This is a genomic window from Acidovorax sp. FG60 (assembly GCF_057808995.1).
In genome coordinates, this window is sequence record NZ_JBMDJC010000029.1 from 1 (window position 1) to 55,935 (window position 55,935).

Consider the following 55,935-nt stretch of genomic DNA (forward strand, 5'->3'; position numbering starts at 1 on the left):
TTTCAGGTACTAGCGAGTAACATCGTGGAGGTTCGAGTCCTCTCCTGGGCACCAAACACATAAAAAGCCGTTGCAGTTGCAACGGCTTTTTTGTTTTCTGGCCGCCAAAGAAAAACGAGACCACCAGCGATCTCGTCTTGCGTGTTGCGGTAAGCGCTGTGAGCACACACACACCGCAGTGCACATGCCCACCCGTCACATCACATCACTTGCGCAGCAGTGTTTTCAGCACGTTCTGCAAACGGCGTGCGCTGCCTGCATCGCTGGAGCTGGCCAGCACGCGCGCCACATCCTGCCCCCAGGTCTGTGCAGGCGCAGGATCATTGCGGCGCGTCAGCAGCTGCAACTGCAGCATGCGACGGGCAGCGATGTGCTCCGCCGGCGTGGGAGCCTCAGCCGCCATCTCCAGGCGCAGCAGCGCTTCTGCCGCATCACCCTTGGGGGCAGCCGTCAGCGCTTGCGTCCAGGCGCTGCGCACCGATGCCGTCACACCCGAACCCAGATCTTGCGTGCCGGGCACCAGCGCTGCATCGCGCTTCTCCCAGGCCGTCAACAACTGGGTCAGCGCCTCTCCGTGGGCCTGAGCCGCCAGCTTCTTCAAGGCCAGCTGGGCATGCTCCATGGCTTCGCGCTGGGCGCGGAACGCGGTGTCACCCAGGCGGGGGCCGCGGTCCTCGAACGCTGGGCGCTCGCCAAAACGGCCGCCACGGTCAGCACGGTCGCCCATGCGGCCATCGCCACGCGGGCCACGGGCGCCATCGCGATCACCCGGACGACCATCGCGGCGGTCGCCTGGACGCGCACCACGGCCAGGGGCCGCAGGCGCATCCTTCTTCATGCCGGGGCGGTCGTCACCGCGCACTGCCACCACAGGCCGGGCAGCAGGCTTAGGTGCTGCGGGCGCTGGAGTGGCAACCTCGGCAACTTCACCACCATCGGGGGTTTCGGCAGATTCACCGGCGCCACCCTCGGTAGCAACCGGGAGAGCGCCTGCCTGCGCCTCTGAATGCGCCTGAGCATCCTTTTGCGCCGTGGCCACAGCTTCTGCCGCCTGGGCCTGACCGCGCAGTGCAGCTTCCAGCGCCTGCATGGCCGCGCGAATCTGCTGCGCATCACCGCTGGCATTGGCAGCCTCCAGGGCCTTCGAAGCCTCCAGCACCACGCGATCACGTGCGCTCAATTCGGTCACCGCGCGCTCGCGGTCTGCCGACTTGCGGTTGAAGGCTTCATCGATGGGTTTGCGAAACGCATCCCACAGCTTCTGCTCGTGCTTGCGGTCCAAGGGCACGGTTTGCGCCTCAGCCTGCCAGCGCTGCTGCAGCGCCTTGACCGCATCGATGCGCAAAGTGGGGGCCGCACCAAGGGCCATGGCCTCATCAATCATTGCATGACGGCGGGCCAGGCTTTCCTTCTGTGCAGCTTCCAGGGGAGCAGCTGCCATGGAAATCGCCTGCTTCCAAAGGGGTTGCAGTTCCGCAAACAGCTTCTCGCCCACATGGCCGCCTTCGCGCCAGCGATCACCAAACTGGTGGAGGGCACGGTTGATGGCTTTCCAGTCGCCAGAGTTGGCATGTTCCTGCGCCCACGCCTTGACCTCTTCGATCAGCGCCAGACGTTGGGCTTTGTGCTCAGCGGCTTCGGTGCGGATCTTGTCAAGCCACGCCTCCACCACCTTGTGCGCAGCGTTGCAGGCTTCGTCGAATTTCTTCCACAGGCTGTGGTTGGGAGCCCCGCCCTGGTCTGCCTGTTTCCACTGCTCGCGCAGGTTGCGCAGGGTTTCCTGCATCTTGCGGCCGCCCAGGGCCTGGCCCTCAGGGCGGTTGAGCAAGGCCTCAGCCTTGGCCACCAGGTCTTCGCGCACCTGGTCTGCGCTCCAGCGTTGCCAGCCTTCCAGCTCACCAGCCGCCACCAGGGCCGTATGCACCTGCTGCTCCAGGGTGCTATCGATGTGTTTGCCATGCACCTTGAGCACGGCGCGCAGCGCGGCTGCAGCCCCGGCACTGGCCTTCCCATGGCCCTCGGCAGTTTCCTTTTCGAGGACCGCCAAGGCTTCCCGCACGCTTTGCGCGGCCTTTTCAATCACTTCCGGCGCGACTTTGGGCTTGGCAACACGCGCAGGCTTGGCGGCCGCAGCGGCAGCAGCAGCCTCCGTGGGCTGGCCGCGCGCGGTACGCAGCTCATCCGCCCAGACGGGCACTGGCGGCAGCGGTGCATTGACATCTTCGGCGGCCGCTACAGCCTGGGCCAGTGCGGGCTGGAATGCCTCCCACACCACCAGCAGCTGGGTGCGCGACGCATCGAGCAAGGGGGGGAAACGTGCCTCCACACTGGCCCAACTGGCATCGCCAGTCAACTCCTGCGCCTGTTCCTGCCAGCGGGCCACATCGGCACGCAACAGCTCCAACGCCGCCTGAGCGTCACGCCAGGACTTGGTGGAAAGCACTTCGATGCGCTGGGCCAGCAGCACAGCCGCCTCACGCTGCACCTGAACGCGGTGCTGCAGATCCTCGATCACCTTCACGCGATCCGCGACCTGTACCTTGAGCACAGACAAGGGCTCGCGGGACAGCGGTGCGCCCGCCTTGGCGGCATCACGCTGCCATGCCAGGGCATCGGCAATGTTGAGCTTAGGGGCTGCAAGCAGCACCTGCGCTTTTTCAGCCCACTCGGCGGCAATGACCTCCTGGCCCTTGGCGCGGCGGATTTCATCGAGGCGCTCACGCACCGCGCGCGCGGCGCCCTTGTCACGCCCGCTCAACTCTTTGAAAACCTCCTGCAACTGCTCGTGGTCTGGCTGGGTAGCCAGCCAGTCACGAATGCGGGAGGCGCGCTCGCCTGAGGTAGCGGCAGAAAAAGCGCCACCGGTCAGCGCATCAAGCGGATGCGGCTCATGGGTTTTGGCCGGGGCCGGATTCACTTCAGGTGCGTCGGACATTTTGCTGCGGGAAAAAAATGGAAACATGGATCCAATGGATAACAAAGGCGGCCCCGGGCGCACTGCCTGAAGGCCTGCCCCGGCAACTGCGCTGCACGCGCGCCAGGGCAACAAAGCGGCTATTTTCACCGGGTTTGGCAAACAGGCCGCAGCTTGGCGGTGTGCCAAGCCCTGAGGGGTGATCTGGCACAAGGCTTTGCCAGACGGGCTGACATGCTGCGGCCCTGCAAGGGTGCCGCCGCTCTAGGGAACAGCCCCCATTATCTATATATAAGGGCCAAGAGCCCAAAAGCACGCCACGCCACAAACAAGAAAGCCCGGCAGACAGGGCCTCAAGGCCTGCCTGCCGGGCTTGACGGCTGACACAACGGTCTTTGCCATCGGTCGCGATGCGGAGATGAAGGTCCACATGGCGAGGAGGCAAGGTATTGCCTCCAGGGGTTTGCCGTAGAGGCCGCATCTGCTGCACCAGGACACTGAATGCCCTCGGAGGGAGACTTGGCTTCGTCTGGCGATGCCTGAAATCTACAGGCAGCACAACCTTACCAAAGGCGCCGCCGCAACTCAAACTGGATTCTCAATGGCAAAAAGACCGGCGATTGAATTTGACATACGCACGTAACAACAGCTCGCGAAGTCCCAAGCCCCAGGTCGGCGCACACCCCCTAAAACCTGTGATTTTTTACATACTTTTCATAACTTAATGATCTTAAAAATCAAAATGTTAGTATTGACTAAGCATTTAGTGAACTTCTAGAATCCGCCAGCCCCAAAACGGGCTAGTAAAAACCCCAACCTCGCTGCCGAACCCGGCTAAGTCAAAGCAGGCCCCAAGCACACCAAAGACGTGCGGCCTCACTTGATGGCGTACCAATCCAGGCGATCCGCCGAGACGAGACAGTCCCCGACGACTGCCCGGCTCACTGTGGCGCCTCAGAAAGGAAGAGCTATGACAGCGTCAGGAAAAATAGTCTCCGGCGTGCGGACCTTCGTGGCCGACGTGACCGAAGGTTTTCTTGAAATCACCCACAACAGCTTTGCCCTCATCGGCCTGGCTGTCGCCTTCGTCGTGATCACCCTCACGGCCCGCCCGGACTTGCGCCAGGCTGGTGAAGCACAGTTGATGAACTGGCTGCAGGCCCGCCAAGTGGAAGTGCTTGGCATGCCCATCGAACCAGAAGCCAGTGAGCGCGCCACGGCGGGCAACCCCAAGGACCTGCCCAAAGAGCAGGCTGCCGTCGCCTTCTGGCTCAGCAAGAAGTACCGTGTCGCCCCTGAGCCGCTGAGCGTGCTGGTGGCCGAGGCCTATGAAATTGGCGCAAAGTCCAAGATCGACCCGACGCTGATCCTTGCCATCATGGCCATCGAGTCGAGCTTCAACCCATTTGCACAAAGCGCCGTTGGCGCCCAGGGGCTGATGCAGGTGATGACCAATGTGCACACCGACAAGTACCAGAACTTTGGCGGGCACTTTGCTGCCTTTGACCCCGTGAGCAATCTGCGTGTGGGCGTGAAGGTTCTGCAGGAGTGCATTGCGCGCGCCGGTTCGGTGGAGGGCGGGCTGCGCTTTTATGTCGGCGCAGGCAATCTTGCCGACGATGGCGGCTATGCGGCCAAGGTGATGGCCGAGCATTTCCGGCTGCGCCAGGTCGCCGGTGGCCGGGCCATGCCCACCACGCCACCACCCAACCTCTCCACCCAGGCTCCCGCACAGGTCATCCCGGTGGCCGCACCGCCCGCAACGCCTGCCGCCAGCGGTGACAAAGTGGCCCTGCTCTCCGGGCTCTGACAAGGTTCGCGAGCCCCTGGGGGTAGAAACATCCCTCGGACACACCGCCTCCCATTTCCCTGGCACCTTTGCGCGCGTCACGTCAGCTACACTAGCGAGGTACGCGACTGGCGATAGGCGCGGCATCCAACACAGGGTGCTGCCGCTGACGTGGAAACCGACAAGGGCCTGCCTCTTGTGAACCACTGGGAAGCGTGCCGCACGGGGTTTATCCCTTCTGCGTTCAGCCGTTCGCCTGGGCAGCCCTTGTTTCAAGGGACACAAGTTCATAGGACTGCCAATCATGTACGACCGCAATATTCTTGTCGAACAAACCGACCCCGAACTGTTTGCCGCCATCCAGGCTGAAAACGCCCGGCAAGAGCACCACATCGAGCTGATCGCCAGCGAGAACTATGCCTCCCCCGCCGTGATGTGGGCGCAGGGCACGCAGCTGACCAACAAATACGCCGAAGGCTACCCCGGCAAGCGCTACTACGGTGGCTGCGAGCATGTGGACGTGGCCGAGCAACTGGCCATCGACCGCGTCAAGCAGATCTTCGGCGCCGAAGCCGCCAACGTGCAGCCCCACTGCGGCGCCTCTGCCAACGAGGCGGTGTTCCTGGCCTTCCTGAAGCCCGGCGACACCATCATGGGCATGAGCCTGGCCGAAGGCGGCCACCTGACACATGGCATGCCGCTGAACATGTCGGGCAAGTGGTTCAACGTGGTCTCCTACGGCCTGGACGCCAACGAAGCCATCGACTATGAAGCGATGGAAAAGAAGGCCCACGAGACCAAGCCCAAGCTCATCATCGCCGGTGCATCGGCCTACAGCCTGCACATCGACTTTGCGCGCTTTGCCAAGGTGGCCAAGGACGTGGGTGCGATCTTCATGGTGGACATGGCCCACTACGCTGGCTTGATCGCAGCTGGCGTGTACCCCAACCCCGTGCCCCACGCCGACGTGGTCACCTCCACCACGCACAAGAGCCTGCGCGGCCCCCGTGGCGGCATCATCCTGATGAAGGCCCAGCACGAAAAGGCTATCAACAGCGCCATCTTCCCCGGCCTGCAAGGCGGCCCGCTGATGCACGTGATCGCCGCCAAGGCCGTGGCCTTCAAGGAAGCACTGCAACCCGAGTTCAAGGCCTACCAGGAACAAGTAGCCAAGAACGCCAAGGTGCTGGCAGAGACGCTGACCGCACGCGGCCTGCGCATCGTGAGCGGCGGCACGCAAAGCCACGTGATGCTGGTCGACCTGCGCGCCAAGGGCATCACCGGCAAGGAAGCCGAGGCCGTGCTGGGCGCCGCCCACATGACCATCAACAAGAACGCGATCCCCAACGACCCTGAAAAGCCGATGGTGACCAGCGGCGTGCGCATTGGCACCCCTGCCATGACCACGCGCGGCTTCAAGGAAGAAGAGGCCCGCATCACGGCCAATCTGATCGCCGACGTGCTGGACAACCCGCGCGACGAAGCCAACATCGCTGCGGTGCGCGCCAAGGTCAATGCCCTGACCGCCCGCTTCCCCGTCTACGGCTAAATCCACAGCCGAAAACCATGAAGTGCCCCTTCTGCAGCCACCTCGAGACGCAAGTCGTTGAAACGCGGGTGTCTGAGGATGGGGTCTTCATCCGCCGCCGCCGCCAGTGCGGCGCGTGCGACAAGCGCTTTACCACCTACGAGCGGCCGGAAGTGAACTTCCCGGCCATCGTCAAGAAGGACGGGCGCCGCATTGAATACGACCGGGGCAAGCTGCTCGCCTCGTTCAACCTGGCTTTGCGCAAGCGCCCCGTGAGCACCGACCAGATCGACAGCGCCATCGAGCGGATCGAGGAAAAGCTGCTCAACCTGGGGCAGCGCGAGGTGATCTCCAGCCGCATTGGTGAGCTGGTGATGCGCGAGCTCAAGAAGCTCGACAAGGTGGCCTACATCCGCTTTGCCAGCGTGTACCGCAGCTTTGAAGACATCGACGACTTCCGCGCCATGGTTGACGAAGTGCGCAAGTAGCAGCCTCCGTATTGCTGTCTGCACCGGTGCTGGCTACAGGGCCGGATGATCTCAGGCACTTTTGGTCTCCAGCGCTTATCACACAAGCGCCAGCAGCTATAAAATATTATAGCAACCACATCCACGGGCGATACATGTGGACCTGAGCGGGCGATCGCTGTCGCGCGTGCTACACCGCAGCATGCTCCAAAATTAATAGCTGCGCACGCTTTCTGGACAAGCGCTAGACGCCAATTTGGCTTGAAAACTGGCTTGGTGCGAGCCAGCGCGCGAGTCGCCTGTACTCCACAATGCGCCCGGTGAAAACCCGCCACTTCCTGCAGCTGGTGCTGCTGTCCGCCCTGTGGGGCGCCTCCTTTCTTTTCATCCGCATTGCCAGCCCCGTGCTCGGGCCCAACGTGATGGCTGCGCTGCGCATTGGCCTGGCCACGTTGACGCTGATGGGCATCATGCGGGTCGCCAACGAACCCTGGCCGTGGCGCCATTGGCGCGAGCTGTTCGGGCTGGGCACGCTCACCGTCGCACTGCCTTTTCTGCTGTATGCCTGGGCGGCCTTGCACCTGCCCGCCGGCTACAGCTCACTGCTCAACACCATGGCCGTGCCCTTTGGCGTGATTGCCGCCGCGTGGATGAAGGAGGACACACTGAGCACGCGCAAGTGGCTGGGTTGCGTCTGCGGCTTTGCGGGGGTGGCGCTGATCGTGCAGCTGGGGCCCGTGGAGCCCACGCCTGCCTTGCTGATGGCAGCGGCGGCCTGTGTGGCAGCGTCAGCCTGCTATGGCATCTCTACGACGTGGATGAAGCGCGCCACGACGCGAATGTCCCCGTTGTCGATTGCCGCAGGCATCCACGCCGCCGCACTGGTGTTGCTGCTTCCGGGCGCTGCGTGGAGCTTGCCCGAGGCCCGTTTCACACCGGGGGCACTGGCTGCGGTGGCCGTGATGGGCATCGTGACCTCGGGCCTGGCCTACTGGCTCAACCTGCGGGTGCTCAAACATGTCTCGCCCGTGGCAGCAATGAGTTCGGCCTTCATGATCCCGCTGTTCGGTGTGGCCTGGGGCCACATCTTTCTGGGCGAGGCCTTGGGCCCCGGGATGGTGTGGGGCGGAGCGCTGGTGCTGGTGGCCACCGGGCTGGTGACAGGATTCAACCCGCTGCGCTGGCTGGCGGCAATGCGCCCGGGGCGCAGCTAAGAACCAGCAAGCGCCTCAGCGGGCCCCGCGCGTGATGCGGTCCGTGGCGGGCACCGGCACCGGGCTGTGGGCGCGGAAGTAAGCCTCCAGCGCATCCAGGTCCAGCCCGCCCACCAGGCGGTCGCGGCCTTCGGCCAGCACGGTGAAGTTGTCCCCGCCGCTGTCGAGGTAGCTGCTCATCACCACGCGCACCTGCGCATCGTCGCGCAGCGGGGTACCGTTCAGCACCATGTGGCTAATACGCGCACCCACTGGCTGGGAGAGGTCATAGCGGTACGAAAATCCTGCGGACACCAGCAGCACCCGGGGCCGCTGCACGGTGTTGCTGCCGCTGGCGAACTGCTGCTCTAGCGCCGCCTTGATCTGCGCGCCCGTGAAGGTCTTGACGACCAACTGGTTGCCGAAGGGCTGCACCGCATAGAGCTGGCCATAGCGCACCAGCCCTTGTTCATCGGGCACCAGATCAGCGCGCAGGCCACCCGGATTCATCAAAGATAGCTGCGCCCCACCCTGCTCCGGTGCACGCATGGCGTGGAGCTGGGCATCGGCAACCAGATTGCCCAGCGCGCTTTCGAGCGACGGGGCCGGTGTGCGCCGGAGGGCGCCAGCGGCCTGCCCCACGGGGCGCTGGGCCAGCGGCACGGCAGCCGCGCGGTAGGTGTCGATGACTTTCTGCACCTGCGGATCCGCCGCAAAGGACGGCACGGCGGAGGTCAGGGGCACGTGCCCCTGGCTGCCCGTGAACGCCTCGCCCTGCACGATGACATTGCGCGCGGCTTTGTGCACCACGCGGCGGGTGCGCGTGTCCACCCGCAACTGGATGTCCGTGAGCAGCGTGCCGTACTGGCCCGCGCTGGTCAGCAGAAAGGGCTTGGCCGGGTTCACGCGGCCGTAGTCGCAAACATAGGCCTGGTGCGTGTGGCCCGAGACCACCACGTCCACGGCCGGGTCCAGCCGCTCCAGGATGGGCACGATGTCGCCCGAGAGGCCCGCGCAGCTGGTCTCCTGCACTCCGGCTGTGGTGCCGCCGCCCTCGTGGATGACCACGGCGATCACATCGGCGCCCTGGGCCCGCAGCAGCGGAATCAGCGCGTTGGCCGTGGCCGCTTCGTCCTCAAAGCGCAGGCCCGCCACACCCGAAGGGCTGACCATGGTGGGCGTGGCCTGCAGCGTGAGGCCGATCACGCCCAGGGTGACGGTCACCCCACCTTCGGTAAATCGCTTGATGCCGGTGGCAGGCAGCAGCGTGCGCCCATCCTCGGTGCGCACGGTGTTGGCGGCCAGGAAGCCGAACCGCGCCCCAACGAAGGGCTGGCTGATCTGGCAGGGCTGGCGCGCGGTGAACTTCTCGCAGCCGCCGTGCTGCAGGCGCAGCAGTTCGCGCCAGCCCCGGTCGAACTCATGGTTGCCCACGGCATTGAAGTCGATCTGCATGGCGTTGACCGCCTCGATGGTGGGCTCATCCAGGAACAGTGACGACAGCAGCGGCGATGCACCCACCATGTCCCCCGCCGAAACCACAGCGTGGTGCTGTCCCCGGGCCTTGAGCGCCGCAATGGCGCTGGCGAAATAAGCCATGCCCCCGGCAGGCACCGAGACCGGCCCCACCGCAGTCTGGACGGTATGCGCCATGCGCGGCGGCTCCAGGTTGCCGTGCAGGTCATTGAAGCCAATGAGCGTGATGTCGATGTGCTGAGGGGTTCGCCCATCGCCAGTTGGCAAAGCCGTGCCGCAGCCCGCCAGCAGCGCCCCCAGTGTGGCCACCATCGCGAGTGCGACCTTGCGGCGACCTCGCTGCGATCCCATGAAACCCTGTGCCAACAAGCTGCGCATGGACTACCTCATTCAATCCAAGAAAAAAGGGCGCGCATCGCTGCACGCCCTCTGCGTCACCAGCACCGAAAGCCCGTGCTCTACCCGCAGCGCAGCGCGCCCGTTACAGGAACGATGCCTGGATGGGCGGCACCGGGGGCACCACGTCGCCACACTGCGCGCGATGGCGCAGGGCGTGGTCCATGACTACCAGTGCCAGCAGTGCCTCGGCAATCGGTGCGGCGCGGATGCCCACGCAGGGGTCATGGCGGCCCTTGGTGATGACCTCGGTGCTGTTGCCATGCACATCGATCGATTCACGCGGGCTGATGATGGAACTGGTGGGTTTGATCGCAATGCTCACCTCTAGGTCCTGCCCGGTGCTGATGCCGCCCAGCACACCACCGGCGTTGTTGGTGCGAAAGCCCTGGGGCGTCATCGAATCACCGTGCATGGTGCCCCGATGGGCCACGCTGGCAAACCCAGCGCCGATTTCCACGCCCTTGACAGCATTGAGGCCCATCATGGCGTGGGCAATGTCGGCATCAAGCTTGTCGTACAGCGGCTCACCCAGGCCCACCGGCACGCCGGTGGCCTGCACGCGGATGCGGGCACCGCACGAATCACCGGCCTTGCGCAGGGCATCCATGTAGTCCTCGTACTGCTGCACATCGGCCACGGGGGCGAAGAAGGGGTTGCTGCGCACATGCTCCCAGCTCTCGAACGGGATGGCCAGCTCGCCCAGCTGCGTCATGCAGGCGCGAAACTGTGCACCGTATTGCTGGGCCAGCCACTTCTTGGCCACCGCGCCCGCAGCCACCGTCGGGGCCGTCAGCCGGGCCGATGACCTGCCACCGCCACGCGGGTCGCGGATGCCGTACTTGTGCCAGTAGGTGTAGTCGGCATGGCCGGGGCGAAAGCTCTCGGCGATGTTGCTGTAATCCTTGCTGCGCTGGTCGGTGTTGCGGATCAGCAGGGCGATGGGCGTGCCTGTGGTCTTGCCCTCATACACGCCGGAGAGGATTTCCACCGCATCGGGCTCGTTGCGCTGCGTGACGTGGCGGCTGGTGCCAGGGCGGCGCCGGTCCAGGTCGGCCTGGATGTCGGCCTCGGACAGCGGCATGCCGGGCGGACAACCGTCGATCACGCAGCCAATGGCCGGGCCGTGGGATTCACCAAAATTGGTGACTGCGAATAGGGTTCCGAAGGTGTTGCCGCTCATGGGGCGGGATTATCCCAGAGCGGCGTGCGCCGCCGTCGCTGGACCCCACCACAGAGCACGCCCCACCCAAGAATGAGAGGCACAACATGGGGTTCAGATGAATACTTGCCACAAACGCGCTTGGCAGTGCGGCGCGCACTTGCTAGCATCCATGGACGATCTTTGGGACATCCATGCCCGTTTCAGCCCCGCACACTTCCGGCCCTCCTTCCCACCACGGCATCCTGCCGCCAGCCCCTTTGGCCGATGCCCCGTTGCGCAGGGCACTGGATGCCAGCGACAACGCCATCGTGATGAGCAACAGCACCCGGCACGTGGTGTATGTGAATGAAGGATTCACCCGCCTGTTTGGGTTCAGCCCTGCGGAGGTGCTGGGCAAATACCTCAGCGACGTGCTGCTGGGCCCACACTCCGACCCCGGGCTGCTGAGCGAAATCCGTGATGGCATCGACCAGCAAGGGGGCTTTCATATAGAGACGCTGCTGTACAGCAAGGCTGGCCAGCCACGCTGGGTGTCGATGATGATCAATGCCTCGAACGAGGCCTCCGGCGGACCGGGGGGCAGCATCACGGTGCTGACCGACATCACACTCACCAAGATGCACGAGGTGCTTCAAAAGCGCGTGCTGGAGGGCATGGTCAACGAATTGCCGCTCGCCGACCTGATGGCTCTGGTGTGCCGCGAAGTGGAACGCATTGCCCCCGAAGTCACGGCCTCCATCCTGTCCGTGGACGAGCTGGGCCTGCTGCACCCGCTGGCAGCGCCCGGGCTGCCCCCCGCCATCTGCCAGGCGCTGGACGGGGTTCCCATCGGCCCTTGTGTCGGATCGTGTGGCACTGCGGCCTTCCGGCGGGCGCCTGTTGTGGTCACCGACATCACCACCGACCCCTTGTGGGCCGACTACCGCACCCTGTTTGAGCCCAGCGGCATGCGAGCCTGCTGGTCCAGCCCGATCTGTGACCACGCAGGCAAGGTGATTGGCACCTTTGCCTTTTATTTTCGGGAGCCGCGCGCGCCGGACGCGCTGCACCATCGGCTGGTGGACGTATGCCTGCACTTGTGTGCGCTGGCCATTGAACGCAACGCCACACGCCAGCGCATTCACCAGCTCGCATTTTTTGATGAACTCACAGGCCTGCCCAACCGCGCCATGTTCCGCAGCAGTGCGGAGCGTGCGCTGGCCAGCCTGCGGCAGGAAGACCACCCTGGTGCGGTGCTTTTCATCGACCTGGACCGCTTCAAGCAGGTCAACGACACCCTGGGCCATGCCGCAGGCGACGCGCTGTTGTGCGAAGTGGCCAAGCGACTCACGCAGTGCCTGCGCGCGCGCGATCTGATCGGCCGGCTGGCGGGTGATGAATTCGTGCTGCTGTTGTCCGAGTGCAGCACCGGGCAAGTCGTGCAGATGGCCCAGAGCATCCTGCAAGAGATGGCCCGCCCCATGGACCTCCACGGGCAAGCCCATGTCTGCCACGCCAGCATTGGCATTGCGATGTTTCCGGACGATGGCGATGCGATCGACACGCTGCTTCGCCACGCTGACCAAGCCATGGTCCAGGCCAAAAGCGACCACAGGCACAGCCTGCAATTGTTCAGCGCCGAAATGAACCGGCGCGCACAGGAGCGCGCCGCCCTGGAACGCGCCTTGCGCCAGGCGCTGGCCGACCGCAGCCTGAGCCTGCACTACCAACCCCAGGTGCTCAGCAGTGCGCCTGGCACCCTGCACGGTGTGGAAGCGCTGGCGCGCTGGCAACATCCCGAATGGGGCATGGTGCCCCCCAGCCGGTTCATCCCAGTGGCCGAAGAGGCCGGCCTCATTCACGAACTGACCTTGTGGCTGCTGGACGAAGCCTGTGCGCAGCTGTCGGCCTGGCGTGCGGCTGGCCACAGCGTGCCCTGCGTGGCCGTGAACCTGTCAGGACGCAGTTTTCACCAGGCAGAGTTTGCGCAGCAGGTCTGCGACGCGCTGGAGCGCCACGGCCTGCGCACCAACGATGTGCTGCTGGAGATCACCGAAAGCGTGATGATGGATGCACGGCCGGTAACGCTGGCCAACATCGAGGCGCTGCACCACAAGGGCTTTAAGCTGTCGCTCGATGACTTTGGCACTGGCTACTCCAGCCTGAGCTACCTGCACCGCCTGCCCATCAGCGAACTCAAGCTGGACATGGCGTTTGTGCAGGACCTCACCACCAGCCCCACCGCACGCGCGCTCACGGTATCGGTGCTCAGCATTGCCCACAGCCTGGGCATGGTGGTGGTGGCCGAAGGGGTGGAAACTACAGGCCAGCAGCAATGGCTACAGGCCCACGGTTGCCCTGTGATGCAGGGCTATCTGTTCGGCAGGCCCATGCCACCAGATGAACTGGAAGCCTGGCTTTGCGCGCCTGCGCGGGGCGTGAGTTGAGAACAGCGCTCGGTGTCGCAGACGTCGCAGCGTTCAGCCGCTGCGGGACTCGTCTTCCGGCCAGTCGCGGATGTAGGCCTTGAGCATCTTGTTCTCGAAGTTCTGGCTGTCCACGACGGCCTTGGCCACGTCGTAAAAGCTGATCACGCCCATCAGCATGCGGCGGTCCATCACGGGCATGTAGCGCGCATGGCGGTCCAGCATCATGCGGCGCACTTCGTCCATGTCGGTTTCGAGCGTGCAGGTCAGGGGCGCGTCGTCCATGGCCGAGCGCACCAGCATCGTGCCCACGCTGCCCCCGTTTTTGACCAAGGCCTGGATCACCTCGCGAAAGGTGAGCATGCCCACCAGGTCGCCATGCTCCATCACCACCAGCGAGCCAATGTCGCGCTCGGCCATCAGGCTCACGGCACTCGCCAGCGGCTCGTCCGGCGATGCGGTGTAGAGGGTGTTGCCTTTGACGCGAAGGATGTCGCTGACTTTCATGGTGCAGAGTCTCCGGGGGATCGGGAAGAGTATGTGTGGACCCACAGGCACCAGCACATCCGCTGGGGTTGCCCAGGTGCTGCAGGCCGTTTGTCGGCAAATATAGCCCACAATGCCCGCCTGCATTGACAACATGGGAGACACAAGATGCCCGGTTACTCCGACCCCGGCTTTGACACGCTGGCGCTGCACGCAGGCGCGAGCCCCGACCCCGCCACTGGCGCGCGCGCCACGCCCATCCACCTGACCACGTCGTTCGTCTTCGAGTCGAGCGACCACGCGGCTTCGCTGTTCAACCTGGAGCGCGGCGGCCATGTGTACAGCCGCATCAGCAACCCCACCAACGCGGTGCTGGAACAGCGCGTGGCAGCACTGGAAGGCGGCGTCGGCGCGATTGCCACCGCCAGCGGCCAGGCCGCGCTGCACCTGGCGATTGCCACACTCATGGGCGCGGGCAGCCACATCGTGGCCAGCACGGCGCTGTATGGCGGCTCGCAGAACCTGCTGCACTACACGCTCTCGCGCTTCGGCATCGAGACCACGTTTGTGAAGCCCGGCGACATCGACGGCTGGCGCGCTGCCGTACGCCCCAACACCAAGCTGTTTTTTGGCGAGACCGTGGGCAACCCCGGCCTGGATGTGCTGGACATTCCCACCGTATCCTCCATCGCGCACGAGGCCGGCGTGCCACTGCTGGTGGACTCCACCCTCACCTCGCCCTGGCTCATCAAGCCGTTCGAGCATGGCGCCGATCTGGTCTACCACTCGGCCACCAAGTTCCTCTCAGGCCATGGCACCGTGGTGGGTGGCATCGTGGTCGACGGCGGCAGCTTCGACTGGGACGGCCCAAAATCCGCCGGCAAGTTTGCCGAGCTGACCCAGCCCTACGACGGCTTTCACAACATGGTGTTCACCGAGGAGAGCACCGTGGGCGCCTTTCTGCTGCGCGCGCGCCGCGAGGGCTTGCGCGACTTTGGCGCCTGCATGAGCCCGCACACGGCCTGGCTCATCCTGCAAGGCATTGAAACCCTGCCGCTGCGCATGGCGCAGCACATGCGCAACACCGAGAAGGTGGTCGAATTTCTGGCCACACAGCCCTTTGTGTCGCGCGTGGGCCACCCCATGCTGGAGTCGCACGGGAGCCACGCCCTCGCGCAAAAGCTGCTGCCGCGTGGCGCGGGCTCGGTGTTCAGCTTTGACCTCAAGGGCAACCGCGAGCAGGGCAAGAAGTTCATCGAAACCCTCAAGGTCTTCAGCCACCTGGCCAATGTGGGCGACTGCCGCAGCTTGGTGATCCACCCGGCCAGCACCACGCATTTCCGCATGAGCGACGAAGCGCTGGCGGGCGCAGGCATCAGCCAGGGCACGATCCGCCTGTCCATCGGCCTCGAAGATGCCGACGACCTCATTGACGACCTGAAACGCGCGCTCAAAGCCGCAGAAAAGGCGGGGGCCTGACCATGCACATCCAAGTCAACGGCGCCGCCATCTACTGCTACACCGGCAGCAAGGCATTTGATGCCGCCAAACCGACCGTGGTGTTCATCCATGGCGTGCTCAACGACCACAGCGTGTGGGCCCTGCAAAGCCGCTACATGGCCAACCACGGCTGGAACGTGCTGGCCATCGACCTGCCCGGCCACTGCCGCAGCAGTGGCGAGGCGCCCGCCACGGTGGAGCAAGGCGCGGACTTCATCGGTGCGCTGCTCGATGCCGCCGGTGTGCAGCGCGCAGCGCTGGTGGGCCACAGCTGGGGTTCACTCATTGCCATGGAGGCGGCCGCGCGCCTGAAGGACCGCATCAGTCACCTGGTGCTGGTGGGCACGGCGTTCCCGATGAAGGTCTCGCCCGCACTCATCGAAGCGTCACAGACCGACCCCGAGAAGGCGATGCGCATGGTCAACGTGTTCTCGCGCAGCACCTTGTCTGCGCCCCCATCGGCCCTGGGCCCAGGCACCTGGGTGTTTGGCGCGGGCATGGCGCTGGGGCGCAAGGTGCTGCGCAGCAATACGGCGGTCAACGTGTTCCACCGGGGGTTTGTGGCCTGCGATAGCTACACCGGCGGCGAAGCCGCCATGGCGCAGCTGACATGCCCGGTGCTGTTTGCGCTAGGCAGCCAGGACCAGATGGCACCGCCCAGAGCCGCGCAGGGCCTGGTGAATGCGGCACGCGCAGCAGGCAAATCCGTGTCGATGGCCAACCTGCCGGTGGGCCACAACCAGATGACCGAGGCGCCGGAAGAAACGCTGTTCGCGCTGCGCGACTTTCTGGCCCGCTGAGCAGCGCTCCGCACGCGTCCCGGCCTGCAGTCAGGCCGGGACGCGCCGCCATGCGGGCCACTGCCACTGCGTGAAAGCACGCAGCAGCCATTCCACCGGACCATAGGCATGCGTGGCCATCCAGCGGTGGCTCCACGCCAGCTGGCTGGCGTACAGCACCAGCGCGCCCAGCACCACCCATCCCGGCGACACCTGGCCCACCAGCGCCAGGCCGTAGGCCGTAAAGACCAGCGCCCCCACCAGCGACTGCAGCAGGTAGTTCGTCAGTGCCATGCGCCCCGCTGGTTGCAGCGCAGCGCCCAGCCGGCGGCCGGCAGGGCCGCGCTGCAGCAACCACAGCAGCAGCGCGACATAGCCGAAAGTGAGAAACGGTGCGGTGGCCAAATCCACTGCCAGTGCAGCCAGACCCACATGCTCGGGCGAGTGAGCGCTGCCGCCTCCCTGCGTAGAGGCATAGAACAACGCACCCGCCACACCGACCGGCAGGCAGCACACCATCCAGCGGCGCAGTCGCGCGGGGTGCTGCGCCACAGTGGCCAGATAGCCGGTGCGGTGCGCCGCCAGCCCCAACAGGAACATGGCCAGCGCACACGGGCCCTGCACGAACACCAGCACAAACCACACGCCCTCGGCCATGTCCCGCCCGCGCTGCGCAATGGCCTCCAGGGCACTGGCGCGATACGCTTGCGCGGCTTGCTGCGCCTTGGCGTGCAGCTCTGCCAGGGGCAAGTCCATCGGCGGCACCTGCGCCACCAGCCAGGCCAACAGGCCCCAGCCAGCGGCAGTGGCACCCAGCAGCACCAGTGCCAGCACCACTGCCGTGCCCGGACGCACGTCCCGCCATGCGAGCAGCAGCAGGCCCAGCAGCGCATAGGTGACCAGGATGTCGCCCGCAAACAGCAGCCACGCATGCACCAGCCCCAGCAGCAAGAGCCCCAGCAGGCGCCGCAGAAAACGCGGAACAAAAGCGCTGCCGGTGCGCTGGGCAGCGTCCATCTGCAGTGCAAAACTGTAGCCAAACAGCATCGAGAACAGCAGATAGAACTTGGTCTCGAAGAAGAAGCTCACCAGCCAGCGCACGGCGTGGTCCACCGGCCGCGAGAAGGCCGGGTCAGACACCCCCACGCCAAAGTAGGTGGAGGCAAAGCTGCCCGCATTGACCATGAGGATGCCCAGCAGCGCAAAGCCGCGCAGCGCGTCGATGGCGTGTTCGCGGCCCCCTGCGGGGGCAGCGAAGGACGGGGTGGTTGTGGATTCCGTGGAAGTCATCCTGGCGATGGTGACAGAACCTGTTCAACGACAGCCCACGGCATCTCATGTCCACAGTGGCACTGCATTTTCAAGGGCTTGGGCGTATAAAGCGTTTGGCATCAGGTAGCCCCACCCCCAAGGAGACAACGATGGACATCAGTGCCCCCCACACCACGACTACCGACCCGCGCACCTTCAAGCGTTTCGCCGAGTTCTACCCCTTTTACCTCGGCGAACACAGCAACCGCACTTGCCGCCGCCTGCATTTTGTGGGCTCCACGCTCACCCTGGTCTGCCTGGCCATGCTGGTGGTCACGGGCAAACCGCAGTACCTGCTGTATGGCCTGCTGTGCGGCTACGGCTTTGCCTGGGTGGGTCATTTCGGCTTTGAGAAGAACAAACCCGCCAGCTTCAAGCGGCCGCTCTACAGCTTCATGGGCGACTGGGTGATGTACAAGGACATCTGGACGGGGAAGGTGCCGTTCTGAAGCGGTGATTCGCCACAGCTGTCACGGCGATAAATTCAAGTAAAAACAGGCCATAGCGCTTATCCAGCAAGCGCAAGCAGCTATATTTTCGATAGCTTACATGGGCACGGCCCGCTGCGCGCCCAGGTCGGGGTCAGCGCCTGCGCCCACCTGCAGCACATCCTCCAGCAGCAACCCGTCCAGCCGGGCCTGTGACCACAGCGGCTGCAGGCTCTCGGCGCGCTCCAGCAGCAGGCGCTGCACCAGCGGCGCCAGGGGTGTCGCGCCCGGGTTGGCCAGCAGCACATAGCGCGGCTCGGGCACGTCCGCAGCGTCCACCGCCGCATCGTTGACCTGGCCCACCCAGTCCAGCGCGGTCAGCGCCTCGAGCACCGGGGCCAGCTGCAGCACGTCCACCCGCAGCAACTGGGCGAGCTGGCCGGGGCGCAGGCCTTTGAGGGGCTGGTGGCGCACGCGGTGCAGCTGCTGCAGCACCTCCACTGCCAGTTGAAACGTCCAGCCCGCCACGGTGCCGCGCCGCGCCACACCTGCCAGCAAGCTGGGCAGGTAGGCCGTAACCACCGCGCCCAGCAGCACGATGACCCAGGCCACATAGATCCACACCAGCAAAATGGGCAGCGTGGCGAATGCACCGTACACCACCGAATACGTTGGCACCTTGCCGAGGTACAGCGCCAGCACCTTCTTGGCCAGCTCGATGCACACGGCCACGAACAGCCCACCCGTCCAGGCGTGCCGCCACTTCACCGGCGTGTTGGGTACATAGTGGTACAGCGACGCCATGCCCCCCGCCAGCACCACAAACTGGATCGAATCGAACAGCAGCTGCACACCATCGGGCAGGCGCTTGACCAGCCCGCCCGAGGCCGACATCACGTACGACGTGAGCGCCAGGCTCGCCCCCATGAGCAGCGGGCCGAGTGTGATGGCGGCCCAGTAGATCAGCACCCGCTGGCCCAGCGGCCGCAGCCGCTGCACGCGCCAGATGTCGTTAAGGGTGCGGTCGATGGTGAGGATCAGCGCCAGCGCCGTGGCCAACAAAATGCTGAAACCTGCCACCCCCAGGCTGCTGGCCTTGGCCGCAAACTGCGTGAGGTAGCCCAGCACCTGTCGCGAGATGCTGTCGGGCACCAGGCTGTTCACCAGCCAGCCCTGCAGCGCATCCTGCAGCTTGCCGAAGATGGGGAAGGCCGTGAACACGGCCAGTGCCACGGTGAAGAAGGGCACCAGCGCCAGGATGGTGGTGAAGGTCAGGCTGCTGGCCGTGAGCCCCAGATGGTCCTCACGAAATCGCTCACGCAGCGTCTGGGCCGTGGTTTTCCAGGGGAAGTGCGACAGCTCGGTCACCAGCGCCTCCGCGCGCTGGGCCACTGCCTGTAAGGACAAGGACATGGCCGATATGATGCCACCCCAATGACTGCATCCCCTTCTGCCCCGCCCGCCCTCCCCGTTCCCGCAGACAGCGCTGTGGAATCCACGCGCTGGCTGGCCACCGGCAGCCTGCTGGCGCTGATTGTTCTGTGCCTGGCCTGGGAGCTGGTGCTGGCCCCGTTGCGCCCTAGTGGCTCATGGCTCGCACTCAAGGCGCTTCCGCTGTGCATCCCGCTGGCGGGCATTCTCAAGAACCGCATGTACACCTACCGCTGGGTCAGCCTGGTGATCTGGCTGTATTTCACCGAAGGCGTGGTGCGCGGCTGGAGCGACAAGCCCCCGTCGCAGTGGCTGGCCTGGGCCGAGGTGGCCCTGTGCCTCGTGTTGTTCACCGCCTGCACGCTGCATGTGCGGCTGCGCCAGCGCAATGCCAAGGCGGCTGCAGCCGCCTCTGCTGCATCCTGATGCCAACCTCCTCTTTTCATCGCCTTGAAGAAGAAACTCCTTGACCATGACCACTCTGCTTGACACCCTGCGCGCCATCGTCGGCCCCGCCCATGTGATCACCGAAGGCGACCTCACTGCCTGGGAGCAGGACTGGCGCCGTCGCGTGCGCGGCAAGGCCCTGGCCGTGGTGCGTCCCGCCAGCACGCAGGAAGTGGCGGCCGTGGTCAAGGCCTGCGCAGCAGCAGGCACCGCCATCGTGCCCCAGGGCGGCAACACTGGCCTGGCCGTGGGCTCCACGCCCGACGACTCGGGCACGCAGATCGTGCTGAGCCTCACCCGCATGAACGCGGTGCGCAGCGTGGATACCGACAACCTCACCATGACGGTGGAAGCTGGCTGCATCCTGCAGAACCTGCAGGATGTGGCGCAGAACGCGGGCGTACTGTTCCCCCTGAGCCTCGCGGCCGAGGGCAGCTGCACCATTGGCGGCAATCTGGGCACCAACGCAGGCGGCACACAGGTGGTGCGCTACGGCAACGCGCGCGACCTGTGCCTGGGGCTTGAGGTGGTCACCGCCCAGGGAGACGTGTGGGACGGCCTCAAGGGCCTGCGCAAGGACAACACGGGCTACGACCTGCGCGACCTGTTCATCGGCAGCGAAGGCACGCTGGGCATCATCACCGCTGCGACGATGAAGCTCTACCCCCAGCCCGCCGCCAACCTCACGGCCTGGGCCGCCGTGCCGTCGATGGAACACGCCGTGGCCTTGCTGGGCCTGGCGCACAAGCAGCTGGGGGCGGGCCTTACGGGCTTTGAGGTGATGGGCCAGTTTGCGCTGAGCCTGGTGGGCAAGCACATGCCGCAGCTGCGCGTGCCCTTTCTGGGCGACGACAACGCGCCCTGGTGCGTGCTGCTGGAAAACTCCGACAGCGAATCCGAAGAACACGCGCGTGCACGGTTTGAGTCGCTGCTGGAGACCGCGTTTGAAATGGGCTGCGTGACCGACGCCGTGGTGGCAGAGAACCTCACGCAGGCCCACCAGCTCTGGCACATCCGCGAGAGCATTCCGCTCGCGCAGGCCGAGGAAGGCCTGAACATCAAGCACGACATATCGGTGCAGATCTCGCGCATCCCCGCCTTTGTGGCCCACACCGACGCGGTGCTGCAGCGCGAGATCCCCGGCGTGCGCCTGGTCAACTTCGGCCACCTGGGCGACGGCAACCTGCACTACAACGTGCAGGCGCCCGCCGAGGGCGACCCCAAGGCCTTTCTGCGCGAGCACGAAGCCCATGTGAACCACCTCGTCTATGAGGCCGTGGCCGAGTTCGGCGGTTCATTCTCGGCCGAGCACGGCATTGGCGAACTCAAGGCCGACAAGCTTGAGAAGTACCAGTCGCCTGTGGCCATGGGCATGATGCGCGCCATCAAGCAGGCGCTGGACCCGCAGGGAATCATGAACCCGGGGCGGGTACTGAAGGTCTAACGCCGCACGGTCTGCGCAAACATAGGATCAGCGCGAGACGTGCAAGCCGCACACGGCCAGCAGCTCGTGCATCTGGGGCAGCAGCCCCCTGCCAAATGCGTCGGCCTCGTACGTTGCATAGCGCTCCAGGGCGCGTTGCTCAAAGTCAGGGGCGTTGACTGCAGCCGCCACCAGCAGATCGGGGTGGTAGTTCAGCAAGCGGTAGTCGCTGCGTTGGCGCAGGCCCACGAAGGGGCATTCCTCATCCGGCACGCGGTTGGCCCATCTGTCCAGATCCTCCAGGCTGTGCAACTGGTCCAGCCAGTCCAGCACGGCCCTGTCGTACAGCGCCGCCAGCTCATCCCGGCGCGTGGCAGCACTGTCAGCGGTGCCCATGGGCAACTCGTAGATCACCCCTCCCGCCTGTTTTTGGAACAGTGCCGGTGGCTCCAGATAAGTAAAGGGCAGCCTGTGCATCTGCGCGAAGTGCTGCAAGGACACCTTGAAGGCCGGCCCGCCATCGCTGTTAAGAGCGGGCTGCAGGTGGGAGGGCAATGCAAGGCGTATCCACACGCCGTGGTGCAAGGTGTCCCGCACCATGTCCGAGTACACCAGCGCCTCGCCCACAGGCAGCTTTTTCTTGAACCAGAATTCGCCCCGCAGCTTGCGCCAGCCCCGTTGGGTGAACAGGGGCTCCAGCGATTGCAGCACCCAGCGGCCGCGCGCCGAAGGCGAAGTATTCAGCTCAGGGAGCACAGGCACATCCGCCACGGCTGCAACAGATCCCATGGGGCACATCACCTGCCCCGAAGGGGTGTGCACCTCGCCGCTCTGCGGATCAAAAATCACCCACCCCAGCTGGCGGGCCACGCGCTCGATCACCGGCAGCACCACCTCCAGTTCGGCCACGGCGGGACTCAGGCTTTGCACCAGCGCAAACGGGTCTGGCTCCGGGATTTCGGTCCAGTAGTCTTCCGGCGCTCCCTCCGGGGGCAGCCCGGCTGCGATGGCCTCCAGCAACTGTCCCGCCGCAGCATCGGGGCTGAAGCTCAGTTGCTGGCGCAGGTCGTGCAGCGTGGCTCGCGCATCCTCGCTGGAAACAGGGACCGGATGGCGCCAAAGGTGCAGGACATAGCTCATGGGCGGGCAGTGGAAGGTTGGAGACGGGATGCCAACGAGCGCACATCGTAGCCACGCCCACGGCACCGCAGCCCAGGCCGTCGCGAGAACCCCACAGGGCCTTGCGTTCGCTGCTGTTGGGTGCCCGTCACGACCCCGGAGCCGTGCTTTGCGGTGCGCTGGCACTGACACCCATCCTTTTCCACCACCTGCACAATCAGGGCTCCAGCAACACCGCCAGGCCGACCATGAGTTCCACTTTGACCGTGCGCCCCGTCCAGCCCGAAGACTATGCCGCATGGCGCCCGCTCTGGGACGGCTACAACGCGTTCTACGGCCGCTTTGGCGCCACAGCGCTGCCCGAACACATCAACGCAACCACCTGGCAGCGCTTGCTGGACCCGGCAGAGCCCGTCTTCTGCCTCGTGGCGCACGACGCTGCGAGCGGCAAGATCCTCGGGCTTGCGCACTACCTTTTTCACCGCAGCACAACACGCATCGATCCCATCTGCTACCTGAGCGACCTGTACACCAACGAAGCCGCGCGGGGCCGGGGCGTGGGGCGTGCGCTCATCGACGCCGTGTACAGCGCAGCGCGGGCAGCCAAGGCATCGCGCGTGTATTGGCAAACCTACGAAACCAATACCACCGCGCGACTGCTGTACGACAAGATGGCCAAGCACCATGGGTCCATCGTCTACTCGCAGGAACTCTGATCAACGCCTGCCGGCCACGCCGAGATTTACTATGAAAACAATAGCTGATTGCGCTTACACATCAAGCGCCAGGGCCATTTTTTATTAGAATTCTCGCTTCCAACAACTGCCATAACCCTGATGGACAGGGCTCTCGGCGAGGTCGTGGCTCTGGGCATCGCGTTCCACGCGGCCGAGAGCCCCCTTCAGAACACCTTGCGCATCGGCTGTGCCTGCAGCCCGGCCCAAGACTGCACTGCACCTGCGGGTTCATAGCCATTGCGGCGGTAAAAAGCCTCCGCCGTTCGCGTGCTCTCCAGCCCGAGTGCCGCCAGCCCTGACTGCCGCGCGTGGGCCTCAGCCTCAAGCAGCAGGGCGTGGCCTACCCCCTGATGCAAGGCCTCTGGCACCACATAGCAAAGCGCCAGCGTGGCCCGCGTCAAAAGGGCAAAACCCACCATCGCCTCTTCCCGATAAGCGGCCCATGCCATCGCACCGGGTGCAGTGATCCACGCGGCCAGGTTCTCTGGGGTCTTGTTGGCCAGCCATGCGTTGAGGATGGTGGTGTCGTGGTGGTGGTCCAGGGCGCAGCAGTAGGTGATGGATTGGCGGATGACGGTGCAGGCTTCCTCCGCTGCGGACGCCACGACGGGACTGATTCGCAAAGCGGTGGGACAAGTCTGTAGAGAAACGGAGCTGTTCGTCATAGGGCGTCCGAAAATGGTTGCTCCATCGTATCTCTTGCCTCCATGCGCCACTTGCAGCGCCGACTCTGCCTGCTAGCTAACAAGCGCTGGATGCACCCGTGTCCACTCACTCGCAGCCTCCCACCCCGGCGGAACACATCCCTGCTCCATCACACACAAACTCGCGCTGGCCAGCGCATGGCGCAGTGCCTGCTGGCAGGCCCGGACGGATAGCGTTTCTACGAACTGCACAAAACTCACCACGCCTTCTGTTTGCGCCTGCCGCAGCAGATGCGCCAGCAGCCCCGCCAAAAAGCTGTCGCCCGCGCCCACGGTGTCCACCACCTGCAACGACTGCGCCTCTCTGGCAAAACGCTGCACGCCGTTCCGGTGCAGCAGCCAGGCGCCTTCCGCGCCCAGCGTGAGCGCCAGCAGATGGGCCTGTGGGTTGGCGGCCAGCAGGTGCTGTGCGCGGGCCAGGGGATCCACACCAGGCACAGCCAGATGCTCCAGGTCTTCATCGCTGGCCTTGATGATGTGGGCGTGGGCCAGCGCGGCGTGCACCGCGGTGCGGTAGGCCGCCAGGTCGGGCATGACGGAGGGGCGCAGATTGGCATCGACCACCACACAGCGGCCTGCGGCGCGCTGGGCGGCCAGCCACGGCAGGTAGATGGCAGTGTCACGCGCGTCGAGCGCCAGCGCGCCGGTGCACACCAACTGCAGCGCGGGCAAGGCGGCGCAGCTATCGCCCAGACCTGCTGCGGACACGGCGCGGTCGGCCACGCCTTCGCGGTAGAAGGCGTAGTCGGGGTGGCCATGTGCGTCGAGGTTGACCACGGCCAGTGAGGTGACCTGCAGCACGGGCTCGGGCTGTGCCAGCACCACGCCGTCAGCCACCAGTTGCGTCGCCAGTTCGCGCCCAAAACGGTCGCGCGACAGGGGGTTGAGGTACTGGGTGCCCACACCCTGTCGCGCCAGCGCGCGGCACAGGTTGTAGAGCGCGCCGCCCAGGCACGGCAGGTAGCTGCCATCGGTGCGGCGGATCAGGTCGATGAGGGCCTCGCCGGCAATGGCGGCGTGGATGGGCGCTGTGCCGATGGAAATCGTGGATGCGGAAGTCATGGACGTTTGGAAGGAAGCAGACAGTGCGTCAGAACTGCGATTGCAGCGCGGGGTACAGCGCGACAAAGCGGGCATAGCGTTCGGCCAGCTGGGCGTGTTGTGCGGGCTGTGGCATGAAGGTGGCGTCAGCGGGCAGGGGCTGGCACCAGTGGGGTTCGTCACCACCGCAGGCCATGGCCGCCAGGCGCGCGGCCCCCAGGGCGGCTGCGGCGTGCGCGCCCTGCGGGCGCTGCAGCGGGGTGCCCAACGCGCTGGCCAAGAGCTGCGCCCAGGGGTTGCTGCGGGCACCGCCACCGACCAAGGCCAGGGCTGCGTCATCCCGGCGGGCTGCACCACCCTGCCCGGCCCCGGCGGCACGCATGGCATTGAGGCCATCGAGCAGGCCAAAGCCCACGCCTTCCATCACGGCATAGGCCAGGTCCACCGCTTCGTGCTCGGCCCGCAGGCCCATGAACACTCCGGTGGCAGCCGCGTTGTTGTGGGGCGTGCGCTCGCCACTCAGGTACGGCAAAAACAGCGGCGCCTGCGCCCGGCGGGTGGTGCTGAGGACGCTGACGGCGTCAGACAGTTGCGCCTCGTCGCCACGCCCCGTGAGCCGGGTGACCCAGCCAAACGCACTCGCTGCACTGAGCATGACCGACATGTGGTGCCAGCGCTGCGGCAGCGCATGGGCAAAGGCATGCACGGCGCGCTCGGTGGCAGGCGCAAAAGCGTCCGTCACGCGAAAGACCACACCCGAGGTGCCCAGCGACACAAAGCCCTGCCCGGCAGTGCGGGCGCCCACACCCACGGCACTGGCGGCGTTGTCGCCTGCGCCAGCAGCCACGACGATGCTGTCACCGAGCCCCCAGCGGCGTGCCACATTACTGCGCAGTGTGCCGGTGGGCGCACTGCCCTCGGCCAGCGCCGGCATGTGCGAAACATCGAGCCCACAGGCTTGCAACATGGCCGGGCTCCAGGCGCGGGCCTGCACGTCCAGCCACAGCGTGCCCGATGCGTCGGACATGTCGCTCACTGCATCGCCGGTGAGCTGCAGGCGCAGCCAGTCCTTGGGCAGCAGCACGGTGCGGATCTGGTCGAACACGGCGGGCTCGTGGATGCGCAGCCACAGCAGCTTGGGCGCGGTGAAGCCGGGCATGGCGAGATTGCCGGTGATCTGGCGCGAGGTGGGCACAGCCGATTCCAGCTGCGCACATTCGGCGCTGGCACGGCCGTCGTTCCACAAGATGGCCGGGCGCAGCACCTGGCCCTGCGCGCCCAGTACCACCGCGCCGTGCATGTGGCCCGAGAGGCCGATGCCCCGCACCTGCGCCCACGCTGCGGGAGCCTGCGCGTGCAACTGCGTCACGGCAGTCTCCACGGCGGCCCACCAGTCGGCGGGGTGCTGCTCGCTCCAGGTGGGCTGGGGGCGCAGCTGGGGCACGGCGGCATCTGCCGTAGCGACCACAGTGTGCGCATCGTCCAGCAGCAGGAGCTTGACACCCGAGGTGCCTAAATCGATTCCGAGGTACATGGGTGATGGACGGATGTCAGTGATTCACAGTGAAAGCCATGGCCCGGTCTTTGCCTTTGGCGGGCTGCGTGCAGGGGTCACGCAACAAGGGCCTCCCCCCCCCCCCTCTCGGGGTGCAGATCCGGCTGGGGATCAGGAAGTCTTTCCAAACCTTCCAGCGCCCTGCTTGCGGTACTCGCTGGGCGTCATGCCCTTGATGTCCAGAAAGCGGCGGTTGAAGTTGGCCATGTTGTTGAAGCCCACGTCATATGCAATGTGGGTGATGTAGCGCTCGGTCTCCATCAGCAGCTGGCACGCGCGGTTCACGCGCACCAGGTTCACGAAGTCGGTGAAGGTATTGCCCGTGGCGCGGCGGAAGAAGCGCGAAAAGCGGCTCTCCGTCATGCCCAGCTCTTGCGCCAGGTCGGCCGCCGACAGCGGGTCGGCCAGATGGTCGGTGATGCGGCTCACGATGGCGTTGATCTGGTCGAGCTGGGTATCGTTGTCCTCGCTTTGCAGCTGCGTGCTCGACAGCAGGCGAAAGTCGGTGCAGCGCGCCAGGTCGCTCAGGAACTCACAGAAAGCGCCGAACCGGGCGAGCCCCTGGCGCGCCTTGATGCGGTGCCAATGCTCTTGCGCCTGCGCTTCCATGCCAAAGAACTCCACACCGTGGCGCGCGCGCTCCAGCAGAGGCAGCACCTCGCGCAGCTCGGGGATGGTTTCGCTGCTGGCCACCAGCGGCGCGTGCGAGAACTGGATCACCAGGTCGCGCAGCGGCACGCCGCCTTCGGGCAGGTCCATGCTGATCCAGTTGTGCGGCAGGCGCGGCCCGGTCAGCACCAGGTGGCCGGGCTGGAACTGACCGATCCAGTCCCCCACAAAGACCTTGCCCGAGGTCGCGGTGATCAGGTGCAGCTCGTACTCATCGTGGTAGTGCCAGCGCGCCAGCGGCGTGGGAAACCCGTGCGACAGGCAACGGATGAAGCCCGCCGTCTCGGGCGACTCGTAGCCCAACGCGGGCGAGCGCACATAGTCGTGCTCCAGCTCGGGCTTGGTCTGGCGCGGGGCGATGGGCGTCTTCACGGTCATGGCGGTAGTGGACTCAAATTACACCAGCATCAGGCGCCTGTCCGCTCCGCCACAAAAGCCAACACGCGGGCATAGGCTTTGCGCAGCGCGTCCAACAATTGGGGGTGGCTGGCCATCTCGCCCCACAGGGTCGTGTCGGCCGCATAGGCCGCCACGGGGTCAGCGGCATCGCAGATGGCATGGGCCACTGCAGGGTCCATGGCTTGATCCTGGTAGGCGTAGGGAATCTGCCCCGCGTGCCAGCGCTGCAGGTAGGCCAGGAACAGCGCTGGCAGCACCGCCACGCTGTCGAACGGCGCGTTGCGCGCGAGCTTGTCGCGGATAGTGGGCGCAATCATGCCGGGGATCTTGGAGAACGCATCCATGGCCACGCGCTGGTTGGTGTCGGCAATGGTGGGGTTGCCGAAGCGGTCCAGCACCACGTCGCGGTACTGCTCCAGGTTGATGGGGCATGGTTGCTCGGGCGTGTGGAGCACTGGGATCGCGTCGTCGGTGACGTAGTCGTAGGCCATCTGGCGAATGGCCGCGTCGTGTGTGCCTTCGTGGATGTACTGGTAGCCCGCCAGCGTACCCGCCCAGGCAATGCAGCTGTGGGTGGCGTTGAGCAGGCGGATCTTGGCCTCTTCATAGGCCTGCACCGACTGCACCATCTCGACACCGACCGTTTCCCACGCGGGGCGGCCTGCAATGAAGTCGTCTTCAATGACCCACTGGATAAAGCTTTCACCCATGAGTGCTGCCTTGTCATCCCAACCTGTTGCAGCCTTCACGCGCTTGGCCACTTCGGGCGTGGGGCGCGGCGTGATGCGGTCCACCATGGCGTTGGGACTCGTGGTGTTCTGCTCTACCCACTCTTTGAGTGGCGCATCGCCCAGCGCCTCGATGAACTGCAGCAGCCCGCCGCGCGAGCGGTCGCCGTTGTGGCGCAGGTTGTCGCAGTTCATCAGCGTCACGGCGCCCGCACCGGCTGCCCAGCGCGCGCGCAGGATGCTGACCAGGCCGCCGTAGATGGTGTGGCCTGCCTGGCCCGCCTTCACGGCCGCCAGGTCGGCGCGCAGGTCGGCAAACGCGGGCCAGTCGAGCTGATTCTGGGCATCCAGGTAGTAGCCCGCTTCGGTCACCGTGAAGCTGATGATGCGCGTGGCAGGGTCGGCACCCATGGCAATCAGCGGGGCCAGGTCGTCCTGGTAGGGGATCACCCGCTGGATCGACTCGATGACGGTGTAGTTGCGCTCGCCTTGGGGGGTGACGGTTTCGAGCGTGTAGCGCCCATCCTGCGCTTGCAGCGCTGCGATGGTGTCGGCCATGTCCGGGCGCAGGTTGCCGCCTGCGATGGCCCAGCCCGTGTCGCCCTGCTGGCGCAATGCGTGAACGTAAACGGCCTGGTGGGCGCGGTGGAACGAGCCCAGGCCCAGGTGCAGGATGAAATTCATGGTGCGTGACTGCGGGTTTCTAGAGATCAAAGTTCGTGGGCATCATCACGACGTCGCGGATGGTCATGCCGCGCTGGCGGGTGAGCATGAAGAGCACCACGTCGGCCACTTCGGAGGCCTCGATGAGGCTGCCGCTGGCCTTGGCCTCGGCCAGCTTTTCCGCGGGCCAGTCGGCCAGCAGCGAGGTGATGACGGGCCCGGGCGAGATGGAGCCCACACGAATGCCGTGCTTGAAGACCTGGCGGCGCACGGTCTGCACGAAGCAGTTGACCGCCCACTTGGACGAGGCGTAGACGGGCTCCCACGGCGTGGGGAAATGCGCGGCCAGCGAGCTGGTGACGATGATGTCGCCCGTGCCGCGCTCGATCATGTGGGGCAGCACGTTGTGCACGTTCTTCATCACCACGTTGACGTTCAGGTTCAGCATGCGGTCGATGGCGTCGGGGTCGGCATCCACCAGGTCGCCGCCCACATACAACCCAGCATTGGCGTGAAAGATGTCGAGTTGTCCCGCAATGGCCAGCGTGCGCGCAAGCAGGCTCGCACACTGCTTTGTGTCCAGCAAATCCAGCACCAGCGGCGACGCTTGGGCGCCGATGGCAGCGCAAGCCTTGTCCAGCGCTTTTTCATCTCGGTCGATAAGTACCACGTGCGCTCCAGCGTCGGCCATGGCCTTTGCACTGGCAAACCCGATGCCCGATGCAGCGCCGGTGACGGCGGCCACCTTGCCGTGCAATTCCCGGCCTGCGGTCACGGCGGTCATGCAGCTGCACCCGCGACAACACGGCCCGCAGGGTCGAACCAATGGGCGTGCGACGCGTCGATGTCCAGGCTCACCGCATCGCCGGCGCGCAGGCCTGTGCGGTCGTTCTGGCGCGCCACAAACTGCGCGCCGCTGGGCGTGCTCACGTAGATCAACGTCTCGGCGCCCAGTGCTTCCACCAGGTCCACCTGTCCCGGTACCGGCGTCGCGCCGGTGTTGCGCACAGTGATGTTCTCGGGTCGCAGGCCGATGGCGCCGCCGTCGGCCCCGGCGGGTGCCTGCTGTTGTACAGGCGATGGCAGTTGCGGCAGGGGCACCACATTCATCTGCGGCGTGCCGATGAACTGGGCCACGAACTGGTTGGCAGGCTTGTCGTACAGCTCCAGGGGCGTGCCCACCTGCTCGATGACGCCGTCGCGCAGCACCACCACGCGGTCGGCCAGCGTCATGGCCTCGACCTGGTCGTGCGTCACGTAGATGGTGGTGGCCCCGAGGTCGCGGTGCAGCTTGGCGATCTCCACCCGGGTCTGGCCGCGCAGCGCCGCGTCAAGGTTGGACAGTGGCTCGTCAAACAGGAACACCTTGGGCGCGCGCACGATGGCGCGGCCGATGGCCACGCGCTGGCGCTGCCCACCCGACAGCTCCTTGGGCGTGCGCTGCAGGTACTGCGTGAGGTTGAGAATGCGCGCGGCGTTCTGCACCTTCTCGTCGATCACCTGCTTGTCCACCTTGGCGAGCTTGAGCGCAAAGCTCATGTTCTCGTACACGCTCATGTGCGGGTACAGCGCATAGCTCTGGAACACCATCGCCAAGTCGCGCTTGCTCGAGGGCTGGTCGGTGATGTCGCGGCCGTCCAGCATCAGGGTGCCGCCGTCGATATTTTCGAGCCCCGCAATCAGCCGCAGCAGCGTGGACTTGCCGCAGCCCGAGGGGCCGACGAAGACGATGAACTCGCCTTGCTGGATGGTGAGGTCGATGCCCTTGATGGCGCGATGCTCACCAAAGAATTTCTCGATGCCGCGCAGTTGAAGGTAGGCCATGGAATCGGGTTCCTGAAATCTTGAAAACTGGGAGGAAAACTACGGCTTACTTGACCGCACCAAACGTCAGGCCCTGCACCAGCTGCTTCTGGCTGAACCAGCCGAACACCACGATGGGAGCAATGGCCATCAGCGAAGCCGCAGACAACTTGGCCCAGAACAGGCCCTCAGGGCTGGAGTACGACGCGATCAGCGTAGCCAGCGTGCCGGCCTTGGCGGCGCTGAGGTTCAGACTCCAGAAGGCCTCGTTCCATGACAGCACCAGGCACAAGAGGCCGGTGGACGCGAGGCCGCCCATGCCCAGCGGCAGCAGCACCAGGCGCACCTCCTGCCACAGCGTGGCGCCGTCCATGCGCGCGGCTTCCAGAATCTCGCGCGGGATGTCCTTGAAGTGCGAATACAGCATCCAGACCATGATGGGCAGGTTGGACAGCGCGAACACGATGATGAGCGCAAGCTGCGTATCGAGCAGGTGGCTCTTTTGCGCCAGCACGTAGATGGGTACCAGCGCGCCCACGGCGGGCATCATCTTGGTCGAGAGCATCCACATGAGGATGTCCTTGGTGTACTTGCCCTTGAAGAAGGCCATGGCGTAGGCCGCAGGCGCAGCCAGCATCAGCCCCACCAGGGTAGAGACCACGCTGGTGATGACCGAATTCTTGGCGTACAGCAGGTAGTCGCTGCGCTCCTGCACCTCGTGAAAGTTCTCGAGCGTGGGGATAAAGAACAGCTGCGGCGGCACGGCGATGGCCTGCAACTCGGTCTTGAACGCAGTGAGGAACAGCCAACCCAGCGGAAAGAACAGCAGCAGGGCCACGCCCCAGGCGGCCACGGTGCGCAAAGCCAGCAGGCCCAGCGGGTAGTTGGAGCGGCGTCGTTTTGTCGTTGTCATGAGCGTTGCCCCGTCTTACTTGTCAAGGTTCTTGCCGACCATGCGGATCAGAAACACCGCCGCGATATTGGCCAGCAACACTGCGAACAGCGCCCCGGCCGAGGCCACGCCCGCGTCGAAGTTGAGCAGTGCCTGCTTGAAGATCAGGAAGGTGACGTTGGTGCTCGCATCGCCCGGCCCGCCACCCGTGGTGGTGTAGATCTCGGCAAAGATGCTGAGCAAAAAGATGAGTTCGATCATCACCACCACCGCCACCGAGCGCGCCAGGTGTGGCACATACAGGTAGCGCAGCTGCTGCAGGTAGTTGGCGCCGTCCATGCGCGATGCTTCGAGCTGCTCGTGGTTCATGCTCTGCAATGCGGTCATGAAGATCAGCGTGGCAAACGGCAGCCACTGCCATGACACCATGACGATCACCGAGAACAGCGGGTGGTCGGTAAGCCAGTCCACCGGCTGTGCGCCAAAGAACATCCACACCTGGGCGAGCACGCCGTAGATGGGGTTCATCATCATGTTCTTCCACATCAGCGCGTTCACCGTGGGCATGACGAAGAACGGCGAAATCAGCAGCACCCGCACGATGCCACGGCCCGCAAACGGCTCGTTGATGAGCAGCGCAATCGCAATGCCGAACACCACCGTGATGAGAATCACACTACCCAGCAGCAAGATGGTGTTGACCACCGCCGTGCCGAACGAGGGGTCGGTGACGAAATACTCAAAGTTCTCCAGCCCGGCAAAGCCGGTCTGGTCCGGCTGCATGAGGTTGTAGCGGATGAGCGAGAAGTAGATCGTCATCACCAGCGGCACGATCATCCACAGGAAGAGCGTGGCCATGGCAGGCGTGAGTAGCAGGCGAGGGAGCAGGCGGCGGTTCATGGAAGCCTCAGAAAATAGTCCAGCAAAAATAGGCGTTCAGTCGGCGACGCGAGTGGGCCGAGTCGGGGTTGCTGTACCGGGGCCGCACGTTTGTACGGCGAGGAATACAGGCCCCGGATCGGCCCGTGCAGTAGCCGAATGAATGCCTATTTGTAGTAGCCGGCCTTTTTCATTTCGCGGTCAGCCGACACCTGGCTGGCCTTGAGCGCGGCGTCCACCGTCGTCTTGCCCGCCAGTGCTGCGCTCATCTGCTGACCCACCGCGATGCCGATGGCCTGGAACTCAGGAATGGCCGCGAACTGCACACCCACGTACGGGCTCTTCGGCAGGGTCGAATCCGTCGGGTTGGCCGAGTCGATGGCCGTCTTCTCTGCGGCCGCAAAGCGCGCTGCCTTCTGGAACTCCGGCGCCGCATACGTGCTCTTGCGCGTGCCGGTGGGCACGTTGGCCCATCCGTTGGTCTTGGCCACCAGCTGGATGTAGTCCTTGCTGGTGGACCAGGTGATGAACTTCTGCGCGGCGTCGACCTTTTTGGAACCGGCCGGGATGGCCAGATTCCACGACCACAGCCAGTTGGCGCCCTTGGGCGTGTTCATGGTGGGCGCCTGGGCAAAGGCCATCTGGTCGGCCACCTTGGACTGCTTGGGGTCCGCCACGAACGATGCCGCGATGGTGGCATCCACCCACATGCCGCACTTGCCCGAGTTGGTCAGCGCCAGGATCTCGTTGAAGCTGTTGGCGGCAGAGCCGGGCGGGCCGTAGTTCTTGAGCAGGTCCACGTAGAAGTTGATCGCGTCCTTCCAGGGCTTGGACTCGAGCTGCGGCTTCCACTGCATGTCGAACCACTGGCCACCAAAGGTGTTGACCAGCGTGGTCAAGAAAGCCATGTTGTCGCCCCAGCCCGGCTTGCCGCGCAGGCAGATGCCGTACACCCCGTTCTTGGGGTCGTGCATCTTGGCGGCCAGGTCCTTGATCTGCGGCCAGGTGGGACGCTCGGGAACCTGCACGCCCGCCTTGTCGGCCAGGTCCTTGCGGTACATGAGCATCGAGCTTTCGCCGTAGAACGGCGCAGCGAACAGCTTGCCGTCGATGGACAGGCCGTTGCGCACGGCGGGCAGCAGGTCGTCCACGTCGTACGCAGCGTCGGTTTTCAGCTCCTGCAGCCAGCCCTTCTTGCCCCAGATGGGCGCCTCGTACATGCCGATCGTCATCACGTCGAACTGGCCGCCCTTGGTGGCGATGTCGGTGGTCACGCGCTGGCGCAGCACGCCTTCTTCCAGCGTGACCCACTTGAGCTTGATGTCGGGGTTGGCCTGCTCGAAGTTTTTGCTGAGCTTTTGCATCTCGATCATGTGGCCGTTGTTCACGGTGGCAATGACCAGCTCGGTCTGCGCGCTGGCGGCGCCGCACAGCGACAGGGCCAGTGCAGCGGCCAGGGCGAGGCGCTGAGGAGCAAAAACACGGGGGGAATGTGGCATCGGAATGTCTCCTTCGTAATTGGTATGGGATCGACCGTTCAACGCCAGTGCAGGCATACGGCATTGACGAACTGAACGATACCGATGCTGCAATGCTCGATTGGTACTCCAGATGCCTCCACAAATACTAATTTGCACCAGATACTCAGGATTTATACCTAGAGGTGTCAAAAGGGTATCTAACCGACCAGGAAAAGAGGGGCCGGACCCCCAGCACGGTTGAAGTCGCGGATGCCCCAAATCACTATCAAATCAATAGCTTTTGGCGCTTATCTATCAAGCGGTAGAGGCCAATTTAATCCATATTTCGTGCACCAAGGCCCACCGGGGAAGACACCACTACCCCCTCCTCCATCCATTTGTCCGTCCGCCCACGGCAGCACTGCTCCCGTCAGAAATCCACCGTGGCAGAGAGAGTCACCGTGCGAGGACTTCCCACATACAGCCAGTTGCCGGAGCCGCTGGACCAGTAGTTGCGGTTGAACAGGTTGTCCACGCCCGCGCGCAGCACCAGCGGCCGGCTCCACGCCTGGGTCTTGTAGCGGGCACCGATGTCCCAGCGCGTCCAGCCCGGAATGCGCCGTAGGTTGGCGGCGTCCACATGCTGCGCGCTGCTGGAGATCATGCGGGCCGACAGCGTCAGTCCTGGAACGGCAGCCACGTCGTGGTCGCTGCCCAGGTTGAGCTGCCAGCGCGACACATTGGGTGCGGCGTTGCCGTTGTAGGTGCCGCCTTCGGTTTTGGTCAGCCGGGCATCGTTGAAGGTCACGCCGCCCAGCAGGCGCGTGCCCCGGGCCACCTCGCCGAAGACATTGAGTTCAACGCCGCGGTTGCGCTGCTCTGCACCGACCTGGTAGGTGAACGTGCCATCGCCGTTGGACGCCACCAGCCCGCTCGGCTTCTGGATGTGGAACAGGCTCGCTGTGGTGCTGAAGCGGCCCCAATCGGCCTTCACGCCCACCTCCCGCTGCTTCGTCCGGACCGGCGGAAACACCTGCCCGGCGTTGGTAGTGCCCAGCGGCGCTGAATCGCCCTGGACCAGCCCTTCGATGTAATTGCCGTAGAGCGATACGTGCGGCTGTAGCTTGAACACCGCCGCCAGCGCCGGCGTTACCGCGTGCTCGTCGTACGCGGTGCTGCCGGCCCCGATGGTGGTGTCGTACTTGACGACCTTCACGCGCTGGTAGCGGGCACCCAGGGTGACGGCCAGGCGGTCTTGCCACAGCGAGACGGTGTCTGACAGCGCCACAGACGGCAACTGCAAGGAATCGGTCTGTGGCGGCCGCGATGAGAAACCTTCGATGGACGGACGCGCGGTGGCCGCGGGCGCATACATGTTCGTGGCGAAGCTGTCGAAGCCGTAGTACTGCGCCGTGAAGCCGCTGTCCTTCTTCAGGTACGACGCATGCAGGTGGATGCGATGCGTGAGTTCGCCGGCACGCACCGTGCCTTGCAGGCCGCCTTGCACGGTGCGGTAGTTCGTCCAGTTGGGCCAGAAGTACGTGGTGGCCTGCGCATCGCCCTGCACGCTGGTCACGAACACGTCGGTGGCGAGGTAGCGAGACCGCGTGTGGCTGCCACCCGCGGCTGCAGAGAGCGTCCAGTCGGGGGTGAGGTCGTACTCGGCTTTGGCCAGAAGGTAGTTGCTCTGCGACCTGGCGAACTCCCAGTCCTGCGCGATGCGTTGGCTGGCCCGGGGCGGCCTGGGGATGGCAATGGCGTCGTCGATGCCAAAGCCCGCGGCGCCTTGCGGCGCTTCGTTGTTCATCGTCTGGTGGCCAGCATCTACCGAGGCCCGCAACTGGCTGCCCCGGTAGTCCACGGCCAGCGCCGCAGCCCCCAGCTCGACGGACTGGCCCTGGGTGGCGGTCTTCCCGTCACGGTAGACGCCGTTGAAGCGCACACCCCACTGGTGGTCGTCGCCGAACCGGCGGCCCACGTCCAGGTGGCCGCCCAGGTTGCCCTTGGACAGGTAAGTGGTGGTCAGGCGGGTCAGCGGCACATCGCCCGCCCGCTTGGGCACCAGGTTGATGGCGCCGCCCACCGCGCCGCCCGCCCCAGGCGCCATGCCGTTGAGCAGCGCGTTGGGGCCCTTGAGCACCTCGACGCGCTCGGCCGCTTCGACCGCCACGGCACGGTTGGTGGCGATGCCGCCGATCCCGTCGAACAGCACCGAGTCCTGCACCGAGAAGCCGCGGATCAGAAAGATGTCGCCCCCCGCAGCAGCGTTCGTCAGGCTGTAGGACACCGTGCGCACGGACGGGTCGTTGGCCAGCACATCGGCCACGGTGATCGCCTGCTGGTCCTGCATGAGTTCGGCCGTATAGCTGGTGATGTGAAACGGCGTGTCCATCAGGCTCTGCGGACCCAGCATGCCGACCCGGCTGCCCGTGGCGACCTGGCCGCCGGCATAGGCGGGCGGCAAATCGCCGGGCGCTGCCTCGGCGCTGGCCGTCACGGTGACCGCGCCCAGGGTGGCGGCATCGCTGAGCCGGGGTGCCTGCGCTGCAGGGCGCGAGGCCTCACGCAGCGTGAAGACGCCGCCCGTGGCCTGCCGCAGCTCCAGCCCCGAACCCGCCAGCGCGCGGCGCAGTGCCTCGGGGGCATCGAAGCGGCCCCGTACAGGCGCCGCGTTGCGGCCTTCCACCAACTGCGCATCGGCGGTGAGGGCCAGGCCTGCGTCGCGCGCGATGCGGTTCAGGGCAGCCCCCAATGGCCCGGCGGGCAGGTCGTAGTCGCGCACCGCCGCAGCGCTGGCCGTGGCCGCGGGGGTCTCTTCCGTGGCTGGCTGTGCAGCCACCGCAGAGGCCGCCAGCGCGAGCAGCAGCGCCGCAGCGCAGGGGTTCAGCGGAAAGGGGAGAACAGCAGAGGGCATGGGTCAGGCTCCGAAACGGGTCACGTCAGAAAAGAGGGGCAACCGCGCGGATGCACGGTCTCTGTCTGATTGCCGAACGGGTGCCGAAAAGTGAGAGGGGGCCGGGGCAATTTCTTTTTCGGGCCGGCATCGTTGGTGGATGGGGTGCCAGCTGGCAGCGGCGCTCTGGGTTGATCTGCTTCGGCGGGTTGATCTGGGTTGAACTGAATGGAACCGTCGATCAGCCGCACCAAGTCACTCATCTTTTTATAGCTGCCAGTGCTTACCCATCAAGCGGTAGCGGCCGATTTTCTTCACATTTTCATCCTCAGGGCGCAGCACGCGGCTTGAGCATGACCCACCAGCGCGTGGTCCAGACCACCTCCACCGGCACGGCCGCAGTCAGCGCCAACAGGGCCTGGTCGGTATCCGCCAGGGGCAGCGTGCCCGTCACGCGCAACCCGGCCACACGGGGGTCGACACCCAGGTGGCCGACCCGGTGCCGCGCCAGCATGGCCACCACCTCGCCCAAGGGTTGGTTGTCCACGACCAGCATGCCGTCCTTCCAGGCGTCGGCATCGGGCGGGGCCGCCCACGGGTCCACCCGCCCGCCCTCCAGCCGTGCGCCCTGCCCGGCCGACACGATGCGCTCGGCACTGCACGGCTCGGACGCTGCTGCCGCACAGTTCGCCGGGCGGGCCGCAACGGCCGACTGGGTGACGGCAACCTCGGTGGCGGGCGCGCCGCTGCCCTGCGCCCCATCGCTGCTAGCAGCGGGCGCCTTTGGCCAGCGGCGCACGGTGAAGCGGGTGCCCAGGGCGCGCAGGCTGCCGTCCTCGGTCAGCACGACGAACGGGCGCCGCTCGGCCGGGTCGGCATGGCTGGTTTCCACGGCCACCTCACCCGCGCGCAGGTGGATGGCGCGCTGGTCTTGGCTGAACACGACATCCACGGCACTGCGGGTGTTCAGGTGCAGCACGGTCTGGTCGGACAGCACGATGGTGCGGCGCTCGCCGGTGGCGGTGCGGTGGTCGGCCAGCAGTTGGTCCACGGGCTGGTAGCGGTCCAGCACCAGCACCCCGCAGGCCACCGCCAATGCCAGGCCCAGCACGGCGCCCGCCACACGGGCAGGACGGCGCCGGCGCGGTGGCAGCAGCAACGCTGCGCGTGCTCCGGGACCTGCGGCGGCGCGGGCCAAGTGATGGTCGATGTCGCCCAGCTGGCGCCAGGCGCGGGCATGGTCGGGGTGTGCGGCCACCCAGTCGGCCAGGGCTTGGGCGTCCGCCGGCGAGATGGCGCCCTCTCCCTGGCGCAGTTGCCAGCCGATGGCGGCCTCCAGCACGGCAGGCGGCACGGGGTGGTCGTCGCCTGCACCGCCAGGTGGGCCGCCCGTGGTCCAACCCGCACTGCTCACGCCGCGCCGCCAAAACGCAGGTGGTAGGCGTGGCGCATTGCGTTGGCCAGGTATTGGCGCACGCGGGGCACCGACACCTGCAGTCGCTCGGCAATCTCTGCATGCGTGAGGCCATCGAGCCGGTTCATGAGCCACGCTGCGCGCGTCTTGGGCGTCAGGCCCTGCAGCAATGCATCGACCGCGTGGAGCATCTGCACGGCGGCCAGGCGCTCTTCGGGGGATGGCTGCAGCACCTCGGGCTGCAGGGCCAGGTCTGTCAGGTAGGCGCGTTCCAGCTCACCCCGGCGCCAGAAGTCCACCAGCAGCCCGCGTGCCACCGTGGTCAGGTAGGCGCGCGGCTCGCGCATCGCGTCGGGGGCGATGGCGGTCGGCCGTGCGAGCAGGCGCACGAAAGTGTCCTGCGCCAGGTCGGCCGCATCGTCGGCACAACCGAGCCGCCGGCGCAGCCAGGACTGCAGCCATCCGTGGTGGTGGCTGTAGAGCGCGTGCAGGGGATGAGCGGCAGACATGGCGTGACGGCCTTTTTGAGAATGATTCTCGATTATAGAAACACATTCCCGCCCAGATCCTGGGCACGCCACCACGCGGACAGGTCGGCTGCGCGCTCAGCGCCGCGCGTTTTCCATCATCGTGGCAACGTGGGCCGGCAGGGTCTTCGGGGTCCCCAAGTCCTGCACGTCCCATTCCTCCCCGCCGGTCAGCAGCCATACGCGTACCGTGTCGGTGGCGGCGTGGATCACGATGGCGGCGGCCGCCGTGTCGCCTGCGTCCGGCCGGTTGCCGGTGATGTAGAGCATGGAGCCGTCTTGCCGCAGCGGCCCACTCACCTGCAGGTTGTCCAGCAGCACGTTGTAGTTGGCGAGACCGAGCAGCCCACGCAGCCGCTCGGCCAGCGGGCCGGCACGCAGGAAGTCTGAGCCCCCGACCGGATAGTTGCCTACCTGGGTTTGCAGGTTCCCCCAGGGATTGGCGGGCGCGGCAGGTACGTCGTTGAGCACAGGACGCGCGACCTTGCGCGGCGCAGTGGGCGCGGTGGGTACCGTACCCAAGCAACCCGGCAGCAGCACCGCCAACGCAAGAGCGGCCAGCACGGCGCGTGACAAAGGGGCTGGAGAGACAGGGCGCATGATCGGGGGCTTCTTTCTAGAAAGGGCAGCTGGGCGAAAAGGTCTGCGAGCTTAGCCGGTTCCTGCCGGCAGCCGCGCCCCTAAAATCGCGTCTTTCGCCTTCCAACCGCCATGACAGAACACGCCCGCCCCGTCCGCTCACAATACGAAGACTTCATGCGCCACGTGTTCACCCATGGCGTGGACAAGTCGGACCGCACGGGCACCGGCACCAAGAGCGTGTTCGGCCACCAGATGCGGTTTGATTTGAAAGAAGGCTTCCCGCTGGTCACCACGAAGAAGGTGCACCTCAAATCCATCATCCAGGAGTTGCTGTGGTTCCTCACGGGGTCGAGCAACAACAACTGGCTCAAGGAGCGCGGCGTGACCATCTGGGACGAATGGGCACGAGAGGACGGCGACCTGGGCCCGGTGTACGGCGTGCAATGGCGCAGCTGGCCCACGCCGGACGGCGGCCACATCGACCAGATCAGCGACGTGATCAATACGCTCAAAACGAATCCCGACTCGCGCCGCATCATCGTGAGCGCCTGGAACGTGGCCGAGCTGCACAAGATGGCGCTCATGCCCTGCCATGCGTTCTTCCAGTTCTACGTGGCCCCGGCGCAAGAACCCGGCGGGCGCGGCACGCTGAGCTGCCAGCTGTACCAGCGCAGCGCAGACATCTTCCTCGGAGTGCCGTTCAACATCGCCAGCTATGCACTGCTGACCCACATGGTGGCCCAGCAGTGCGACCTGGACGTGGGCGACTTCATCTGGACCGGCGGCGACTGCCACATCTACAGCAACCACCACGAGCAGGTGCAAACCCAACTGGCGCGCGCGCCCTACCCGTACCCCGTGCTGAACATCAAGCGCAAGCCCGACAGCATCTTCGACTACCAGTACGAAGACTTTGAAGTGGTGGACTACCAGTGCCACCCTGCCATCAAGGCACCTGTGGCGGTGTAGCCGTAACCGGCACCCTCCCTCCAACCTGCTCCCGCAGACAAACGCAGCAGCGCTTGCCTGGCGTCCATTCATCCACCACAACAACTCCAACGCATACCCATGTCTTCCGGCGGATTTCACGTACACGGCCCCCACGACCACGCAGTGGAGCATGCCACCCACGGCCACGGCGACCACACATCAGACCACGGCGCTGAAGGCGGCAACGGCTCGTCCATGAACAAGATCGCCATGTTCACCGCCATCGTGGCCACGGTGGGTGCCATCTTTGCCTACATGGGCGGCGCCACGCAAGCCAATGCCGGCCTGCTCAAGAACGACGCAGCCATCAAGAAGACCGAAGCATCCAACCAGTGGAATTACTTCCAGTCCAAGAGCACCAAGCAATCCCTGGCCGAGCTGGCCCGCGACCTGGCGCCCGATGACCGCAAGGCAGGCTACCAGACCAAGGTAGAGCGCTACGAGGCCGAGAAAAACGAGATCAAGGTGGTGGCCGAAAAACTCGAAGCCGACGCCCATGAGTTCGACCGCAAGAGCGAGGCCCAGATGCACCAGCACCACCGCTGGGCACAGGCCACCACGGCGCTGCAGGTGGCGATCGCCCTGGCCGCCATTGCGTTGCTGACCAAGAAAAAATGGCTGGAGTACGGCATGTACGGCGTGGCTGCCGTGGGCCTGGGCGTGGGCGCCCTCGCCGCCTTGCATATCTGAAACAAGGAGGCCCCACCATGCCCCTGCACCTCATCTACGCCCGCGCCGCCAACGGCGTCATTGGCAAGGACAACACCATCCCATGGCACATCCCGGAGGACATGGCGCACTTCAAGCAACTCACGCAGGGCTGCGCCGTCATCATGGGCCGCAAGACCTGGGACTCATTGCCCCCGCGTTTTCGCCCCCTGCCCGGCCGCACCAACATCGTGGTCACGCGCCAGGGCGACTGGCAGGCCGAGGGCGCCGTGCGCGCCACCAGCCTGCAGGATGCGCTGCAGCAGGCACCTGCCGATCAGACGGTGTGGGTGATCGGCGGCGCGCAGATCTACGCCGAGGCCCTGCCCCTGGCCGACCGCCTGGAAGTGACCGAGATCGACCAGGAATTCGACGGGGATGCCTACGCGCCCACGCTGGGTGCGCCATGGACAGAATCCGCACGCAGCCGCCACGTCAGCACCAAGGGGCTGCCCTTCAGCTTTGTGACCTACGTGCGCGCAGGTTGACACGGCGCCGGAACGCAAAGCTCATCAATTGATAGCACTTAGCGCTTACCCATCAAGCGCTGGAGGCCAAAAACATGCAAATCGCCACCTGGAATGTCAACTCCCTCACCGTCCGCCTGCCCCAGGTGCTGGCCTGGCTCGCGGCCAACCCGGTCGATGCGCTGTGCCTGCAAGAGCTCAAGCTCACTGACGACAAGTTTCCGCACGACGCGTTCAAGGAGGCAGGCTATGAGGCCGTGACCTTTGGCCAGAAGACCTACAACGGCGTCGCTATCCTGAGCCGCCACGCCATGCGCGACGTGGTGCGCAACATCCCCGGGCACACGGACGAGCAGGCCCGCGTCATTGCCGCCACGCTGGACACGCCCGACGGGGAACTACGCCTGGTGAACTGCTACTTCGTGAACGGCCAGGCCCCGGGATCGGAGAAGTTTGCCTACAAGATGCTGTGGCTTGCGGCGCTGCATCGCTGGCTGCGTGAAGAGCTGCTGGCCCACCCGCGCCTGGCGCTGCTGGGTGACTTCAACGTAGCGCCCGAAGACCGCGATTCGTTCGACCCGGTGGGGCTCAAAGACACCATCCACCACACGGTGGAAGAGCGTCAACATTTCCAGGACCTGATTGCCCTGGGCCTGACAGACACCTTCCGCATGTTCGAGCAGCCCGAGAAAAGCTACTCATGGTGGGACTACCGCATGCTCGGGTTTCAGAAGAACCGGGGGCTGCGCATTGACCACATTCTGGTGAGCGATGCACTGCGTGCGAGTGTGACCGCCTGCACGGTAGACCGCGCCCCCCGCAAGAACCCACAACCCAGCGACCACGCGCCGGTGGTGCTCACCATGGCATAACAAACCTTGGCGACGCAGGCCGTGCAGCAACAAGCTGGAAGCCCGGCATGCACAAAAGGCTGCAAGGAGAATCCTTGCAGCCTTTTGTTATTGGGGAATCGGCGCGCAAGAAAGCTGCGCCCAAAAATCCCTATGGCCTACGGCCTACGGCCTATGGCCTATGACTTGCGACGCACCGGGAGCCCCTGAACGGAACCCCAGCGCGCGAACTGTGCCCGATCAGCTATTGGCGAACGTGTCGCGCAGGCCACGTACTTCATCGTGGTTGCGCTGCGCGCCCTGCGACTGGCGTTCTACCAGGGCCCGCACATCCAGCGGCAGGGTGGCCTTCAGGGCCTTGCGGTAACGGGCCACGGCAGCGTCCTCGCCGCGTTCGCATTCCTGCAGCACGGCCTTGTCGTCGTGCACCGACAGGGCGGATTTCACCGACACCCAGCCGCGGTGCAGCGCGCCAGCCACGGTGCCGCCTGAAGCAGGCTCGCCCCCCAGGCGACGCACCTCGTGCTCCAGCTCGACAGCTGCGGCCGCACATTCGCGCGCATGGCGCTGGAACACGCTCTTGAGCTGGGCAGAGTCGGCATGCTCGGCGCAGGCGGTGAAGCCGTATTCGCCATCGCGGGACGACTCCAGCAGGTCGTTGAGCACATCCACCACGTCTTCGTTGTCCACGACATCCATGGGGCGGTCGTCGTTCAGGCTGGAGCGCGATACCCGTTCCCAGGCGGCGCGGGCGGCGGGGCGGGCATCCGTCCAGGCCAGGCCGTCCGAATGGCGCGCCCGCCAGTCATCGGCCAGGCGGGGTTCCACCGCCTCAAAATCGCCTTCATAGCGGCCCACCGACGACCAGCCCAGTTCGTAGGCAGGGCGGTATTGTTCGTAGGTGCGGCCACCCACGTAATAAGGCTCTCGGTGGAAGCTTTCGCGCCAGTAGGCATCTTCCTCGGTGGGGTTGACCGCCTCGGCGGCAGCCTTGCCCGCCAGGCCGCCGGCTACCGCACCGGCCACGCCGCCAATGGCTGCGCCGACCGGGCCGCCAAAGGCGCCTGCTGCGGCACCCGCAGCGGCGCCGCCCAGGGCAGCACCGACCCCGGTTCCGACGGGATGGGAACCCGGTTCATTGGTCAAAGGGTCACGGTTGGCATCGTTGAAATCCGACATAGAAGCTCTCCGGTTGGTTGACAGTGCCTTCATTGTTGAAGTCACTCCCGGAGGGCTGGGTCGGCCCAAGGAGGGCCTGCTTGTAGGACATTGGGAGGTGTGCCTGCCTCAGCATTCGCCAAGGCAGACTCACTTCAATCACTACAAAATTTATAGCATTCAACGCTTTACTAACAAGCGCTAGAGGCTATTTTTATGCCTCATCGGGCGCATCCAGGCCCAGCTCCTGGATCTTGCGTGTGATGGTGTTGCGACCAATGCCCAGGCGCTGCGCGGCTTCCATGCGGCGCCCATGGGTGGCCGTGAGCGCGGTGCGGATCAGGCGCGATTCGAACCGCCGCGTAAGGGCGTCCCACACTTCGGGCTGGCCGCCCGCAAGCAGCTTCTGCGCCTCAGTCTCCAGCGCCTGCTCCCAGGTCGCCGCAGTGCCAACGGTGGCAGCTATGCCGCCCGAACCCGTCGCCATCTGCGCCTCGGCGGGCCAGTGGGGCGTAGCGCCCAGCGCCGGGGTGGCTGAGGCCGCAATACCGCCCACCAGGGGCTGCGTGGCGACAGTGGCAGGTTGTGGCAGCCCTCCCACCAGCTCCACCGCCGGCGCAGGGGTTGGCATTGGGGCAGCAACGGCGTGCACGGCAGCTACCGTCGCAGACGGATCACTGCCGGGTCGGGGAGCGGGTTGGTAAAGGGGCGCTTCCAGCACTTCGGGCGGCAGATCCTGCAGCGAGATGACCTGGGCGGGCGCCATCACCGTGAGCCAGTGGCAGATGTTCTCCAGCTGGCGCACATTGCCCGGAAAGGCGAACTGCTCCAGCCGTGCGATGGCCGAGTCGGCAATGCGCTTGGGCTCCACGCCCAGTTGCCGCGCGCTTTGCTGCAGGAAATGGCGAGTGAGCACGGGCACGTCCTCGTGCCGCTCGCGCAGCGCGGGCAGGCGCAGGCGGATGACGTTGAGGCGGTGGAACAAGTCTTCGCGGAAGCCCCCCTCCTTCACGCGCCGCTCCAGATCCTGGTGGGTGGCAGCGATCACGCGCACATGGGCCTTCACGGCCGCATGGCCACCCACACGGTAGAACTGGCCGTCCGACAGCACACGCAGCAGGCGCGTCTGCAGATCGAACGGCATGTCGCCGATTTCATCGAGGAACAGCGTGCCGCCCTCAGCCTGCTCGAAGCGGCCGCGCCGCTGCGTCTGTGCGCCGGTGAAGGCGCCGCGCTCGTGGCCGAAGAGTTCAGATTCGAGCAGGTCCTTGGGGATGGCCGCCGTGTTGATGGCGACAAAGGGTCCGTCTGCGACCGGCGAGTGCTTGTGCAGCGCGCGCGCCACGAGCTCCTTGCCCGAGCCCGATTCGCCGGTGATGAGCACCGTGACCTGGCTTTGGCTCAAGCGGCCGATGGCGCGGAACACGTCCTGCATGGCGGGCGCCTGGCCGAGCATCTCCGGGGCTTCGGCCTGGCGCTCTTCGGTCACTTCCTCGCGCTGGCTTTCTTCGACCGCGCGGCGGATGAGCTCCACCGCCTTGGGCAGGTCAAATGGCTTGGGCAGATACTCGAACGCGCCGCGCTGGAAGGCCGAAACGGCACTGTCCAGGTCGGAGTACGCCGTCATGATGATGACGGGCAGGCCTGGCTGCAGTTCGCGCACTTTTTCCAGCAGTTGCAGGCCGGAGCCGCCAGGCATGCGAATGTCGCTTACCAGGACCTGGGGGCCTTGCCGCGCCGGGTCTCCGGGGGTGATATCGGCCAGCGCGTCCAGCACTTCGCGGGGGTGCGTGAAGCTGCGCGTAGGCAGGTTCTCGCGGGCCAGCGCCTTTTCGAGGACGAAGCGGATCGAGGGGTCGTCATCTACTATCCAGATCGGCTTCATATGTTTTTCTTACCTTCCCTGTAGTTGCGTGTCAGGGACCGTCATGCGTTTTTTTAAGGCAAGGGAATCAGGATGCGGAAGTCGGTGCGACCCGGCGCGCTGTCGCATTCGATCAACCCGTGGTGGCGTTGCACGAAGGTTTGCGCCAACGTGAGCCCCAGCCCTGACCCGCCATCCCGACCCGATACCAGAGGGTAAAAAATCCGCTCCTTGATCGCATCAGGCACGCCCGGTCCGTTGTCGATGACATGCAATTCCAGTGCCAGCCGATAGCGCTGGCGACCAAACGTTACTTGTCTCGCAACGCGGGTGCGCAGTGTGATCGTCGCCTCACCCTCTGCGATGCGCTCGGTCAGCGCCTGGGCTGCGTTCTGCACGATGTTCAGCAGTGCCTGGATGAGCTGGGCGCGGTCGCCACGGAACTCAGGGATCGAGGTGTCGTAGTCGCGCAGCACCTTGAGGCCCTGGGGGTATTCCACCAGCACCAGAGACCGCACGCGCTCGCACACCTCATGGATATTGACGTCACCCACCAGGTGGGGATGGCGATGGGGTGCCAGCAGCCGATCTACCAGGCTTTGCAAGCGGTCGGCCTCGTGGATGATGACCTGGGTGTACTCGGTCAGCTCGCGGCTTTCAAGCTCCATCTCCAGCAGTTGCGCAGCACCGCGAATCCCGCCCAGCGGGTTCTTGATCTCGTGGGCCAGGTTGCGGATCAACTCCTTGTTGGCCTGGGCTTGGTCCAGCAGGCGCTCCTCGCGGTCCTGGCGGGCCTGCTGCTCCAGCGGCCACAGCTCCACCAGGATTTCGCCGACCTGCTCGGCATCGGCCACGCTCACATGCACGGGCACCGGGTCCTGGTGCTGGCGCTTGAGGCTGGCTTCATACCGCAGGGCCGCGAAGTCCTTGCCCCGCGCGCCCGCCAATGCGGTCTGTAGCAAGGCGGGGTCGGTGAAGAAGGTGGAGAAGTCCACCCCCTCCAGGGTGCGGCGCGAGAGGCCGAGCGCGTTCTCCAGCGCTGCATTGGCGAATTGCACGGCGCCATCAGCGCGCAGCACCGCCACCAGGGTGGACATCAGGTCCAGCGAATGAAAGCGCCCCGTGTCGGAGGAAGGGGCTTCTGTGAAAGGTGAGGAACTCACACGCGTGCCAAACGAGGGAAAGAGATTCAGTTGGCCGGAAGACGGGCGATTTCGCGCTTGATACCTGCGATATCGCTTTCGCTGCGGGCGACGCTGGCCTTGAGTTCTGCCGTGCGCTCCATGTAGCGCTGCGGGTTGCGCAGGTCGAGCGCGTTGCGCTCCGGCGCGCCACCGTTGTATTCCTTCACCAGCTCGGCATGGCGCGCCTCGGCCTTGCGCAACTCGGATTCGAGGATGGCACGGGCATCGGCATCGCGGGCCTTCTGGTCGTTGGTGGCGACACGGGGTGCAGACGGGGGAGATGCGGCGGGAGCTGTGCCCGCCCCAGCCCCGGTTCCCGCCGCTGGCGCTGCCGTTGCTGCGCCTGCAGGTCGGGTGCCCTGGACCACGGTGACGTTGCCTCCCTCAACCAGCTTGCAGCCGCGCTCCTTGGCCTGCTGGGCGTTGTTGGTGTATTCGTTGCCGCAACGGTAGATGCGGTCTTGCGCCCATGCGGCGGGAGCCGTCGCGGCGATCAGTAACAGGGTGATGAGCGTTTTCTTCATTCGGTTTCCTCGCACTGCCATGCAGGGGTTCGGGGAGTATCCCCCAATCACCACACATCGCCAATCCAACACCAGCAGCCCCGCACAGGGCTTTGTACAAGGATGCAACGGCCCAGCCAGTGGTTCCGTTTCAGCGAAACCCGATCCTTGAGCGCAATAAAAAAAGGCGGCCGGGGCCGCCTTTGTGAGGGTAATGGCCTGCAGGCAGGCGATTACAGGGAGTAGTACATGTCGTACTCGACAGGGTGAGGTGCCATGCGGAAACGCGTGACTTCGCCCATCTTGAGTTCGATGTAGGCATCCAGCATGGAGTCGGTAAAGACGCCACCCTTGGTAAGGAAACCACGGTCCTTGTCCAGATACTCGAGCGCTTGGTCCAGGCTGTGGCACACGGTGGGCACCAGCTTGTCTTCCTCGGGTGGCAGGTGGTACAGATCCTTCGTGGCGGCTTCGCCGGGATGGATCTTGTTTTCCACACCGTCCAGGCCCGCCATCATCAGTGCCGAGAAGCACAGGTATGGGTTGGCCGATGGATCGGGGAAACGCGCTTCGATGCGGCGGCCCTTGGGGTTGGCCACGTAAGGAATGCGGATCGAGGCCGAGCGGTTGCGGGCCGAGTAGGCCAGCTTCACAGGGGCTTCAAAGCCAGGCACCAGGCGCTTGTAGGAGTTGGTGCCGGGGTTGGTGATGGCGTTCAGGGCACGTGCGTGCTTGATGATGCCGCCGATGTAGTACAGCGCAAAGTCGCTCAGGCCGGCATAGCCGTCGCCAGCGAACAGGTTCTTGCCGTCTTTCCAGATGGACTGGTGCACGTGCATGCCGGAGCCGTTGTCGCCAGCATAGGGCTTGGGCATGAAGGTGGCGGTCTTGCCGTAGGCGTTGGCCACGTTCCAGACCACGTACTTCAGGACCTGCGTCCAGTCGGCGCGCTCGACCAGCGTGCTGAAACGCGTACCGATTTCGTTCTGGCCAGCGCCCGCCACTTCGTGGTGGAACACTTCGACCGGGATGCCCAGGGATTCGAGGATCAGGGACATCTCAGCGCGCATGTCTTGCGTGCTGTCGACGGGAGGCACTGGGAAGTAGCCGCCTTTGACGGTGGGACGGTGACCACGGTTGCCGCCTTCGAGCTTGGCGCCCGAGTTCCAGGGGGCTTCGTACTCTTCGATCTCGAACATGACCTTGCCGGGTTCGTTGGACCAACGCACGCCGTCGAAGATGAAGAATTCTGGCTCTGGGCCGAAGAACGCCGTGTCGCCCAGGCCGGAGGCCTTGAGGTAGGCTTCAGCGCGCTTGGCGATGGAACGTGGATCGCGGTCGTAGGCCTTGCCGTCACCGGGTTCGATCACATCGCACTGCAGGAACAGTGTGGTTTCTTCAAAGAAGGGGTCGATGTTGGCGGTGCTGGGGTCGGGCATGAGTTGCATGTCCGAGGCTTCAATGCCCTTCCAGCCGGCTACCGAGGAGCCATCAAATGCATGGCCGGACGTGAACTTGTCTTCGTCGAAGTGGGACACAGGCACGGTCACGTGCTGTTCCTTGCCACGGGTATCGGTGAAACGGAAGTCAACGAACTTGACTTCGTTCTCCTTCACCATCTTCATCACGTCTGCAACGGTCTTGGCCATCAGGTTCTCCTGGATAAAGCGCTTGTTGAAAAAAGGAATTTACCGAAATAAAAGCAGTTTGCGTGCCAGCTGGGTGCAGCCGCCGCACTATGAAGGAGCACTAAGGACTGCAGGCCGAGGGAGTACCCGCCGAACCGCACCAATTTAGTGCAAACCTACTATCAACACAGGGCATCACAAGCTACGCACCAATTCAGGGCCACAATTTGCACCAAACTCGTGCAACCCCCGTTTCAGGTCCCGCCATGCAGCGGGAACGAGGGGAGCAGGACCTTTGACACCCAGTTCAATATGCCGCCCGTATTGTGGATGATCCACGCTGGGCAAACTGAACACCCGAACGTTCGGGTGCGTTTTTTCGATGCGCTCCATGAGGGGCGTCAAAGCCGCTTCCATGGCCCCATAGACCACCACCGACTGCTCGGTCTGTGGCGTGCGGCTGAAAAACGCTGCGTAGTGCTGGTCCAGCACCCACTCGATCATCGGCCAGGCCATGACAGGGAATCCAGGAACAAAATGCACGGCCCCTCCACGACCGCCCTCGCAGCTGAACCCGGGGATCTTGTTGTAAGGGTTGGGAATGATGTGGGCACCTGCCGGAAACACCCCCATGTTGAGCCGGTGCACGTTGTCGGGACGGTCCGGCTCATACGTCACACCCTGCTCCTGGGCCACGTCCTGCATGCGCTCGCGGATCAGAGCCTCAGCGTCGGGGTGTAGTACCAGGTCCCGGCCCAGGGCACGCGCGGCGCATTGGCGGGTGTGGTCGTCTGGCGTTGCGCCAATGCCACCGCAGGAAAACACCACGTCACCCGACGCAAAAGCGCGCTGCAGCGTGGCCGTGATGCGGTCCGGGTTGTCGCCCACGTAGTCGGCGTAGGTCAGCGAAAGCCCTCGCGCTGACAGCAGTTCAATGACCTTGGGCATGTGCTTGTCGGCACGCTTGCCAGACAGGATTTCATCACCCACGATGATCAGACCGAAAGATGGGATCATCGTGCAGGGCTTCCGTTGGCAGGAGATGGGGGGGCAGAAAGAACGGCAGTGGGCGACGCCGCAGGCGGCAGCGCGGAATGCGCGGGCTCCCCCGCGTCTGCAACCTTCGGTGTAGACACTTCAACGGGTGTTACCCCTGTGCCCTCTGCGCGCAAGCGCTCCAGGGCTGCCAGGCAATAGTGGGTGAACCAGAGGGAAGAGAACGCAAAAACCAGGGTGTAGATCCAGATCGCAAGCGGCACCAGAATGAAAAAAGCCGCAGCAAAGACCACGCCTGAGGCCCACACGATGCTGGGCGCCGCCCCGAGGTAGCCGGTGAGAATGCCAATACCCAGCAGGCTGCTGCGGTGGCGGCGGAAAATCTCTTGCCGCTCTTCCTTGCTGGCATGGTCAGCCAGCGCATCAAACACCATCACGCGGTAGGTCAGCCACCCCCAGATCAAGGGGGGCAGGATGAGCACCAGGGGTGGCACCAGCCACAGGGGCACCGACACCACCAAGGCAATCAATGCCAGCACGGTGGAGCTGACCGACCAGGCCACGCTGGCGATGAAGGAGCCACCCTTCTTGCGCTCCAGCACAGGGAAACGCCGATCCGCCACCAACGCCACCAATGCGGGGGTCATGAGGACCGCGACCACCAGCAGCGAGACCACCACCAAAGCCGGAGCCACCGCCAAAACCACCATGAGGGGCGCCACGACGGAGGTGACATCACCCAACCCCCACCCTTGCAGCCAATTCCAGAAGCTGGCCAGAAGCGGAGAGGCATCCAGCAGCGCGCGCATGCCCTGCACGGCTCCGTCCCAATAAAAATAGCCCAGCCCCAACGCCAGCCCCACCATCAGCAGCAACGGCAAAACGGACAGGGCCATGACGCGGGGCCGCAGGCAATAGGCCGCAGCACGCCAGAAAGAATCAAGCAAAAGTCCCATGCCGACAAGCATACCTTCTTGACCGCGTGGAGGGTCTTTCAGGCCTTGCCCAGCAGCCTAAGAACACCCCGCCATTGCTGCGACCAAAAGCCCTTGCCATAGTCGCGCAAGCGCCCGTCTGGCCCCGGCTCCACCTGATCGCGCACGCCCGTGGGATCAAAACGCAATTCAAAGTTGGCCGTGCGCATCAGCATGTCCCACCAGGGCAGCAATACGCCGAAGTTGTGCCCGCCCAGCACCACGCGGTATCTGGCGCCCTGCGCAGCAGCAGCCTCCCCTGACAATGGCTTGACGGTCTCATGGCCGATTCCGATGCTGTGGTGCAGCCGGTGAAACCGCGGACTGATCCACAGCCGCTCGCCCCAGCGCCCAAACCACAGGCGCACATTGGCGTGCTGAAAGCTCTCGCTGAGCTGCGTGATGGCCACGATAGCGATGAACTGTCCAGGTGCCACACCGATGAGCTGCGCCACCACCACCAAGATGGTGTCGCGCAGCACGTCGTCCAGCAGATGGTTGCGGTTGTCGCTCCACATAGTCATCTGGCGCTGCGCGTGGTGCAAGGAATGCAGGCGCCACCACCATTCAAAGTGGTGCTGCCCCCGGTGAATCCAGTAGTCCACGAAGTCGAACACCACCAGGTACAGCAGCAGGCTGACCCAGGGTACGTCGGTGAACCCAGGCCAGAGGCCATCAAGCTGGAAGGTGCTGATGCCAGCCACTCGCAATGCCCCAAAGATGGAATCCATCAACGGATCCACCGCGAGGAAGAGACCCAGGCGAAACAGCCCCAGCCGGTGAATCAGCGTGTAGAGAATGTCGGTGCGGATCGTCGCGCGGTCGGTCACAGCCTCTACCGGCCGCCAATGCTGCAATGGGCCAATCACTGCCGCGATCACCACCAGCTGCAGCAGCCCCACCAGAATCCATCCAGAGGCCTCATAGCCACTTTCGAGCTGGTTGCCCAGGCCTACAGCGAACATCACCGGCTGCAACAGGCTTTCGAAAAGCCATTGCTGAGCCGCATCAAAGCCATTGCCTAGCCAACCCATTGCGTCATGCTCCGTCTATCTCTCACCACACACGCCCTTGCTCCGAACGGCCTCCACGATCTGCCTCGCCTCCTCCACCGCATTCAGCGCCTCACCAACGGCGCGTAGTCAGGATGCTCTCGCAGCGTGCGAAAGCAGAATCCGCGCTCCTTCAGCCCGACGATCAGCGGCTCCAGCACGGCAGGCGCCCAGGGATCCTTGCGTGACCAGATCCCCAGGTGCGCAAGCAGAATGTCGCCACTGCGCACATCCCGCAAAGCCTTGTTCAGCAACGTGGTGTTGCTGGCCTTTTCACTGGGCAACTCATCGCCCAGGAATCCCGCCGGTGACCACCCCACATGCGTGTACCCACATGCGCGGGCACTGGCAAGCAACTGCGGCGAAGTCTTTCCACCTGGGGCGCGAAACAAGGGCAAGGGTATTTTGCCGGTCACGTGCTTCAAGCGATCTGCGGCCCGAGCGATCTCCTCACAATAACCGGCGGCCGTCAGCACAAAATCCTGCCCCGCGCGCGGCCCGGCCGATGGTCGAACACGGAACGAAGGGGCCTGCGCCGATCCCAGATCCGCGCGCCAATAGGTGTGGTCCCAGGTGTGGGATGCAAATTCGTGCCCCTCTGCGGCCCGAGCGTGCCACCAGGAAGCCCAGTGGTCGCCCAGGCTGCCATCCCCTTCCTGGGTGCGTTCGTTGGAGGCGAAAAACGTCACGCGTACCTGCTGGCGTGCGAGAACGTCGGCGACCAAAGGCGCCACGGCCATATGGCCAGTATCGAAGGTCAGATAGAGAGGCTTTTTACAGTCTTTTTGGGCACTAGCGCTGGATACAAAAACGCTAGAAGCTACAAAATATATAGCAAAACAAACTCGCAGAGACACTCCCCTGCGAGGCGCCGACGCTCGCACACCATCGCCAATCAGCGGGGCGCGTGTTGCAACGTCCATACGCCATGGGGCGACTTGCCCACAGTGACCTGCCGCACGACCTTCTTCGCCTCGGTATCCACCACAGAGAGCTTGCGAGCCCAGCGGGAACTCACATAAATGAAGCGGCCATCGGCCGACACTTCCATACAGTCCGGCCCACCGGGTACCGGATAGGATTCGACAACCTGCTGGGTGGTCATGTCGATCTTGCTGATGGAATTGGCCACCCGGTTGCTGACATACAGGTGGCGCCCGTCGCCAGCTGCGCGAAAGGCGTGGGCACCGTTGCCCGTTTTAATCTTCTTGATACTCACGGGCTCGCGTCCCGAGACGTCAAATACCTCCACGCTGTCGCTACCGGTCAGGCCCACAAAAATGCGCTTATCGTCCGCGCTGCCATATACGTCCGCCGGCATGGCGCCCGTCTTGGTGCGCCACTTGATCGTCTGCGTTGCGATATCGATGGCCACCAACTCATCGCTATCCTGCATGGTGGAATACACCGTGGTGCTGCGACTGTCGATCCACAAATGGCTGGGAGTCCGGGAGGTGGCCACCCGCTGGACGAGGGTCAACTCCTTCCCGTCCCAACGGTAAAAATCCACATGGTTCAAACGATTGGCAGCGGTGATAAACCACTTCATGTCGGGTGTGAACCGCAGGTGGTAGGGGTCCACAATGCCCCGCACCGTGCGTTGAATCTGCGCAGTGCGCGGATCCAGGAACGTCAGCGTATCCCCCAACGCATTGGCCACAATGATCGACTTCTCATCCGGCGTGAGATACAGATGGTGCGGCTCCTTGCCCGTCGGAATGCGGGCCGTCTCGGTCCAGGTCACCGGGTCAATAACACTGACATTGGCTTCGAGGGAGTTCAGCACAAACAGTGGAGGCGCGGCAGCCAGTGCCCCCCCTATTGAGATCCACAGCCCACCCAAGACAGCGCACGCGCGTGCAATCGAGAAAATCTTCACAGAACCACTTTCAACACAGCCAAGAAGTGTAGCTGTGCACTTACCAATACCTTGGGGGAGAACACGTAACATTCTTGATGTGGAACGAATTTCGACGAGCAAAAGAGCACCTCACTCGACTGGCAACCACTGGGGCTCATCATGGATTCGTCAAGTCAGCGCATTCGCCGCCACGCTCTCGTCATCGTCGGATCTCTTCAGAGGGGTAACGGTCGCTTCGCTTAGCCAGATCGCGCACCCTGAATCGCCCCGGTTTTTGAGGAGGCTCAACACTCTGAGAGGATTGAGCCATGAAGAAGACGAACAAGTTCTCGCCCGAGGTGCGTGAGCGCGCAGTGAGAATGGTGCAGGAGCAGCGCGGGGAGTACCCATCCCTGTGGGCTGCCATCGAATCCATTGCCCCCAAGATTGGCTGCGTGCAGCAGACCCTGAACGAGTGGGTCAAGCGTGCCGAAGTTGATGCAGGCACGCGAGAAGGCGTCACCACAGCCGAAGCCCAGCGGGTCAAGGAGCTGGAGCGCGAGGTCAAAGAATTGCGCCGAGCCAACGAGATATTGAAGCTGGCCAGCGCGTTTTTCGCCCAGGCGGAGCTCGACCGCTGGCTCAAGTCTTGAGGGCCTTTATCGACCAGCAGCGCAATGCTTTCGGGGTCGAGCCGCTCTGCAAGGTCTTGCAGGTTGCCCCGTCAGCGTATCGGCGCCACGCCGCGCTGGTGCGCGAGCCTCACAAACGCTGCGCTAGAGCGAAACGCGACGAATTGCTGATGCCGCAGATTCAACGAGTCTGGCAGGCCAACATGCAGGTTTATGGCGCCGACAAGGTATGGCGGCAACTAGCGCGCGAAGGCGTGACAGTGGCCCGCTGCACGGTAGAGCGTCTGATGCGCAGCATGGGACTGCGTGGTGTGATGCGCGGCAAGGCCGTACGAACCACCGTCAGTGATGGCAAAGCACCATGTCCATTGGACCGGGTCAACCGGCAGTTCCGGGCCGAGAGGCCGAACCAGTTGTGGGTGAGCGACTTCACTTACGTTTCGACTTGGCAAGGCTGGCTGTACGTAGCCTTCGTCATCGACGTGTTTGCCAGGCGCATCGTTGGGTGGCGGGTGAGCAGTTCAATGCGCACGGACTTTGTTCTCGACGCCCTGGAGCAAGCCCTCTATGCCCGTCAGCCTGAGCGCGATGGCAGTTTGGTTTGTCACTCCGATAGAGGCTCGCAATACGTCAGCATTCGCTACACCGAGCGACTGGCGGAAGCTGGCATCGAGCCTTCGGTGGGCAGCAAGGGCGACAGCTACGACAACGCCCTGGCCGAGACCATCAACGGCCTGTACAAGGCCGAACTGATTCACCGCCGGGCTCCATGGAAAACCAAGGAAGCAGTCGAGTTCGCCACGCTCGAATGGGTATCGTGGTTCAACCACCATCGCCTGCTCGAACCCATCGGGTACATCCCGCCTGCCGAGGGCTGAGGCAAACTACTACCGGCAACTCGCCAGTCAGGCCACTGTGGAAGTGGGCTGACTTAAACCAAACAGCCTCCGCAGAAACCGGGGCGATTCACCAAGTAGCGCTTCACCATCGGGCCCATACCCTTCAGGACGACTGAACCAGCAAGGACAGATCCTCCTGACTGAGCCATTTCCATGCCCCAGGAGGCAGGTCAGCGGGCAACACCAGAGCACCGATCTGCGACCGATGCAATCCCTCTACACGATTACCGACGGCAGCAAGCATGCGCTTGACCTGATGGTACTTGCCTTCGGTCAGGGTGAGGTCCAGCCGATGGCTCGCAGTCTGCTCACAAGCCGTCGCTTTTACAGGCTTGGGGTCATCGTCCAGAACCACCCCTGCCAACAAGCTCGATATCTGTTTTTCATCGACTGGATGTTTGGTCGTGACCTGATAAACCTTGGGCACATGTTTCTTGGGCGAACTCATGCGGTGAATGAATTGCCCGTCATCGCTCAACAACAGCAACCCGGTAGTGTCTTGGTCCAGCCGTCCTACGGCCTGCACCCCTTGCACCGCGCTTTTTGTTGGCCGCTGCCGCAAAGGGGCTGGCAACAAGGTATAGATGCTGGGATAGGTTGAGGGTTTTTGAGAGCACTCTGTCCCCGCCGGCTTGTGCAGCAGCACATAGGCTTTAGCGTGGTAGGGCCAATTGATGCCTTGGACCTGCAACTGCAGGCCTTCTGGGTCCAGCTCAGCAGTCGCATCGACGCACGGCTCGTAATCCTGAGTATCAGATGATGACCCGCGTATAGAAACCCAGCCCTGCTGAACCAGCCCCGCACAGACACGGCGGGTGCCAAAACCTTGGGAATACAAAATATCCTGGAGCTGCATAGAAAGGGGCAGGAAAAAGAATTCTTGAGTCACAAAGCAAAACGCCCCTCTGCTCGATTGAGCAGAAGGGCGATTTGGGCTGTAAGAGCCTGACGATGACCTACTTTCACACGGGAACCCGCACTATCAT

The 55,935-nt window shown here is 64.7% G+C and carries 47 protein-coding genes, 1 pseudogene, 1 riboswitch and 1 other annotated feature; of the genes and pseudogenes, 16 read left to right on the top strand and 32 right to left on the bottom strand.

From position 1 onward, the window contains the following. Positions 1-205: 205 nt before the first annotated feature. Complete coding sequence (locus ACODS0_RS25765; RefSeq protein ID WP_121505956.1) at positions 206-2,962, bottom strand: DUF349 domain-containing protein; 2,757 nt, start codon at positions 2,960-2,962, stop codon at positions 206-208. A gap of 922 nt (positions 2,963-3,884) precedes the next feature. On the opposite strand from ACODS0_RS25765, the gene ACODS0_RS25770 reads away from it, so the two are divergent. From ACODS0_RS25770 to ACODS0_RS25785, 4 genes are all read left to right on the top strand, one after another. After that, positions 3,885-4,724, top strand: a complete 840-nt coding sequence (locus tag ACODS0_RS25770; RefSeq protein ID WP_055394774.1) for a lytic transglycosylase domain-containing protein — start codon at positions 3,885-3,887, stop codon at positions 4,722-4,724. A 93-nt stretch (positions 4,725-4,817) separates the two neighbouring features. After that, positions 4,818-4,972, top strand: a riboswitch (ZMP/ZTP riboswitch). Positions 4,973-5,007: 35 nt separating this feature from the next. After that, the gene (gene glyA, locus ACODS0_RS25775; protein WP_488838013.1) at positions 5,008-6,252 is read left to right on the top strand and encodes a serine hydroxymethyltransferase; all 1,245 of its coding nucleotides are present in this window, start codon (positions 5,008-5,010) and stop codon (positions 6,250-6,252) included. A gap of 17 nt (positions 6,253-6,269) precedes the next feature. Next, positions 6,270-6,719 (top strand): transcriptional regulator NrdR, encoded by a 450-nt coding sequence (nrdR, locus tag ACODS0_RS25780; RefSeq protein ID WP_055394770.1) that lies wholly within the window; start codon positions 6,270-6,272, stop codon positions 6,717-6,719. Between the two features lie 290 nt (positions 6,720-7,009). Then, a complete protein-coding gene (locus ACODS0_RS25785) occupies positions 7,010-7,912 on the top strand; it encodes a DMT family transporter (RefSeq protein ID WP_121505954.1) in 903 nt (300 codons plus the stop codon). Positions 7,913-7,927: 15 nt separating this feature from the next. Here the strand turns inward: ACODS0_RS25785 and ACODS0_RS25790 are convergent, their stop codons facing one another. Both ACODS0_RS25790 and aroC read right to left on the bottom strand, forming a co-directional pair. Continuing rightward, positions 7,928-9,679 (bottom strand): bifunctional metallophosphatase/5'-nucleotidase, encoded by a 1,752-nt coding sequence (locus tag ACODS0_RS25790; RefSeq protein ID WP_488838067.1) that lies wholly within the window; start codon positions 9,677-9,679, stop codon positions 7,928-7,930. Positions 9,680-9,848: 169 nt separating this feature from the next. Next, the gene (gene aroC / locus ACODS0_RS25795) at positions 9,849-10,946 is read right to left on the bottom strand and encodes a chorismate synthase (RefSeq protein WP_055394766.1); all 1,098 of its coding nucleotides are present in this window, start codon (positions 10,944-10,946) and stop codon (positions 9,849-9,851) included. 173 nt (positions 10,947-11,119) lie between these two features. Between aroC and ACODS0_RS25800 the strand changes: the two genes are divergently transcribed. Continuing rightward, positions 11,120-13,354 (top strand): sensor domain-containing protein, encoded by a 2,235-nt coding sequence (locus ACODS0_RS25800; protein ID WP_488838016.1) that lies wholly within the window; start codon positions 11,120-11,122, stop codon positions 13,352-13,354. Between the two features lie 33 nt (positions 13,355-13,387). On the opposite strand, the gene ACODS0_RS25805 is transcribed toward ACODS0_RS25800, so the two are convergent. Then, a complete protein-coding gene (locus tag ACODS0_RS25805) occupies positions 13,388-13,840 on the bottom strand; it encodes a CBS domain-containing protein (RefSeq protein ID WP_487255379.1) in 453 nt (150 codons plus the stop codon). 147 nt (positions 13,841-13,987) lie between these two features. Here ACODS0_RS25805 and ACODS0_RS25810 point away from each other — a divergent pair, with 147 nt between their 5' ends. Together ACODS0_RS25810 and ACODS0_RS25815 are read left to right on the top strand one after the other, a co-directional pair. Continuing rightward, positions 13,988-15,298, top strand: coding sequence for an O-acetylhomoserine aminocarboxypropyltransferase (locus ACODS0_RS25810; protein ID WP_487260588.1), 1,311 nt, complete (start codon positions 13,988-13,990; stop codon positions 15,296-15,298). Positions 15,299-15,300: 2 nt separating this feature from the next. Next, entirely contained in the window at positions 15,301-16,119 is an 819-nt protein-coding gene (locus ACODS0_RS25815; RefSeq protein WP_488838019.1) for an alpha/beta fold hydrolase, read from the top strand. Positions 16,120-16,149: 30 nt separating this feature from the next. Here the strand turns inward: ACODS0_RS25815 and ACODS0_RS25820 are convergent, their stop codons facing one another. After that, positions 16,150-17,388, bottom strand: coding sequence for a DUF418 domain-containing protein (locus tag ACODS0_RS25820; RefSeq protein WP_488838021.1), 1,239 nt, complete (start codon positions 17,386-17,388; stop codon positions 16,150-16,152). A gap of 131 nt (positions 17,389-17,519) precedes the next feature. On the opposite strand from ACODS0_RS25820, the gene ACODS0_RS25825 reads away from it, so the two are divergent. Continuing rightward, complete coding sequence (locus ACODS0_RS25825) at positions 17,520-17,858, top strand: Mpo1-like protein (RefSeq protein ID WP_121505948.1); 339 nt, start codon at positions 17,520-17,522, stop codon at positions 17,856-17,858. A 96-nt stretch (positions 17,859-17,954) separates the two neighbouring features. Here ACODS0_RS25825 and ACODS0_RS25830 read toward each other — a convergent pair whose 3' ends face one another. After that, on the bottom strand, positions 17,955-19,250 hold the full coding sequence (locus ACODS0_RS25830; RefSeq protein ID WP_488838023.1) for a YihY family inner membrane protein: 1,296 nt from the start codon (positions 19,248-19,250) through the stop codon (positions 17,955-17,957). 21 nt (positions 19,251-19,271) lie between these two features. Here ACODS0_RS25830 and ACODS0_RS25835 point away from each other — a divergent pair, with 21 nt between their 5' ends. Continuing rightward, positions 19,272-19,694, top strand: coding sequence for a DUF2069 domain-containing protein (locus tag ACODS0_RS25835; RefSeq protein WP_488838025.1), 423 nt, complete (start codon positions 19,272-19,274; stop codon positions 19,692-19,694). A 46-nt stretch (positions 19,695-19,740) separates the two neighbouring features. Beyond that, the gene (locus ACODS0_RS25840) at positions 19,741-21,159 is read left to right on the top strand and encodes an FAD-binding oxidoreductase (protein WP_488838027.1); all 1,419 of its coding nucleotides are present in this window, start codon (positions 19,741-19,743) and stop codon (positions 21,157-21,159) included. A 27-nt stretch (positions 21,160-21,186) separates the two neighbouring features. Here the strand turns inward: ACODS0_RS25840 and ACODS0_RS25845 are convergent, their stop codons facing one another. Beyond that, positions 21,187-22,278 carry a hypothetical protein gene (locus ACODS0_RS25845; RefSeq protein WP_488838029.1) on the bottom strand — a complete coding sequence of 364 codons (1,092 nt, stop codon included), beginning with the start codon at positions 22,276-22,278 and terminating at the stop codon, positions 21,187-21,189. A 227-nt stretch (positions 22,279-22,505) separates the two neighbouring features. On the opposite strand from ACODS0_RS25845, the gene ACODS0_RS25850 reads away from it, so the two are divergent. Next, the gene (locus ACODS0_RS25850) at positions 22,506-22,973 is read left to right on the top strand and encodes a GNAT family N-acetyltransferase (RefSeq protein WP_488838031.1); all 468 of its coding nucleotides are present in this window, start codon (positions 22,506-22,508) and stop codon (positions 22,971-22,973) included. A 185-nt stretch (positions 22,974-23,158) separates the two neighbouring features. Here ACODS0_RS25850 and ACODS0_RS25855 read toward each other — a convergent pair whose 3' ends face one another. The 14 genes from ACODS0_RS25855 to ACODS0_RS25920 all read right to left on the bottom strand — a co-directional run bounded on the left by ACODS0_RS25855 (position 23,159) and on the right by ACODS0_RS25920 (position 39,221). Continuing rightward, entirely contained in the window at positions 23,159-23,599 is a 441-nt protein-coding gene (locus ACODS0_RS25855; RefSeq protein ID WP_488838033.1) for a GNAT family N-acetyltransferase, read from the bottom strand. A 132-nt stretch (positions 23,600-23,731) separates the two neighbouring features. Then, positions 23,732-24,760 carry a PfkB family carbohydrate kinase gene (locus ACODS0_RS25860; RefSeq protein WP_488838035.1) on the bottom strand — a complete coding sequence of 343 codons (1,029 nt, stop codon included), beginning with the start codon at positions 24,758-24,760 and terminating at the stop codon, positions 23,732-23,734. A gap of 28 nt (positions 24,761-24,788) precedes the next feature. Continuing rightward, positions 24,789-26,273: a xylulokinase gene (gene xylB, locus ACODS0_RS25865; RefSeq protein WP_488838037.1), complete on the bottom strand. Its 1,485-nt coding sequence runs from the start codon at positions 26,271-26,273 to the stop codon at positions 24,789-24,791. A 132-nt stretch (positions 26,274-26,405) separates the two neighbouring features. Continuing rightward, positions 26,406-27,341, bottom strand: coding sequence for an AraC family transcriptional regulator (locus tag ACODS0_RS25870; RefSeq protein ID WP_069105340.1), 936 nt, complete (start codon positions 27,339-27,341; stop codon positions 26,406-26,408). A 29-nt stretch (positions 27,342-27,370) separates the two neighbouring features. After that, on the bottom strand, positions 27,371-28,774 hold the full coding sequence (gene dalD, locus ACODS0_RS25875) for a D-arabinitol 4-dehydrogenase (RefSeq protein WP_488838039.1): 1,404 nt from the start codon (positions 28,772-28,774) through the stop codon (positions 27,371-27,373). 19 nt (positions 28,775-28,793) lie between these two features. Beyond that, entirely contained in the window at positions 28,794-29,537 is a 744-nt protein-coding gene (locus ACODS0_RS25880; RefSeq protein ID WP_488838041.1) for an SDR family oxidoreductase, read from the bottom strand. Then, positions 29,534-30,577: an ABC transporter ATP-binding protein gene (locus tag ACODS0_RS25885; protein WP_488838042.1), complete on the bottom strand. Its 1,044-nt coding sequence runs from the start codon at positions 30,575-30,577 to the stop codon at positions 29,534-29,536. The genes ACODS0_RS25880 and ACODS0_RS25885 overlap by 4 nt, the downstream gene beginning before the upstream one ends. 46 nt (positions 30,578-30,623) lie before the next feature. Continuing rightward, positions 30,624-31,469, bottom strand: a complete 846-nt coding sequence (locus ACODS0_RS25890) for a carbohydrate ABC transporter permease (protein ID WP_121420576.1) — start codon at positions 31,467-31,469, stop codon at positions 30,624-30,626. Positions 31,470-31,484: 15 nt separating this feature from the next. Further along, complete coding sequence (locus tag ACODS0_RS25895; protein WP_069105336.1) at positions 31,485-32,348, bottom strand: carbohydrate ABC transporter permease; 864 nt, start codon at positions 32,346-32,348, stop codon at positions 31,485-31,487. Positions 32,349-32,494: 146 nt separating this feature from the next. Beyond that, positions 32,495-33,826 (bottom strand): ABC transporter substrate-binding protein, encoded by a 1,332-nt coding sequence (locus ACODS0_RS25900; protein WP_121420577.1) that lies wholly within the window; start codon positions 33,824-33,826, stop codon positions 32,495-32,497. Positions 33,827-34,217: 391 nt separating this feature from the next. Then, positions 34,218-36,701: a TonB-dependent siderophore receptor gene (locus ACODS0_RS25905; protein WP_488838045.1), complete on the bottom strand. Its 2,484-nt coding sequence runs from the start codon at positions 36,699-36,701 to the stop codon at positions 34,218-34,220. A 307-nt stretch (positions 36,702-37,008) separates the two neighbouring features. Next, positions 37,009-38,094, bottom strand: a complete 1,086-nt coding sequence (locus tag ACODS0_RS25910) for a FecR domain-containing protein (protein WP_488838047.1) — start codon at positions 38,092-38,094, stop codon at positions 37,009-37,011. Further along, positions 38,091-38,603 (bottom strand): sigma-70 family RNA polymerase sigma factor, encoded by a 513-nt coding sequence (locus tag ACODS0_RS25915; protein ID WP_488838048.1) that lies wholly within the window; start codon positions 38,601-38,603, stop codon positions 38,091-38,093. Before ACODS0_RS25915 ends, ACODS0_RS25910 begins: the two co-directional genes overlap by 4 nt. 96 nt (positions 38,604-38,699) lie before the next feature. Further along, complete coding sequence (locus ACODS0_RS25920; RefSeq protein WP_488838050.1) at positions 38,700-39,221, bottom strand: Ivy family c-type lysozyme inhibitor; 522 nt, start codon at positions 39,219-39,221, stop codon at positions 38,700-38,702. A gap of 111 nt (positions 39,222-39,332) precedes the next feature. Between ACODS0_RS25920 and ACODS0_RS25925 the strand changes: the two genes are divergently transcribed. The 4 genes from ACODS0_RS25925 (at position 39,333) to xth (ending at position 42,240) form a co-directional block, all read left to right on the top strand. Beyond that, positions 39,333-40,172 carry a thymidylate synthase gene (locus ACODS0_RS25925; RefSeq protein WP_488838052.1) on the top strand — a complete coding sequence of 280 codons (840 nt, stop codon included), beginning with the start codon at positions 39,333-39,335 and terminating at the stop codon, positions 40,170-40,172. A gap of 99 nt (positions 40,173-40,271) precedes the next feature. After that, on the top strand, positions 40,272-40,883 hold the full coding sequence (locus ACODS0_RS25930; protein ID WP_488838054.1) for a DUF4337 domain-containing protein: 612 nt from the start codon (positions 40,272-40,274) through the stop codon (positions 40,881-40,883). Positions 40,884-40,900: 17 nt separating this feature from the next. Further along, positions 40,901-41,389 (top strand): dihydrofolate reductase, encoded by a 489-nt coding sequence (locus tag ACODS0_RS25935; protein WP_121420583.1) that lies wholly within the window; start codon positions 40,901-40,903, stop codon positions 41,387-41,389. A gap of 74 nt (positions 41,390-41,463) precedes the next feature. Next, positions 41,464-42,240 (top strand): exodeoxyribonuclease III, encoded by a 777-nt coding sequence (gene xth / locus ACODS0_RS25940; protein ID WP_176886435.1) that lies wholly within the window; start codon positions 41,464-41,466, stop codon positions 42,238-42,240. Positions 42,241-42,459: 219 nt separating this feature from the next. Here xth and ACODS0_RS25945 read toward each other — a convergent pair whose 3' ends face one another. The 10 genes from ACODS0_RS25945 to ACODS0_RS25990 all read right to left on the bottom strand — a co-directional run bounded on the left by ACODS0_RS25945 (position 42,460) and on the right by ACODS0_RS25990 (position 53,457). After that, positions 42,460-43,398 carry a ferritin-like domain-containing protein gene (locus ACODS0_RS25945; protein WP_055397175.1) on the bottom strand — a complete coding sequence of 313 codons (939 nt, stop codon included), beginning with the start codon at positions 43,396-43,398 and terminating at the stop codon, positions 42,460-42,462. Between the two features lie 193 nt (positions 43,399-43,591). Continuing rightward, the gene (ntrC, locus tag ACODS0_RS25950) at positions 43,592-45,262 is read right to left on the bottom strand and encodes a nitrogen regulation protein NR(I) (protein WP_488838057.1); all 1,671 of its coding nucleotides are present in this window, start codon (positions 45,260-45,262) and stop codon (positions 43,592-43,594) included. 53 nt (positions 45,263-45,315) lie between these two features. After that, a complete protein-coding gene (glnL, locus tag ACODS0_RS25955; protein ID WP_121508642.1) occupies positions 45,316-46,338 on the bottom strand; it encodes a nitrogen regulation protein NR(II) in 1,023 nt (340 codons plus the stop codon). A 92-nt stretch (positions 46,339-46,430) separates the two neighbouring features. Further along, entirely contained in the window at positions 46,431-46,949 is a 519-nt protein-coding gene (locus tag ACODS0_RS25960; protein WP_055397181.1) for a hypothetical protein, read from the bottom strand. Between the two features lie 212 nt (positions 46,950-47,161). Next, entirely contained in the window at positions 47,162-48,577 is a 1,416-nt protein-coding gene (gene glnA, locus ACODS0_RS25965) for a type I glutamate--ammonia ligase (protein ID WP_121420585.1), read from the bottom strand. 174 nt (positions 48,578-48,751) lie between these two features. Next, positions 48,752-49,573 (bottom strand): competence/damage-inducible protein A, encoded by an 822-nt coding sequence (locus tag ACODS0_RS25970; protein ID WP_488838059.1) that lies wholly within the window; start codon positions 49,571-49,573, stop codon positions 48,752-48,754. Then, complete coding sequence (locus ACODS0_RS25975; RefSeq protein WP_488838061.1) at positions 49,570-50,508, bottom strand: EI24 domain-containing protein; 939 nt, start codon at positions 50,506-50,508, stop codon at positions 49,570-49,572. Before ACODS0_RS25975 ends, ACODS0_RS25970 begins: the two co-directional genes overlap by 4 nt. Positions 50,509-50,546: 38 nt before the next feature. Continuing rightward, positions 50,547-51,560, bottom strand: a complete 1,014-nt coding sequence (locus ACODS0_RS25980) for a sterol desaturase family protein (RefSeq protein ID WP_488838063.1) — start codon at positions 51,558-51,560, stop codon at positions 50,547-50,549. Positions 51,561-51,643: 83 nt separating this feature from the next. Then, positions 51,644-52,501 carry a polysaccharide deacetylase family protein gene (locus ACODS0_RS25985; protein ID WP_488838065.1) on the bottom strand — a complete coding sequence of 286 codons (858 nt, stop codon included), beginning with the start codon at positions 52,499-52,501 and terminating at the stop codon, positions 51,644-51,646. Further along, on the bottom strand, positions 52,474-53,457 hold the full coding sequence (locus tag ACODS0_RS25990; protein WP_218300367.1) for a YncE family protein: 984 nt from the start codon (positions 53,455-53,457) through the stop codon (positions 52,474-52,476). Before ACODS0_RS25990 ends, ACODS0_RS25985 begins: the two co-directional genes overlap by 28 nt. A 290-nt stretch (positions 53,458-53,747) precedes the next feature. On the opposite strand from ACODS0_RS25990, the pseudogene ACODS0_RS25995 reads away from it, so the two are divergent. Further along, positions 53,748-54,980: pseudogene (locus ACODS0_RS25995) on the top strand (IS3 family transposase). Continuing rightward, positions 54,026-54,142, top strand: a sequence feature (AL1L pseudoknot). It overlaps the preceding pseudogene by 117 nt. 72 nt (positions 54,981-55,052) lie before the next feature. Here the strand turns inward: ACODS0_RS25995 and ACODS0_RS26000 are convergent. Beyond that, the gene (locus tag ACODS0_RS26000) at positions 55,053-55,805 is read right to left on the bottom strand and encodes a 16S rRNA pseudouridine(516) synthase (protein WP_488838066.1); all 753 of its coding nucleotides are present in this window, start codon (positions 55,803-55,805) and stop codon (positions 55,053-55,055) included. Positions 55,806-55,935: the final 130 nt, after the last annotated feature.

Bases quoted from the DNA above. Each gene is read 5' to 3' on its own strand.
- ACODS0_RS25800 (WP_488838016.1), top strand. From the start codon at position 11,120: ATGCCCGTTTCAGCCCCGCACACTTCCGGCCCTCCTTCCCACCACGGC.
- ACODS0_RS25765 (WP_121505956.1), bottom strand. From the start codon at position 2,962: ATGTTTCCATTTTTTTCCCGCAGCAAAATGTCCGACGCACCTGAAGTG.
- ACODS0_RS25870 (WP_069105340.1), bottom strand. From the start codon at position 27,341: ATGACCGTGAAGACGCCCATCGCCCCGCGCCAGACCAAGCCCGAGCTG.
- aroC (WP_055394766.1), bottom strand. From the start codon at position 10,946: ATGAGCGGCAACACCTTCGGAACCCTATTCGCAGTCACCAATTTTGGT.
- glyA (WP_488838013.1), top strand. From the start codon at position 5,008: ATGTACGACCGCAATATTCTTGTCGAACAAACCGACCCCGAACTGTTT.
- ACODS0_RS25980 (WP_488838063.1), bottom strand. From the start codon at position 51,560: ATGGGTTGGCTAGGCAATGGCTTTGATGCGGCTCAGCAATGGCTTTTC.
- ACODS0_RS25880 (WP_488838041.1), bottom strand. From the start codon at position 29,537: ATGACCGCCGTGACCGCAGGCCGGGAATTGCACGGCAAGGTGGCCGCC.
- ACODS0_RS25840 (WP_488838027.1), top strand. From the start codon at position 19,741: ATGACCACTCTGCTTGACACCCTGCGCGCCATCGTCGGCCCCGCCCAT.
- ACODS0_RS25770 (WP_055394774.1), top strand. From the start codon at position 3,885: ATGACAGCGTCAGGAAAAATAGTCTCCGGCGTGCGGACCTTCGTGGCC.
- ACODS0_RS25960 (WP_055397181.1), bottom strand. From the start codon at position 46,949: ATGAAGAAAACGCTCATCACCCTGTTACTGATCGCCGCGACGGCTCCC.
- ACODS0_RS25790 (WP_488838067.1), bottom strand. From the start codon at position 9,679: ATGGTGGCCACACTGGGGGCGCTGCTGGCGGGCTGCGGCACGGCTTTG.
- ACODS0_RS25860 (WP_488838035.1), bottom strand. From the start codon at position 24,760: ATGACTTCCGCATCCACGATTTCCATCGGCACAGCGCCCATCCACGCC.
- ACODS0_RS25895 (WP_069105336.1), bottom strand. From the start codon at position 32,348: ATGAACCGCCGCCTGCTCCCTCGCCTGCTACTCACGCCTGCCATGGCC.
- glnL (WP_121508642.1), bottom strand. From the start codon at position 46,338: ATGTCCACCCTGGTGGCGGTGCTGCGCGCTGATGGCGCCGTGCAATTC.
- ACODS0_RS25815 (WP_488838019.1), top strand. From the start codon at position 15,301: ATGCACATCCAAGTCAACGGCGCCGCCATCTACTGCTACACCGGCAGC.
- ACODS0_RS25835 (WP_488838025.1), top strand. From the start codon at position 19,272: ATGACTGCATCCCCTTCTGCCCCGCCCGCCCTCCCCGTTCCCGCAGAC.
- ACODS0_RS25985 (WP_488838065.1), bottom strand. From the start codon at position 52,501: ATGGACGTTGCAACACGCGCCCCGCTGATTGGCGATGGTGTGCGAGCG.
- ACODS0_RS25820 (WP_488838021.1), bottom strand. From the start codon at position 17,388: ATGACTTCCACGGAATCCACAACCACCCCGTCCTTCGCTGCCCCCGCA.
- ACODS0_RS25825 (WP_121505948.1), top strand. From the start codon at position 17,520: ATGGACATCAGTGCCCCCCACACCACGACTACCGACCCGCGCACCTTC.
- ACODS0_RS25785 (WP_121505954.1), top strand. From the start codon at position 7,010: ATGCGCCCGGTGAAAACCCGCCACTTCCTGCAGCTGGTGCTGCTGTCC.
- ACODS0_RS25900 (WP_121420577.1), bottom strand. From the start codon at position 33,826: ATGCCACATTCCCCCCGTGTTTTTGCTCCTCAGCGCCTCGCCCTGGCC.
- dalD (WP_488838039.1), bottom strand. From the start codon at position 28,774: ATGAATTTCATCCTGCACCTGGGCCTGGGCTCGTTCCACCGCGCCCAC.
- nrdR (WP_055394770.1), top strand. From the start codon at position 6,270: ATGAAGTGCCCCTTCTGCAGCCACCTCGAGACGCAAGTCGTTGAAACG.
- glnA (WP_121420585.1), bottom strand. From the start codon at position 48,577: ATGGCCAAGACCGTTGCAGACGTGATGAAGATGGTGAAGGAGAACGAA.
- ACODS0_RS25930 (WP_488838054.1), top strand. From the start codon at position 40,272: ATGTCTTCCGGCGGATTTCACGTACACGGCCCCCACGACCACGCAGTG.
- ACODS0_RS25970 (WP_488838059.1), bottom strand. From the start codon at position 49,573: ATGATCCCATCTTTCGGTCTGATCATCGTGGGTGATGAAATCCTGTCT.
- ACODS0_RS25935 (WP_121420583.1), top strand. From the start codon at position 40,901: ATGCCCCTGCACCTCATCTACGCCCGCGCCGCCAACGGCGTCATTGGC.
- ACODS0_RS25805 (WP_487255379.1), bottom strand. From the start codon at position 13,840: ATGAAAGTCAGCGACATCCTTCGCGTCAAAGGCAACACCCTCTACACC.
- ACODS0_RS25810 (WP_487260588.1), top strand. From the start codon at position 13,988: ATGCCCGGTTACTCCGACCCCGGCTTTGACACGCTGGCGCTGCACGCA.
- ACODS0_RS25850 (WP_488838031.1), top strand. From the start codon at position 22,506: ATGAGTTCCACTTTGACCGTGCGCCCCGTCCAGCCCGAAGACTATGCC.
- ACODS0_RS25890 (WP_121420576.1), bottom strand. From the start codon at position 31,469: ATGACAACGACAAAACGACGCCGCTCCAACTACCCGCTGGGCCTGCTG.
- ACODS0_RS25975 (WP_488838061.1), bottom strand. From the start codon at position 50,508: ATGGGACTTTTGCTTGATTCTTTCTGGCGTGCTGCGGCCTATTGCCTG.
- ACODS0_RS25830 (WP_488838023.1), bottom strand. From the start codon at position 19,250: ATGTCCTTGTCCTTACAGGCAGTGGCCCAGCGCGCGGAGGCGCTGGTG.
- ACODS0_RS25905 (WP_488838045.1), bottom strand. From the start codon at position 36,701: ATGCCCTCTGCTGTTCTCCCCTTTCCGCTGAACCCCTGCGCTGCGGCG.
- xylB (WP_488838037.1), bottom strand. From the start codon at position 26,273: ATGTACCTCGGAATCGATTTAGGCACCTCGGGTGTCAAGCTCCTGCTG.
- ACODS0_RS26000 (WP_488838066.1), bottom strand. From the start codon at position 55,805: ATGCAGCTCCAGGATATTTTGTATTCCCAAGGTTTTGGCACCCGCCGT.
- ACODS0_RS25920 (WP_488838050.1), bottom strand. From the start codon at position 39,221: ATGCGCCCTGTCTCTCCAGCCCCTTTGTCACGCGCCGTGCTGGCCGCT.
- ACODS0_RS25885 (WP_488838042.1), bottom strand. From the start codon at position 30,577: ATGGCCTACCTTCAACTGCGCGGCATCGAGAAATTCTTTGGTGAGCAT.
- ntrC (WP_488838057.1), bottom strand. From the start codon at position 45,262: ATGAAGCCGATCTGGATAGTAGATGACGACCCCTCGATCCGCTTCGTC.
- xth (WP_176886435.1), top strand. From the start codon at position 41,464: ATGCAAATCGCCACCTGGAATGTCAACTCCCTCACCGTCCGCCTGCCC.
- ACODS0_RS25845 (WP_488838029.1), bottom strand. From the start codon at position 22,278: ATGAGCTATGTCCTGCACCTTTGGCGCCATCCGGTCCCTGTTTCCAGC.
- ACODS0_RS25925 (WP_488838052.1), top strand. From the start codon at position 39,333: ATGACAGAACACGCCCGCCCCGTCCGCTCACAATACGAAGACTTCATG.
- ACODS0_RS25945 (WP_055397175.1), bottom strand. From the start codon at position 43,398: ATGTCGGATTTCAACGATGCCAACCGTGACCCTTTGACCAATGAACCG.
- ACODS0_RS25915 (WP_488838048.1), bottom strand. From the start codon at position 38,603: ATGTCTGCCGCTCATCCCCTGCACGCGCTCTACAGCCACCACCACGGA.